Origin of the sequence: Pseudoalteromonas sp. L21, assembly GCF_021728035.1 — a bacterium.
GTDB classification, from domain to species: domain Bacteria; phylum Pseudomonadota; class Gammaproteobacteria; order Enterobacterales; family Alteromonadaceae; genus Pseudoalteromonas; species Pseudoalteromonas arabiensis.
In genome coordinates this window covers 173,015-229,455 of the sequence record NZ_JAKKCV010000006.1, presented here as the reverse complement: position 1 = coordinate 229,455, position 56,441 = coordinate 173,015, and the positions used below count along the sequence as shown (strand labels likewise).

Below are 56,441 nucleotides of genomic sequence, written 5' to 3'. Positions count from 1 at the left end.
AAGTAGGACATCCTACTGCGTAGCGCACCATGGCTCCTAATTAGAGAAACCCGATTCGAAAGAGTCGGGTTTTTTGTTGCCTGTAGAAAAATAAAACACCCAACCAAGACCCTACTACTTCTATCCTCGTAGGCGTAGTGTGGCATTCGCCATGTGAAAGTAGGACATCCTACTGCGTAGCGCACCATGGCTCCTAATTAGAGAAACCCGTTGCAGTAATGCAACGGGTTTTTTCGTGTGTGGTCGCGATTTTACATCGCGCTCTATCCGCGAATAGACACCTCATGACGCGGAATAAACCCGCTGCTACGCGATAAGCTCGCCCCAACACGTGTGTCGTCGCGCTTTTACATCGTGCGCTCTATGAGCGAATAGACAGCTAATGACGCGGAAAAATCCGCCCAAGACAATGAAGCCGTTGCAGACAAGCTGCGGGTTTTGTGTGTCGTCGCGACTTTTCATCGCAGTAGTTAACGTAGCAGTATTAAATTCGCTCACTACAGCCAATAGGAGTGGGGGTACTATTCACCTTGCTTCTGCTCTGCTTTGGCAAGCTGAATATATTTGGTTTCAACTAGTTGAGATAAGGGAACGAGTTCATAACCTTGTTTTTCTAGCTCAGGTAAGGCTTCTTGTAAGAAAGCAACGGTTTCTGGGTAAGGGTGGGCTATCGCTATTGCATAGTTAAAGTGTTCGGCTTTAACTTTTAGTTCTTCAAGCTGCTGTGTCAATTGCTGTGTTGTCACTACGTTATCAAGAAATACATGCCTTGAGACATTTGCTACACCGTAAAAGTTAGCGGCATTTTGTGCTTCGCTTTGACTTGTTGTTCGGCTATCTAAAAAGTACAAACCACGTTTTTTTAAAACTTCCATGGTCCATTTCATGGGCTCTGTTAACTGTGTTAGCTCTGATCCCATGTGATTATTTACACCTTTTACCTGTGGAAGCGATGCAAGTGCGTGCCCAAGTGTGGCTTGTAATTCTGACTTGCTCATCGATTCAGTGAGAGCGCCAGGTCCAAGTGCTTTGCTATTATCGAGAGCCTGCATAGGAATGTGTAGTAAAAGTTCTTTATTTATTTTACTGGCGCGTTCAGCAAACGTTTGGGCATAGGGTGTATGGGGCAAGACTGAGAAAGTGACCTGCCCCGGTAAGTTTAAAATATCAAGATCGCGTTGGTGGTAGCCTATATCATCAATGACGATAGCAATTTGTTTTGCAGAGCAAAACATTGGCAAACATACTGCGAGTAGTAACCCTTTTAATAACTTCACTTGTTGTAATTATTTTTTCCATGTAGGCACTCACTTACTGCACGATTAAGAGTTGCTGGGCAGTGAGTTGTTTTTTATCTTGTCTATCAAGTAGTGAGCTGAATAAAGCTAACTCTTGGATGTTTTTTATTATAGCGTCTTGGTTAATTTCTGAAAGCATTGTTTGATTTATACTCACATCAGGTGTGACTCCCTTTCCTTCTATTGACTGACCCGTTGGGGTGTAATAGCGAGCAGTCGTCAATTTAAGTGCTGTGTTGCCATTACCTAGAGGGATGAGTGATTGTACCGAGCCTTTACCGTAAGTTGTCTCTCCGATCAGTGTTGCTCGTTCATTATCTCTAAGGGCTGCTGCTAATATTTCCGCTGCAGACGCTGAGTTTTCATTTATCAATACCGCAATGGGGGCGCCATTTAGGATATCGCCATCATGCGCTTGATAATGTTGATTTGCTTCATTAAATCGACCTTTGGTTGAGACGATAACTCCGGTATCCAAGAATAAATCAGATACTTCAATGGCACCCTGCAATGTGCCTCCAGGGTTATCACGCAAGTCGATAATTAGTCCTGATAGTGGAAATCCGTTATTCATCTGCATTTTTGCTATTTCACGCGCAACATCGTGCAGGGTATGGTTGTTGAATGTATTGATACTTAACAGAGCAACACCGGTGTCTGCAAGGTAGCCCTGCACGCTTTCTAAGTTGATTTGTTGGCGTTTGATAGAAAAACTGAGCCGGGTATCTTGTTCACGTAAAACTGAAACATCTACCGCTGATTGACCACTTTGTTGAATAAGCTTTGTTATTTCACTCATACTTTTATTAGCGATAGGCTGTTGATTTATAGCAATCACTCTATCGTTTTCTTTTAATCCTGCTAGTGCAGCGGGGGAGTTGCTAATAGTATTAACAACAACGACATGTCCTTGCTCTATTTTTACTTCTATGCCAATGCCTGTGTAGCGGCCGCTCGTACTGCTGAAAATGGCGTCTAGTTCTGTTTCATCTAAGTATTTTGAGTAGGGGTCTAAGCGCTCAAATAAGGCTTCAATTTGTTGATTATCGGGTTGAGTAATAAAGGTATTCTGTAACTTGAGATCATCCACATAATAGGTATGTATATTAAATAGAATTTCATTTAACTGCTGTGTATGAAGCGCTTTAAGTGATGGTTTAGCATTGACCAAAGACGGTTGCAGCAATAAATATACGAAGGCTATAAGCAGTAGAAATGACAGCCAAGTGTATAGCTTGGCTGAAGGAGAGTATAATTTAAATGGGTAAGTCGTGTTTAGCATCAGCTGCTCCTCATAGGGTGCAGCTATTTAATCAATTAAATACGTCTGCACCATTTTACAGGATTTACTGCGCGTCCTTTATGGCGTATTTCAAAGTATAGACCAGGATCTGATTGTCCGCCGCTTTGGCCAACTAAGGCTATAATTTCGCCTTCTCTGACAAGATCGCCCACATCACGAAGTAAAGTTTGGGCGTGGCCGTATAAGCTCATAAAACCATCGCCATGATCAATAGCAATCACCCAGCCAAAACCATTTAACCAGTCTGCATAGACAACTTGCCCATTTTGCACGCTTTTGACATCACTACCTTCTCTAGCGCCAATGAGAACGCCTTTCCAGTCAATATTACCGTGTTTACGCTGTCCAAAGCTGTAACGAATTTTTCCTTTTGTTGGCCAGTCAAGTTTGCCTTTACTGTTTTGCAAGCCAAGTAGCTCAACCTTTTTTGAGCGCTCTCTTTCTAACTCTTCTATGGCGGTGATAAGCGTTTGTTCATTTTCTTTGAGGTAATCAATTGAGCTTTTTGTTTCTTTTAGGGCTGATTGTAATTTGTTGAGGTTGCTCTTACGGTCTTGTTGCGCGCTGACAAGTGCTTGTTGTCGCGCCTTTTGCTCGTTATGTAATTCAACAAGACGCAACTTGGTTTGCTCAAGTTCTGCTTGGTTATCCGCAATTTTGATTTGTAGCGCCTTAAGCTCTTCAAGCTGCGCTATTCGTGCTTTATTTAAGTAGTTATAGTAACTGAGTGTGCGCTCAATTTTTGCCGTGTCTTGTTGGCTTAAGAGCATTTTTGAATAATCATGGCCACCAGACATATAAGCACTTTTTAGTTGGGCTGCTAGCACAGCTTGACGTTCAGCTTGCTCTTGCTTTAATTGTTTGGCTTTATTTTGAAGTTTAGCTTGTTGTTGCTCGTTCTCTTTAATTGATTGTGCAGCGAGATTCAGCGCTTTTGCATTTTTAGCTATTTCTAACTCGTGGCTACGAAGTGCACTACGCATGTCAGAAATAGACTTCCTCTGTCCTTTAAGGTCAGCTTGCGATTTTTCTAAAGCTGATTGAATTTCGGATAGGTCTTTTTTGGTTTGATCTTCATTAGCAGCAACTCCTGTTCCTGCTAATGAAGCCAGTATTAAACCAGTTTTTAGGAAGTGGTTAATACGTTTTCTCATTGTTTATTTCAGCGTCATAATTGGTTTGCCAGTCATTTCGCTTGGCTGCTCAAGACCCATTAAGTGAAGCATTGTTGGAGCAACGTCACTCAGTGTTTTACCATCGTGAGCTGTCGCGTCACGGCCCACGTAAATAAAGGGAACTGGTTCACTGGTATGGGCTGTATGTGCTTGACCCGTTGCAGGGTTGGCCATTTGCTCGGCATTACCGTGGTCAGCTGTAATTAACGCTTCACCACCGTGCTCTTCAAGTGCAGAAATTACACGGCCTATACAGTGATCAACTGCTTCACATGCTTTGACAGCCGCTTCGAATACGCCTGAGTGTCCAACCATATCGCCGTTAGGGTAGTTACAGATAATGGCATCGTATTTACCGCTGGCAATTGCTTCAACAAGTTTATCGGTTAGCATTTCTGAGTTCATTTCAGGTTGCAGGTCGTAAGTTGCCACTTGTGGTGATGGGATTAGTTCACGAGTCTCGCCAACAAATTCATCTTCACGGCCGCCACTAAAGAAAAAGGTGACGTGTGCATATTTTTCTGTTTCAGAGATGCGCAGTTGCGTTTTACCTTGCTTCTCGAGCCATTCACCTAATACGTTCGTTAGAGGTTCTGGTGCGAATGCAACAGGGGCTTTAATATCGGCAGCGTACTCTGTCATCATTACAAAACCACTAAGAGCAGGAGCTTTCTTTTTTTCAAAACCATCAAAGTCAGCGTCAACAAACGCGCGGGTCATTTCACGAGCGCGATCAGCTCTGAAGTTGGCAAAAATAATTGTGTCACCATCGTTAATTTCTACTGCTGATTGGCCATCAGGCACAATTGTTGTTGCCGCGACAAATTCATCATTTTCATCACGTTCGTAGGCGGCTTCGAGTGCGCTCACTCCGTCGCTAAAACTGTGACCTGCAATACCACTCACCATAACATCATAAGCAGCTTCGACACGATTCCAGCGGTTGTCTCTATCCATTGCATAGTAACGACCCACTAAGGTTGCTAAGCGACCACAGTTCAGTTTTGCAAATAGTGCTTCAATTCGCTCAATAGAGGCTTTTGCACTGCGTGGTGGCGTATCACGACCATCCAAGAAAGCATGGAAGTATACTTCTTTGGCACCGCGCTTCGCTGCAAGCTCGATAGTAGCAACGATATGATCTTCATGGCTATGAACGCCACCAGGGCTTAAAAGTCCCATGATATGAACAGCTTTACCTGCGTTGACTGCTTTATCGATGTTTTCAACAAGAGCAGGGTTGTGAGCGAACTCACCATCTTCAATCGCTTTAGTGATACGCGTAAAATCTTGGTAGACAATGCGGCCAGCACCCAAGTTAACATGACCCACTTCTGAGTTACCCATTTGCCCTTGCGGTAAACCAACATCAAGGCCAGACCCTGAAATGAGTGTATGAGGACGCGTTGCCCAAAGTTCATCGAGTACAGGGGTATTAGCAGCAAGTATTGCATTACTTTCTGTGTCTTCACGGTATCCCCAACCGTCTAAGATCATTAATACCAATGGTTTTTTATGCTCTGTCATTATCGCTCCTGAAGATTGGCACTTATATACCATTAGCATACCGTGTTTTATGGTTTTGATCAGCTATCAATATGTCATATTAAAATATTTCACGCTCTAGTATTTTCGATTCAAGCACGTATACTTGCGTGGCATATTTTAATAACCCCATGGTAAGTCGCCGTGGTCGTAGATATCTTAGTGGAAAACGCATGGATCAATACATTGAATTTGTCGGAAATCATCCGATATTGAGCATTATCTGGCTTGCATTGGTGGCAATGCTTATCAGTAGCTGGTTTAAAAGTAAATTTTCAGCAATTCGTCAAATTAATCCACAACAAGTGACTTTGTTGATTAACCGTGAAGATGGCCAAGTTGTTGATATTAGAGCTCAAAAAGAATTTAACTCAGGTCATATCGCTGGAGCAACACACCTAAGCTCAGAAAAGGCAAAACAATCTGATTTTTCAAGCCTTGAAAAGTTCAAGAGTAAACCCATTATACTAGTATGTACCACGGGCATGACCGCCTCAGGTATCGCAACTGCAATGCATAAAGCAGGATTTGAACGTGTATATGTATTATCGGGTGGTATGGGTGCTTGGCAATCGGCCAGTTTACCAACGACAACCGGTCGCTAATAGCATCACGTAGCAGCCCAATAGAGGATTTATTATGAGTAATGTTGTTCTTTACACCAAGGCGTACTGCCCTTTTTGCCAACGCGCATTAGCTTTACTAGACAGTAAAGGTGTAAGTTATACGAACATTGACATTGGTGAGCATCCTGAACGTCGTGACGAAATGATCGACAAAGCCAATGGTGGTTATACAGTGCCGCAAATTTTTATTAATGATGAACATATTGGCGGTTGCGACGACATGATGGCGATAGAAGCACAAGGTCTATTAGACGCTAAGCTGAACGCTTAAAATTTATTATAAAAACGAATACAAGTTAGGAATTACAATGAACGAAGAAAACCAGAACGCAGCAGCAGAACAACAAGCAGGTGCTCAATTCACAATTCAACGTATCTATACAAAAGATGTTTCTTTTGAGACACCAAACTCACCAGCTATCTTTCAAAAAGAATGGACGCCTGAAGTTAAGTTAGACCTTGATACTCGTTCAAATAAGTTAGAAGAAGGTGTTTTTGAGGTTGTTCTTGCTCTGACTGTTACTGCATCAATCGGTGAAGAAACAGCTTTCTTATGTGAGATCCAACAAGCGGGTATTTTCACTATTGGTGAAGTTGAAGAAGTTCAATTAGCACATATGCTAGGCGCATTTTGCCCGAACGTATTGTTCCCGTATGCACGTGAAGCAGTTTCAAACTTAGTTAACCGTGGTACTTTCCCACAACTTAACTTAGCGCCTGTTAATTTTGATGCATTGTTTGCTCAGTACATGCAACAACGTGCAGCTCAAGAGCAACAGGCTCAAGCAGACGCATAAGCAATGACTACAGCACAATCAGCTGTTACAGTTTTAGGGGCGGGGTCGTATGGCACCGCCCTTGCTATTTGCTTTGCCAGAAATGGCCACCCAGTGACTTTGTGGGGGCGAAATAGCGATGACGTTGCCACGCTTGCAGCTGAGCGAAAGAATCAACGTTATCTTCCTGATGTGGATTTTCCACAAACCCTTTCACTTGAATCTGATCTCGAAACGGCGGTTAAGGCCAGCAAGATTATTCTTGTGGTTGTGCCAAGCCATGCATTTGCTACAACACTACAGCAGATAAAGCCATGGTTGCAAGAGGGTGCCCAAGTAGCTTGGGCTACCAAAGGACTGGAACCAAATACAGGACGCTTATTGCAAGAAGTTGCGATGCAGGAATTAGGCGATGATATGCCGCTTGCAGTGTTGTCTGGGCCTACTTTTGCTAAAGAAATGGCGATGGGGCTACCTACTGCAATTTCTGTGTCATCAACATCCAGTGACTTTGCAAAGCAACTTGCCGAGTTATTGCATTGTGGACGCTCTTTTAGGGTGTATAACAATGACGATTTTATTGGTATTCAGCTCGGTGGTGCGGTTAAAAATGTTATTGCGATTGGTGCCGGTATGTCGGATGGCTTTGGTTTTGGTGCCAATGCGAGAACTGCGCTGATCACTCGTGGTCTTGCAGAGTTATGTCGATTAGGCTGTGCTTTGGGTGCTCGCTCAGATACCTTTATGGGGATGGCAGGGTTAGGTGACTTAATTCTAACCTGCACAGATAACCAGTCGCGTAATCGACGCTTTGGCTTAGCACTTGGCAAAGGTGAAGGGGTTGAAGCTGCCATAGAATCAATTGGTCAAGTGGTTGAAGGTTATCGAAACACGAAAGAAGTGTATTTGTTAGCTGAGCGTACAGGTATTGAAATGCCAATCACTGAGCAAATTTACAAAGTGTTGTACGAAAACAAAAATGTAAAAGAAGCAGCAATGGCGCTACTCGGACGTGAACAAAAATCTGAGTAGGTTATAAAGAGCAACTATAGACATTAAAAAGCGCGATTTTATATCGCGCTTTTGTTTTTAAGTTAATTGCTTAGTCAATTTATTTTTGATGAATTCATTGACCTGCTCGACATTGAGCGGCTTACTGTAGTAGTAACCTTGCTGACAGTGACACCCCATTATGTGCAGCATGTACGCCTGCTCTTGTGTTTCAATTCCTTCCGCAACAACGTTAATATTCAAATACTTTGCTAGGCGGACAATCGTCGCTGTGATATTTCTATCTTGTTCATTTTTAGCAATATCTCTGACAAATGACTTATCAATTTTCAACGTATCGATAGGAAAACGTTTTAAATAGCTTAACGATGAATGTCCCGTGCCAAAATCATCTAGCGCTATTTGCACACCCAGCGATTTAATACGCCTCATTTGCTGCTCTGCAAATTGTGGGTTTTCCATCATGGCACTTTCGGTTATTTCAAGTTCTAAGCATGATGCTGGTACATCAAACTTAGCTAAGTTATCAACTAATGTATCGATTAGATTACTTTGCTGAAAGTGTAGGGCAGAAATATTAATCGCGACCTTTCCAAAGGCAAGATTTTGATGTCGCCAAGCTGCGAGTTGTTTTAGTAACTGCGCGAGTAGTAGTTGGGTAAGGGGGATAATCGCGCCATTTTGTTCCGCTAAAGGAATAAATTCATCAGGGTTAATTAAACTTCCATCTTCTTGGGGCCAACGAACTAAGGCCTCAAAACCATACAAACGGTTGTGTTGAGCATCATATTTAGGCTGGAAATAAAGTTCGAACTCATTGTTAGTAATAGCCTTGAATAACGCACTTTCTTTTGTGAGCTCTGTTGGGTCGAGGGTATGACGCTCTTTATCAAAAAACTGATATGTATTTCGGCCTATTTTTTTTGCATGATTTAAGGCGCTGTTAGCGCTACGCATTAGGTTTTCGCAGTTATACGCATTCTCAGGGTAGATTGCGATTCCACAGCAAGCGGAAAGAGATGTTTCGAAACCATCAAGCATAAAAGGTGTTTTAAATTGTCGAAGTACTAAATCAGCGGTTTTTTTGGCAAAGAAAATGGTTTTATCGGAGTAAAGGTAGGGAGGGACTAAAATTGCAAACTCATCAGCACCTAATCTAGCAATAGTAAAACCTGAGTTAAGTGCATTCGTTAGTCTACAAGCGACTTCCTTTAAAAGCATGTCGCCTACTGTATGACCAAGTGAATCGTTAATTTTTTTAAAGTTGTCCAGATCTATAAATAAAATGAGAAGGCTCGGGTATTTGTCATTGCAGGCGTTGATTGCTTTATCTAACGATTCTATAAAAATAGTGCGGTTTGATAACCCTGTAACCGTGTCTTTTGTGGTGAGTCTAAGCATTGTCCGCTCATGGTTTTTACGTGCAGTGACATCAGCAAATAAACCTACATAGCGAACAAATTGCCTTGGAAATTTAGGTGTTGCCACTTTGGTAATACACAAATCAAGTGCATATGGCTGACCATCTTTGCGTAAGTTCCAAATTTCACCTGACCAATAACCATCTTGTACTAACTCTTGTTGGATCATTTGTTCGAGTTGCCGATCTCTGCCATCTTTAGTGAGGGCTTTAAACTCCTTGCCCATGACATCTTCTTTACGATAACCCGAAATTTCACAAAACGTGTTATTCACTTCAATGATTTTGAAGTGTTCATCACTGACCCAAATCGCATCTTTCGACTGTGATAGGAGCGCATCAATTAACATCATTTTTTGACTTTTTTGATTATGAATAACGGCAATAAAAAGCCCAATGATGGCCAGTAGGATAAGGAAGAGTAGAAGAGGGATACTGTTAGATAAGTTTGATGCGATTGATGATGCAACGCTAACAGAATGTTGCATCATTAAAGTTATGCTGAATAAAACAGTAAAAAAGCGCATCTAGACTCGTCTTTAGGAACAGGCTTAACTTATTTAGGTTAGTTCATAAAAAAGAGTCGCGCTAAAAAATTAATGAATTTTTATTAGATACGTTTATCAATAACTTATTGGCCATTCACAAAACCCAGCTGACGCCAAGACTCATAGACAAATACGGCCACTGAATTAGATAAATTCATACTTCGACTGTCTTTTTGCATTGGAATCCGTACTCGTTGCTCTTTAGGCAAAGATTGAATTAGTTCATCAGGTAAGCCCCGGGTTTCAGGACCGAATACTAAACAATCACCAGGTTGATATTGGGCTTGGTGATGAAACTGACTGCCTTTCGTCGTGCAAGCATAAACTTTTTTAGGCTGACACTTCTCAAGATAGGCTTCGAAAGAGGCATGACGTTGCACATGACTAAATTCATGATAATCAAGCCCTGCGCGTTTTACACGTTTATCATCCCATTCAAACCCAAGTGGTTCAATAAGGTGTAAAGCGTAACCTGTATTTGCACATAAGCGAATGATATTACCTGTATTAGGTGGGATCTCAGGTTGGTACAACACAATATCAAGCATTTGAATCTCATTTTTAAACAATATGATCTGCAGCTGAGTATACACGAACTAGAATAAAAAGATGATATACTCAAGATTGATAATATCTAAAGGTAAGTTGTTGTGAAACATCGTAGTTATGAGTTTTGGGTCAGAACCGCCAGTCTTGTTACGATTATGATGGTGAGTTTGATGATTGCTGCAAAGAGCTGGGCATGGCTAGCCTCTGGCTCTGCGTCTATGTTGGGCTCGTTAACCGATTCATTAATGGATATCACAGCATCCCTAATGAGCTTTTTGGTACTTGGCTATGCGTTGCGTCCTGCTGATGATGATCATCGTTTTGGTCATGGCAAAGCAGAGGCTCTTGCGGGGCTGGCACAAGCTGCTTTTATTGCCGGCTCAGGCTGCTTTTTAGCATTTCATGGGATAGAAAGGCTGATCAACCCTGTTACGCTAAAGCACTCAAGTTTAGGTATTTGGGTGAGTCTATTTGCGATAGTATGTACCTTAGTTGTGGTATTTGTGCAAACCAAGGTGATTAATCACACTGAGTCAATCGCTATTAAGGCAGATTCAATTCACTACAAAGGCGATTTAATTCTTAATCTCGCGGTATTAATCGCGATACTGTTAGCTAAGTATGGCATGACCTATGCCGATCCCCTTTTTGCCATTGGTGTGGCTGTTTACTTACTTTATAACAGTTGGGATATTGCCCGTGACAGTGCCGACCACTTAATGGATAAAGAGCTACCTGATGAAGAAAAAGCGGAAATTCTGAGTATTGTAAATAGCCATAAAGAGGTGTTTGGCGCTCATGATATTCGTACACGCCAAGGTGGTAAAATTAAATTTATTCAGATGCACTTAGAGCTTGAAGACAACTTACCCCTTATTCGCGCACACCAAGTCGCAGATGAAGTGGAGGCGATGATAAAGGCTTATTTCGACTGTGAAATGGACATATTAATGCACTTAGATCCGCTTTCTGTCGTTAAAAAACCACCTTACAGTGAATCACAAAACTGATAAAAGTCAGTGAGCACAGTGTGTCTTATCTCATCTCGCTCGAATAACAACTCATGGCGTGCATGTGGGTAGCTTTTTAAGCGTGCTTTTTTTTGCCTATGTGTGAGCGCAAATTGTGCGGCGTTATCAACAACGGTATCTTGCTCTGCACTGGCAATGAAAAGAGGGATCGACACTTTTCTGTCTACGAGTGTGGCAATGAAATCAAAAGAGGCGTTTAGCCAGCCATAGGTCACGCCACCTAATTGTAAATCAGGCTCTGCTAAGTAAAGCTCTCTGAACTGTTTATACCTCACTTCACTGCTTGTAAGCTCATTTACGGTAAAGTCGACGGGTAAATAATTGTTTTGTCCAAACGCATAACTGCGGCCAAGGCCAATTAAAGAGGCTATTTTCGCGGCAAGTTTAGCAAGGGGTTTTGGGGTGCCTTTGGTATAAATATCAAACATAGGCGCTGATAAAAATGCCCCTGAAAATGTATGTTGATAACGTGACAAAAAGTCATAAGCAATCGCACAGCCCATAGAATGGCCAAGTAAAACCTGTTTGCCTTGCCAGTGTGTTTGTACCACTTTTTCGTTGAATGTAGCAAAGTCGTCAGCGTAATCGCTAAAACGGTTTACATAGCCTTTATGTGTGTTTTTTAAAAGGCGGTAAGAGCGTCCTTGGCCTTGATGGTCAACAATAAAGACGGCATAGCCATTTTGGTATAACTCCCACAAAAGCTCTTTATATTTAAATAATGACTCGATACGACCACTGCTAATTATAATTGCTGTCGTTGCTTGCTGTGGAATTGCAAATCCATAATATAAAGTGCCATAACGGGTCGTTAAAAAGTCTTGTTGTAACTGCTCTGAAAAAAACGTGTTTATTTTGGTTGTGTTATTAGTAAGGTTGGCTTCATCACTATAAAACATACTTAGCTCTTTATTGGCAGGCGAATTTTAACACAAAGCCCGCCTTGTTCTTGGTTTTCGAGTATTAGCGTACCATCATGGGCTGAAATTGCATTTTTGGCAATCGCAAGCCCTAAACCTGTACCTCCTGTATTTCTATCCCTAGCATGCTCTTGACGAAAGAAAGGTTCGCATAATCTTTCAAGGTTGGCTTCATCAACCCCTTTACCGTCGTCACAAATGGTAATGTAAATCGCATCAGATTCAGACAGTATTAGATGAATGTGTTGAGTAGCATATTTAATTGCATTACGTAGCACATTCTCAAGTGCACTGGCGATGAGTGTTTCATCACAAGGCACTTCTTTTTCAATTTTTCCCTCAACGCTGAGGTGCTTATTGCACTGGTTTGCCTCAAAGCGAACATCATTTAAAACATGATCAATAATAACCTGTATCGACTGTGTACTTAGCGATAAAGTCTGACTTTTTGCTTCAAGGCGAGATACCTGTAAAACATCTGCAATCATTTTATCAAGCTGATTCGCCTCTTTTTCAATACGCTCTAAATAGGCTTGTTGTGCATCTTCTGCTTGCATCTGTGCAAGGCCTGTTGCCATTTTAAGACGCGTTAACGGAGAACGTAACTCATGAGAAATATCTGCAAGTAAACGTTTTTGCGCACTAATTAATTGCTCAAGCTGTGTTGCCATTGTATTAAAGTCGCGCCCTAATACGCCCAACTCATCTTGTCGTGAATTAGAGATATCAGCACGTGCCGTTAAGTCGCCATGCGCAAGCTTATTGGCTGTTTCTTTAAGGCTGTTGATAGGGGCTATCAGATTGCGGCTAAAGAAAAAGCTCAACATAAGTGAGGCGATTACCGCAATAATGATTTTTAACCACGTTGGCATAAGCCAAAGACCAACAAAGAAGGGCTTTTTACGCTTTTCATCTATTTCATAAAGGAAAAATATTCCCTCTGGCACATCGATTTTTACAGGCCCATAAGCTTGGTATTCATCGGTAAAGATAATTTGTGGTGACATACGCTTGGTAAAGTTTAATAAACTTAAGTCAATGTCCTTAGAAATAGGCTCACTGAGCATTTCTACACCATGCACTTCACCATTTAAATACAATAACTTGTGTTTCGATAGGCGGGGATGTGAAATGACTTCTTGTGTTGATTTGCCATGTTTAGCCACAATACGCTCAATACTTTTTGCCGTATATTGCAAGTTTTTAAGCATGGGGCCGCGAAGCTCATCATTACCTACGTTGCTGGTTAATTTGCTTAAAAATACTAAGGTGGTAATTGTGGCGATAACCGTTACCCAAAACCAAGCAAAAATCTTTAAAAATAAATAATGACGTGGTTTTTTAAACCAATCAGGTGTCTTCATATTACTCGCCTTGAATCAACACATAGCCGCTACCACGCATTGTTTTAATACGTTCATTATTTACATGCTCAGCAATTTTTTTACGAATATTACTGACGTGCATGTCGATTGAGCGATCAAAGGGAGCAAGGCGTCTGCCGAGAACTTGTTCGCTTATTTGCTCTTTACTTATGACTTCTCCTGCATGCTGAACTAGCATGGCCAAAATCTCGTACTCAGTGCCTGTCAGACTCAATGTGTTTTCATTCACAGAGGCTTCGCGAGTGGCAAGGTTAATATGAATGCTATTTACACTTAGGGAGCTTGTTTGCTGCTGCGATAAGCTATTAATGTGTTCGATACGACGAGTTATCGCTTTTACGCGAGCTAGTAACTCTCTGTGGTTAAAGGGTTTAGGGATGTAGTCATCAGCACCGAGCTCTAAGCCAAAAATACGGTCGAAGTCTTCGCCTTTAGCGGTCAGCATAATAACAGGCGTGAGCTTTTTCTGACGAAGTTGTTTTAACACTTCAAAGCCGTCCATAGATGGTAGCATGACATCAAGTAAAATAAGTTCGTAATTGTGATTAAGAGCGTGCGCTAAGCCTTCAGCACCATCATGAAAACAATCTACTGCAAACCCTTGTGCGGTTAAGTACTCGCTGAGTAGTTCGCACAACCCTGTATCGTCGTCGATCATTAATAGTTTCATTCTGACACCTGCTTATTCGTTTCTATAAGGTTATTCTACTTAGTAAATTGTGTAAAAGTGAATCTTTACATAACCTTTACACTGGTTTGCGTTCCTTTGCATTGAACTTTGTATAGTTAACTCATCAGCTCAAAACAAGCATTGAGCACAACCCAACAAAAGGTAATGATTATGACTATTTCAAATAAGCTTTCTAAATTCGTATTTGTTTGTGGTTTAGCAGCAGCCAGTGTTGCTGCAACTCCTGTTATGGCAAAAGGGGATATGCACCGTGGCATGAACCCACACGCGCGTTTTTTATTATCTGAGCGTGGCATTGATAAATTACAACTGACTGAAGATCAGCAAACGCAGCTAAAAGCTATTTTTGCTGAGCAAAAAACGCAATTTAAAGCACTTCATGGTGATAAAGAAACCATGAAAGCTAATCGAGCGGCTTATAAAGAAAAGATGGATGTGCTTCTTGCAACTCAAGCGTTTGATGAAAATGCAGCAATGGAATTGATTAAAGCGCGTGAAGAAAAAACACAACAAGCTGCTTTGATTAAACTAAAATCAGAGCATGCTATTTGGCAAGTTCTTAATGCTGAGCAGCGTGAAAGTTACAAAGAAATTAAAAAGCATATGCGTAAAAAAGCCCACAAGAAAGGTCAACATCGTCCACATGGCGAGCGCAAAGATAAACGTTCAGACAGTAAATAATTAAAAAATGCGGCTTAAATGCCGCATTTTTACATTTTGAGCTTGAAAACTATTCTTTAAAAAACGAGTCATCATTTTTAGCAAGCATGGCTTCGATATCCTCAATCATATCTTGGTTTAGCTCATTGGCACTGCTAATATGGCTCGATATTTTATTATTCTCAAACGACCATTCACCTAGGTCAATGAGCTGGCAGCGTTTTGAACAAAAAGGGCGGTGCGGACTGTGTTCTGACCATTCGACTTTTGCTTTACATGTTGGGCAGTTTACAACTGTTGGCATGGTTTTCTTCTCAATTAAGCTTATGCATTTTAGGTGATCTTACTAAAGCTCAGCGTGAGAATCGAGTCACGAGTTAAAAACTCGTCACACGATTTACTTCAGCCAAAGAGGTAACACCATCTGCTGCTTTTTTTAACCCCGACAGTCTTAAGTTATTAAAGCCAGATTTAAGCGCCACCTCTGCAATTTCAAGCGAATTACCACCACGCATAATAATTTGCGCTATTTCAGGTGTGATCTGCATAACTTCATAAATACCAACACGGCCTTTATAGCCTTCGGTACAACTGTCGCACCCTTTAGGTGCAAATAATTGAATTTCACTTAATGTGTCTTTATCAAAACCTTGGCGAATAAGCTCTTCATCGGGGAGCTTTTCTGGGGTCTTGCATTTAGGGCATAAACGACGCGCTAGACGCTGTGCAATGATAAGACTAATTGAGCTTGCTACGTTATACGCAGGCACACCCATATTTAATAAACGGGTTAAGGTTTCTGGTGCCGAGTTAGTATGCAGAGTAGATAAAACTAAGTGGCCTGTTTGCGCTGCTTTGATTGAGATTTCAGCAGTTTCAAGGTCACGGATCTCACCCACCATAACCACATCGGGATCTTGTCGTAAGAAGGCTTTCAAGGCATTGGCAAAGGTCATATCTGCTTTTGGATTGATTTGCACTTGGTTAATGCCTTCAAGATTGATCTCAACGGGATCTTCGGCGGTACTGATATTGCGCTCAGGCTGGTTGAGAATATTTAAACCAGTATAAAGCGATACGGTTTTACCAGAACCCGTTGGGCCGGTTACCAATATCATACCTTGTGGTTGCTCAAGGGCATCCATGTAGAGTTTTTTCTGCTCTGGTTCATAACCGAGTACATCAATACCGAGCATGGCACTTGATGAGTCGAGAATACGCATAACGATTTTCTCGCCCCAAAGAGTTGGTAAGGTACTGACACGAAAATCGATACTTTTTCGCTCTGTTATTTTTAGTTTAATACGACCATCTTGAGGTTTACGTTTTTCTGCAATATCTAAGCGAGACATCACTTTGATACGTGCTGATAAACGACTTGCTAAGCTATTCGGCGGACTGGCCATTTCATGTAAGATGCCATCAATACGAAAGCGCACTCGATAGCGGTGTTCATAAGGTTCAAAGTGTAAATCGGATGCGCCTTTTTTAATGGCGTCCATCAATATTTTATTGATGTAGACGATGATAGGGGCATCGTCTTTGTCTTCATCACTGCCTGAAATATCTTTAGGTTTTTCAGTTTCAAGATCGCCTAGTTCTTTAAATTCATCTTCGCTTAAGTGCAGACCACCTGTTGCATCCAGCAGTTGTTCTATTTTATTTTCTAACTGGTTGTAATCAACCACCACCACTTCACATGATAACCCTGTACTAAATTCAAAGTTTTCAAATGCGCCGTAGTCAGTAGGGTCAGAGGCTGCAATATAAAGTTTACGGCCCTTTTTAATGAGCGGTAGAATGTGATGTTCGCGAATTAGTTTTTCTTTTATCAGCTCTTCACTGATAAGCGAGACATCAAAATCTTTAATATCAAAATAAGGAACGCGAAAAAGATCGGTGCACTGCTCCGCAAGCTCATGGCCATCAATCTGGCAGCTTTTAGAAATAAGCTCAGCCGTAGAGTTATATTCACGCTGCTTGAGTTTTACTGTTTCTGCGTCAATACGGCCAAGAGTAATAAATTTTCTAAGTAACGGTGAGTTAATATTCATTGCGCACCTTGGTTGATCCTTTTTTTGTCACAATTTATCAGAAAAAAGAAGGGTGTAACATGAGTCTTGTCTATTTCGGCAAAATAGCCAAATAAATTCACTATAAAGTCAGTTATTTATAAGTTGTGCTAGTTATTTATTCTTAACTTTAATTGAGGTTAAAACCACGCCATATTAACTCATGGCACTTAACTGCAAATAGCCTTGGTGAAGTGCTTTAACATCATTGGCAACCTCGGTTAATGGGCGATTATTATCTAAAATATCGTTTGCTTTTTGTTGCTTATTTTCGCGCGACATTTGCGATGCGATAATTTGCTTAGCTTGTTCGATTGATACTTTATCGCGGGCCGTTGTTCTGGCTATTTGCACATCAACAGGCACATCTATTAATAAAGTATGTGAGCAATACTGTTCAAGACCATTTTCAAATAACAAAGGAGCAACGAGTATCACATAATCGCTGGTGGCCTGCGCTAATTGCGCAAGCATTGACTCCCTAATTAGTGGGTGCATTAAAGCATTTAACCACTGTTTCTCGGCTTCATTTTCGAAAATAATTGCACGAAGTTTTGCTCTATCTAGTGTACCTTCTGAGGTTAAAATGTCTTCACCAAAATGGGCTGTTATCTGTTTTAACCCTAGTGAACCCGGTAGCACGACTTCTCTGGCAACAATATCTGCATCAACCACCGTGATTGATAGCTTTTCGAACATCGCACTGATTGCACTTTTACCTGAGCCGATACCGCCAGTTAACCCCAATACCCAATTTGCCATAGTTAGTGACCTAAATAGCTAAAGTAGTAAGCTTGTATTTGTTCACCCCACAGTAAAGTAACCCAGCCAGCAATCGCAAGGTAAGGGCCAAATGGAATCGCGGTCGTTTTATCTTTACCTTGCAGAATAATTTGAGCAATACCAATGATTGCGCCCACCACACTTGAAAGCAATACAATGGTTAAGATTGATTGCCAACCTAGTAAGCCACCAAATACAGCTAAAAGCTTAAAGTCACCATACCCCATACCTTCTTTGCCGGTTGCTAGCTTAAATAACCAATAAACACTCCACAAACTCAAGTAACCAACGGCTGCGCCAATAATGGCATCAGAAGGGGCAATGGTGATATCCATTACTGCTGCAATGAGGGTGAGCCACACCAGTGGAAGAGTGAGTTGGTCGGGGAGTAACATATGATCGATATCAATAAATGTTAAAGCAATAAGTACCCAAGTAATGAAAATATAAAGTAAGGCAAGCTCTGTCGCACCAAAGAGTGATGCCACCACAAGGCTTAACCCTGCAGTGAGCATTTCTATGATTGGGTAGCGTACAGAAATCGCTGTTTTACAACTGCCACAGCGACCTTTAAGTAATAACCAACTAATAACAGGAATATTTTGCCACACCTTAATAGGTGATTTGCATTTTGGACAGGTCGAATTTGGTGTAACTAAATTAAACGGTGCCTGCTCTGTGGTATTTTGAGATGGTAATTCATCAGCTAATAAAACACGGCATTCCGATTGCCATTCTCGTTTCATCATCAGTGGTAACCTATAAATTACCACATTTAAAAAACTGCCAATACACAGGCTAACCAGCCCAACAGTTAAAAAATAAAACCACGGTTGGCTTTGCATTACAGTGGCAATATCAAGAAAGAAATTTTGCATTAAACTACCTAAAACTTTTTGTGCATCACAAGCGCAATAAACTATCGCGGGGTAAACCCGCTGCTACATGGGCGTAGTCGCGATTTTATATCGCGTTTAAATTGTCATTACCAATACGCTTTATAAATTGTTGCGGGGTAAACCCGCTGCTACAAGGGCGTAGTCGCGATTTTATATCGCGTTTAATTACCAGTACCAATGTGCTTTATACATAGTCGCGGGGTAAACCCGCTGCTACATGGGCGTAGTCGCGATTTTACATCGCGTTTAATTAACCACACCCGAATGGTAACTAGATAACAGAACCTAATTGGAAAATTGGTAAATACATAGCCACAATTAAACCGCCAACAAGCACACCTAATACAGCCATTATTAAAGGCTCAAGTAAACTTGAAAGGCCATCGACCGCATCATCAACTTCTTGCTCGTAAATAGTCGCGACTTTGGCAAGCATCCCATCTAATGAGCCTGACTCTTCGCCAATAGCGACCATTTGTACAACCATGTCGGGGAATATTTTTGAGTTACGCATGGCCCAGTTCATTTGATTACCTGAGCTCACCTCGGCTTTAATTTCTAAAATAGCGTAGCGATACACAGCATTACCCGAGGCACCGGCCGCTGAATCTAAGGCATCAACCAATGGCACACCAGCTGCAAAGGTGGTTGAGAGTGTTCGTGCATAGCGCGCAACCGCTGCCTTATTTAAAATCATACCTACAACAGGGAGCTTTAATATCGCTCTGTCGTTGGCATCTCTGAGTTTTTTACTTTTTAAAAGGGCTTCTTTATAGGCATATCCAAAAGCAACTAGCGCGATAAGTATCATCCACCAGTATTCTTGCATAAACTCTGAAATACCGATCACCATCAAGGTAAATGCGGGAAGCTCTGCGCCAAAGCCGTTAAAAATATCTTGGAATTGCGGTACCACAAAAATAAGTAGGATAGAGGTGACAATTAAAGCCACCACTAACACCGCAATAGGGTAAAACATGGCTTTTTTAATTTTTGATTTTAGCGCTTCGGCTTTTTCTTTATAAAGCGCAACACGGTCAAATATTTTATCAAGAGCACCCGATTGCTCACCTGAGGCTACTAAATCACAATATAAATCATCAAAATAGCGGGGATGTTTGCGAAGAGCTTGGGATAATGGAGCACCAGCCTTGACTTCGTCGCCTATGCCTTCCATCAGCTTGGCAACACTTTTGTTTTTAGCGCCAGAACCAATCATTTCGATTGATTGTATTAAAGGCACACCGGCCATCAGCATGGTCGCTATTTGCCGTGTGATTAATGCGATATCTTTTGCAGTGATCTTTTGTATACGAGCCGCGAAAAGAGGCTTTTGTTTGCGTTTTACTTTAGAGGGGGTAATGCCTTGTTTTCTAAGTTGTGCTTTAACTAAGGCAATGCTCTGTCCTGATAGCTCGCCTTCAAGCTTCTTACCTCTTGAGTTAACTCCATACCAAGAAAAAGTATCTTGCTTTTCATTATTTTTCATAAGATTAAAAAAGGGCTTTTTCAGCCCTTTCCATTAATAATAATTAACAAAGATTAGGTATTCTTGTTTGGGTTGAACATGTACCCGAAACTGTGAATACATATGTTGAAGGAGGTGGATCGCCGGCTGCAATAGTTGGAGGAGTTAAAATATAAGTGTAACCACCTGCACTTGCTGTAGCTGTAGCTGTGATTGCGCCTGTATCACCAATAGTTACAGAAGCAAGGTTATCATTTGCTGCTGGAGCTGAAATACCTAATAGAGCATAAGTATTGCAAGAAGCAACATTATTATTGTTTTCTTGAAGGCACTGAGCCATTGTCAATTTAACTGAAGCAGCTGATGTTTTCACCTCAGCAAAGCGAGCCTTGAGGGTATAATCCTGATAAGCAGGCAGTGCTACTGCAGCCAAAATACCGATGATTGCTACTACAATCATTAATTCAATTAGGGTGAAACCCTGTTGCTTTTGTTGTGTCATTTGTTCCTCTCCTAAAGGATATGATGTGTTGTAAGTTTAGCTGTTGCTTCAGCATTGTAAAATTAATGCTTAATCTACAGAATAAATCTTACAGTTTTACTTAAAATTTCAATCAAACAGCCTGTTTTTGAACAGACTATCCTAAATTTTTGCTTATTCAGCGTATGTAAATTTACTTTAGCATTTATAAATGTTTTTGGAAGCTGTTTTCCCGCTAGCTAGCTGGTTTTTCAGAACTTTCCTACTTTAGTTTGAGACGGATCACGTTTTAAGCGGATCCCTGTAATAACGTGTAAATAAAATTGTTTTGTTATAACTTGTTGAGTTAATTGCAATCTTTACTTTATTGCAGAGTGAGTTAGCTTATAAAGTCTCAAAGTTCTAATTAAATATATATTTTTTGTTACCAGCTCAGGCTTTTTGCGTATTTAATGCTTTTTTTATTACGGTGTCAACGAATTAGGTAAAGATTAAATACGCAAATAAAGAGGAATTAAGCGTTAAAACGCATTGATAAGTCGATTGATTGTAAATTTTTTGTAAGTGCGCCGCTTGATATAAAATCAACCCCCGCTTGAGAGTAGGTTTTTATTGTTTCAAGGGTCATATTGCCAGACACTTCTAACTTGGCACGCTTGTTAGTTATTACCACTGCTTGTTGAATTTGCTCAACGCTAAAGTTATCAAGCATGATGATATCAGCGCCGGCATCAATAGCTTGTTCAAGCTCATTTAAAGATTCAACCTCAACCTCAACAGGTTTGCTTGGGTGATTCAATTTAGCTTGAGCAACCGCTTTACCAATGCCACCGCAAGCCGCAATGTGGTTTTCTTTAATAAGGAATGCGTCGAACAATCCAATTCGATGATTAGCGCCGCCACCGCATTTTACTGCATATTTTTGTAGTGCGCGTAAGCCTGGAATGGTTTTGCGAGTATCCAGTAGTTGAGTTGTGGTGCCAGCAAGTTCTTTTACATAATGTGCTGTGGTTGTGGCTGTGCCTGAGAGTGTTTGCACAAAATTAAGTGCTGTGCGCTCGGCTGTTAAAATCGCACGGGCAGAACCACTGGCTGTAAATAAAGTACTATTGGCTGCGACGGTGTCGCCATCGTTGACTAACACATCCACCTTTACAGACTCATCGACTTGTTTAAACACTTCTAAAATGATGTCTTTACCACAAAACACGCAGTCTTCGCGGGTAATAACTTTGGCATTGGCTTGTTCATTTTCTGGAATAAGCTGTGCGGTGATATCACCGTCATTTGCTGATTGGTAATTAAGGTCTTCATCTAGCGCAAGTTTAACTAACTGGCTAATTAAAGAGTGGGGAACAGACATGTCAAAGCTCATTGTGTAGTAAGAAGTTAGCAAAATTTTACTATGTTTAACTCTTGATTAGAAGATATAGGCTTGCTTGTTTTTGGCAACTAGACCCAAGGTTGTTAAGCCATTACACTGTTTAACTTTCTTGTCATGGTTAGTTTTTAATATGTATATAGATGACCTAGGTCGATTAAACACGGTATTACAGCGCCCATCTAGCCATTGCGATGAACGCCCACACGGTGAAGTCTCATTGCTTGTTATACATAATATTTCATTGCCAGCAGGGCAGTTTTTAACCCCTTATGTTGATGATTTATTTATGGGCTGTATTGATTGTAATGCCCATGAAACGTTTAGTGATTTACAGGGGCTTAGGGTCTCGGCTCATTGTTTTATTCGTCGTACAGGTGAGGTTATTCAATATGTGCCTTTTGAAAAGCGAGCTTGGCATGCCGGTGTGTCAATGTTTGAAGGGCGAGAGCAGTGTAACGATTTTAGCGTGGGGATTGAGCTTGAAGGAACAGATAAAACCCCCTATACCCAAGCACAATATAATGCATTACAATCACTAACAAGGGCGTTAATTTATAAGTATCCAGCTATTACACGCTCACGCATTGTTGGGCATTGCGATATTGCTCCTAGTCGCAAGACGGATCCTGGCGAGAGCTTCGATTGGCAATATTATTTTGATTTAGTGTTTTAAAGGAAATAGGTAACAAGATGATCTTAATTTCAATCATTATTGCGCTAGTCATAGAGCGTTTGGGCGCGCGTGCTGATTATTGGCAAATTAGTCATTATGCAAATAGTTACCTAACGCTTTCAAATAAGCAGCTGTCGAAGAAGGGGTTATTTTACTCTCCAATTGGCTTTTTAATTTGGCTGATGTTACCAGTACTTGCAATTGCCATTGTTTTTCAGTTGTCTGATTCAATTGTTTGGCAATTAGCGATTAATGTTGTGGTGTTGTTGGTGTGTTTTGGCTGTGCTAAACAGCGGGCACTTTATAAGTCGTACTTAAATGCATTAACGCGCAATGACCTTGAAGCGGCAAGTTTATATGCACTACAAATCGGGCAAAAGAAGCTTGAAGATGAGCCGCAAGGCGAAACCTTCGGCCAGACATTAGCATGGCTTAACTTTCGGTTTTATTGCGCAGTGATATTTTGGTTTGTCATTTTAGGTGTGCCAGGTGCTGTGTTGTACGCTTTAGTACGTACTTATGCTGATAAAGTACGAGATGACCACCGTGTAATTTATGCAAAGCGTTTCAAACTTATTCACACATTACTATTTTGGCTTGATTGGTTACCTGCACGTGTTGCGAGCTTTGGTTACTTAGTGATTGGTAACTTTAATAAAGGAACCAGCTGTTGGCTTAAGTATGTTTTAGATTTTTCAGTAAGTAACCGCAAAGTAGTGACGCAAACAGCCCTTGCAGCCGAACAAATTGAACAACAACATTTTGGTTGTACTTACGAAGCAACCTGTATGATGAAATTAATAAAACGAAACGTCCTGTTCTTTTTAGTGATCATCGCCGCATTGACCTTGTTTGGTGGCCTAGCGTAGTCGCGATTTTATATCGCGTTTGGGTTTGAAGTTTGTTTTGGGCTGTCGCGGGATAAACCCGCTGCTACGAGATGGCGTAGTCGCGATTTTACATCGCGCATAAGTTTTGTCATTTGTTTGATCTGTCGCGGGGTAAACCCGCTGCTACGAGATGGCGTAGTCGCGATTTTATATCGCGTTTGGGTTTTGAAATTTGTTTTGAGCTGTCGCGGGGGAAACCCGCTGCTACGAGACGGCGTAGTCGCGATTTTATATCGCGGTTGGGTTTTGAAATTTGTTTTGAGCTGTCGCGGGGTAAACCCGCTGCTACGAGATAGTGTAGTCGCGATTTTATATAGCGGTTGGGTTTTGAAATTTGTTTTGAGCTGTCGCGGGGTAAACCCGCTGCTACGAGACGGCGTAGTCGCGATTTCATATCGCGTATGGTTTTATAATTTGTTTCGGGGTGTCGCGGGGTAAACCTGCTATTAGATCTTTAAATATACACTATCCCAATAAGCATAATCAGTTATGTTTTTTACGAGTCCAGCTCTTAATGGATTAGCGACTATATACCTCGCATTTGCTACTAAATCTTCATCGTCTCTTATTAAATGATCATAAAACCCTTTTTGCCAAAGTTTTTCTCGATAGTGCTTTCTAAATAGCGTTGCTGTTCGTCCTTTGAATTTTCTTACGACTTCACTTATTGAAAGTGAGTTTGATAATTGAATTAGCCAGTGGAGGTGATTTGGCATGAGGACAAAAGTATTTGAGGTAATTAGTTTTTCTATTTCTAACTTTCGCATTTCATGAATGATTCGCCGATTAATAAATAAATTGTTCAAGTGGTTTCTACGAAGGTGACAAACAAGAGTTAAGGCATAATAATGATTTGTTTTTGATACCCTGCCTTTTCTTAATAAATGTGAGCTGTGCATGTGCGTCCTTAGCCTTATTTAAGTGTTGGTTTTTTTATTCTACATTAAAGAGTTTTTAGTCGTTTGTCCCTATTTGTTTTACGCATCGGTTTTGTCATTTGTTTTGAGCTGTCGCGGGGGAAACCCGCTGCTACAAGACGGCGTAGTCGCGATTTTATATCGCGTTTGGGTTTTGTCATTTGCTTCAGGCTGTCGCGGGGTAAACCCGCTGCTACGAGATGCCGTAGTCGCGATTTTATATCGTGCATGGTTTTGTCATTTGTTTGAACTGTCGCGGGGTAAACTCGCTGCTACGAGATGCCGTAGTCGCGATTTTATATTGCGTATGGTTTTGTCATTTGTTTCGAGGTGTCGCGGGGTAAGCCCGCTGCTACGAGACGGCGTAGTCGCGATTTTATATTGCGCGTGGTTTTGTCATTTGTTTCGAGCTGTCGCGGGGTAAACCCGCTGCTACAAGACGGCGTAGTCGCGATTTTATATCGCGTTTGGGTTTTGTCATTTGTTTCAGGCTGTCGCGGGGTAAACCCGCTGCTACGAGATGCCGTAGTCGCGATTTTATATCGCGTTTGGGTTTTGAAATTTGTTTCGAGGTGTCGCGGGGTAAACCCGCTGCTGCAAGCAGGTTTATTTCGTATTTTTGCAATTCATCATCTGGTCTGACCATTTCTTTTTTATTTATTTTTCCTTCCGAAATAGTCACTTTATTCCATACTGTTTAATCTTTAGGCTAATTAAGTTAGGGTATAACTAGTCGCTAAGGGTGTGAAATTGACAGAAATACGGCTTTTTGATAACGTATGCATCAAATTTGGTATGACCAATTTACCTTTTGGTCAAGATGCAAGGCTAAACACCCTGTATTTAGTGGGCTTAGCATTAAACAATGCGGACGTTGATAAATGTCTTTAAAAATTAAAGCTGCAAAATTATCTGATGTAATTTTACAACAACTTGAGAATATGATTCTTGAGGGGTCGTTAGCACCGGGCGAAAAGTTGCCTCCTGAGCGAGAGTTAGCGAAACAGTTTGAAGTGTCGCGTCCCTCTTTGCGCGAAGCGATTCAAAAGCTAGAAGCGAAGGGGTTGGTAACGCGCCGTCAGGGTGGCGGAACATTTGTAAAAAATCAGCTTGAAGAAGGGCTTACTGATCCACTCTTTGATTTGATTAGTAAACATCCCGAGTCACAATTTGATTTACTTGAATTTCGTCATGCACTAGAGGGGATTGCTGCTTACTATGCGGCTATGCGCGGTACGACGAATGATTTCAAAAAAGTAAAACAGAGTTTTGACAATATTGCGCTTGTGAATGATGACATTGTACAAAAAGCGAAAGCAATTAATGCTTTTCATTTTAGTGTCGCTGAAGCATCACACAATGTTGTATTACTGCATTTAGTACGTGGTATGCAGGCATTGCTTGAACAAAATGTATTACAGAATTTAACTGTATTGTTAAAAAAACCACATATTAGTCAAAAGCTTGCTGAGCACAGACAGTTTTTGATGGATGCGGTTATAGAAGGAAACCCAGAGCAAGCACGTCTTGCTAGTAATGCTCACTTAGCCTTTATCGAAGAAGCCTTACTTGAGGCTGGCAAAGAGCATTCGCGGATTGAACGTAGTTTAAGACGCACCAAACAACATTAAGCAAGTGATTAGCTAAGTTTAGTTAACTACTTAATTTAAGATTTATTAAAATAATTAGTATTTTAAACATAAGGAAACCTCCATATGTCTGAAGTCAATAAAATTGACGTAGACGCGCTAGAAACACAAGAGTGGTTACAAGCCCTTGAATCTGTTGTGCGTGAAGAAGGTGTAGAACGTGCTCAATTTTTACTTGAGCAAGTGTTAGAGCAAGCCCGTTTAGACGGTGTTGATATGCCTACTGGCACAACTACTAACTACGTTAATACCATTCCGGTAGATCAAGAACCTGCTTACCCAGGTGACGTAAACATTGAACGTCGTATTCGTTCAATCATCCGTTGGAATGCGATCATGATCGTATTACGTGCGTCGAAAAAAGATCTAGACTTAGGCGGCCATATGGCGTCTTACCAGTCTTCTGCTGCATTCTATGAAGTATGTTTTAACCACTTCTTTAAAGCACCAAACGATGTTGATGGCGGTGACTTAGTTTATTATCAAGGCCACATTTCTCCTGGTATTTATGCCCGTGCATTTGTTGAAGGTCGTTTAACGGCTGAGCAGCTTGATAACTTCCGTCAAGAAGTGGATGGTAAAGGTCTTCCTTCATACCCACACCCTAAATTAATGCCTGAATTCTGGCAGTTCCCTACGGTATCAATGGGTCTTGGTCCAATTGCATCTATCTACCAAGCGCGTTTCTTAAAATACCTCGATGGTCGTGGCTTAAAAGACACTAAAAACCAACGTGTGTACGCTTTCTTAGGCGACGGTGAGATGGATGAGCCAGAATCACGTGGTGCAATCTCATTCGCTGCCCGTGAGAAGTTAGATAACCTATGTTACCTAATCAACTGTAACTTACAGCGTTTAGACGGCCCAGTAATGGGTAATGGTAAGATCATTCAAGAGCTTGAAGGCCTATTCAAAGGCGCAGGTTGGAACGTAATTAAAGTTGTATGGGGTAGTGGTTGGGATATCCTACTTGCTAAAGATACAACAGGTAAATTACTACAATTAATGAACGAAACCATTGACGGTGATTACCAAACATATAAAGCGAAAGACGGTGCATACGTTCGTGAACACTTCTTCGGTCGTTACCCAGAAACAGCAGCACTTGTTGCTGATATGACTGATGAAGAGATTTTCGCACTTAAGCGTGGTGGTCATGAGCCATCAAAACTTTACGCTGCATTCAAAAAAGCGGAAGAAACCAAAGACCGTCCAACGGTTATCCTTGCTAAAACTGTAAAAGGTTACGGCATGGGTGAAGCGGCTGAAGGTAAAAACATCGCGCACCAAGTTAAGAAAATGGATATGACCCATGTTGAGCACCTACGTGCACGTTTAGGTCTACAAGACTTAGTGTCTGATGAAGAAATTAAAGACTTACCATATCTAACACTTGAAGAAGGCTCTGAAGAGTACAAGTACCTACATGCGCGTCGTGAAGCGCTACAAGGTTACACACCTAAGCGTATTGCTAAGTTTTCTGAAACGTTAACATTGCCAGAAGTTGACGCGTTCAAGCCATTACTTGAAGAGCAAAAACGTGACATCTCTACAACCATGGGCTTTGTACGTGCACTTAACGTGTTACTAAAAGACAAAGGCATTGGTAAAAACATCGTGCCTATCATCGCTGATGAAGCACGTACATTTGGTATGGAAGGTTTATTCCGTCAAATCGGTATTTATAACCCGCATGGCCAAAATTACACGCCGCAAGACCGTGACATCGTTTCTTACTATAAAGAAGCAACATCAGGTCAGGTACTACAAGAAGGTATCAACGAGTTAGGTGCAATGTCATCATGGGTTGCTGCTGCAACATCATACAGCACTAACGATTTACCAATGATCCCATTCTACATCTACTACTCAATGTTTGGTTTCCAACGTGTAGGCGATATGGCGTGGATGGCTGGTGACCAACAAGCGCGTGGTTTCTTACTTGGTGCTACGGCAGGTCGTACAACGCTAAACGGTGAAGGTTTACAGCACGAAGATGGTCACAGCCACATTCTTGCTAACACGGTTCCTAACTGTATTTCTTATGACCCGACATTCGCATACGAAGTTGCGGTCATCATGCAAGACGGTATTCGTCGCATGTACGGCGAAGATCAAGAAAACGTGTTCTACTACCTAACGCTAATGAACGAAAACTACCATCAACCAGCAATGCCTGAAGGCGCTGAAGAAGGTATTCGTAAAGGTATCTACAAACTTGAAACGGTAGCTGGTGATAAAGCAAAAGTGCAGTTACTGGGTTCAGGTACTATCATGATTGAAGTGCGTAAAGCAGCACAGATCCTGAGCGAAGAGTATGGCATTGGTTCTGATGTATTCTCTGTAACCTCATTCAATGAGCTAACACGTGACGGTCAAGACGCTGAGCGTTTCAACATGCTTAACCCAGAAGCAGAGCAAAAAACTGCTTACATCACCAATGTATTAGGTGACTCTGTGACTGTTGCAGCAACAGACTACATGAAGAACTATGCTGAGCAAGTTCGTTCATTTGTACCAAGCAGCAACTATAAAGTATTGGGTACAGATGGCTACGGTCGTTCTGATAGCCGTGAAAACCTACGTCGTCACTTTGAAGTTAATGCGGGCTATGTTGTGGTTGCAACATTATCTGAGCTTGCTAAACGTGGTGAAGTTGAAAAGTCAGTGGTTGTTGAAGCAATCAAGAAATTCGACATCGACACAAACAAAGTAAACCCGCTATACGCATAAGAGGTTCCAATGAGTATTGAAATTAATGTACCAGATATCGGTGGCGATGAAGTTGAAGTAACCGAAATCCTTGTTAGCGTTGGCGATAAGGTTGAGGTTGATCAATCGTTATTAACGGTTGAAGGCGACAAAGCATCAATGGAAGTACCTGCTGCACAAGCAGGTACGGTTAAAGAAATTAAAGTTGCTGAAGGTGACACGGTGACAACCGGTTCACTTATCATGATCTTCGAAGGTGAAGAGCAAGCTTCTGCATCTTCTGACACAAAAGAAGAGGCTAAAGCAGAGCCTGCTAAGCAATCTTCAGGTTCAGCGTCACAAGAAGTGACCGTGCCAGATATCGGCGATGATGAAGTTGAAGTAACTGAAATCATGGTTGCGGTAGGTGACACGGTTGAAGAAGAGCAATCTTTACTGAGCGTTGAAGGCGATAAAGCATCAATGGAAGTACCAGCACCATTTGCAGGTACTGTTAAAGAGATCAAAATCGCCACTGGCGATAAAGTGAAAACTGGCTCTTTAATCTTCGTTTTTGAAACTGCATCAAGTGGCTCTGACGCCCCTGCTGCTGAGTCTGCACCAGCAGAAGAAGCGCCAGCTGAAACCGCATCAAGCAATAAAGAAGTGAATGTGCCTGATATCGGCGGTGATGAAGTTGAAGTTACCGAAGTGATGGTTGCTGTTGGCGATAAGGTTGAAGAAGATCAATCAATCTTAAACGTTGAAGGCGATAAAGCATCAATGGAAGTACCTGCGCCATTTGCTGGCACAGTTAAAGAAATCAAAGTAGCAGCGGGCGATAAAGTATCAACTGGCTCACTTATCTTTGTATTTGAAGTCGCTGGCAGTGCTAAAGCAGCGCCAGAAGCTAAAAAAGAGTCAGCACCTGCACCAGCGGCAAAAGCTGAATCTACACCTGCTGCAAAACCAGCTGCGGCTAAAGCAAGCAAAGAAGAGTTTGCTGATAACAAAGCGTATGCACATGCATCGCCTGTTGTACGTCGTTTAGCGCGTGAGTTTGGTATTAACCTAGCAAACGTAAAAGGCACAGGTCGGAAAAACCGTGTTGTCAAAGAAGACGTGCAAAACTATGTGAAAGAGCTAGTTAAGCAAGTTGAATCAGGTAATGCTGGCAAAGGCAATGCTGGTGGCGGTGAGTTAGGTCTTATCCCTTGGCCGAAAGTTGATTTTGCTAAATTTGGTGAAATCGAAGAGAAGAAACTTTCTCGTATTCAAAAACTTTCAGGTGCTAACTTACACCGTAACTGGGTACAAATCCCGCACGTTACACAGTTTGATGAAGCGGATATCACAAGCTTGGAGGCATTCCGTAAAGAGCAAAACGCCCTTGCTGAGAAGAAAAAGCTAGGTGTTAAAATCACGCCACTGGTATTTGTGATGAAAGCGGCGGCTAAAGCACTTGCTGAATTCCCAACGTTTAACTCTTCACTGTCTGAAGATGGCGAAAGCTTAATCTTGAAGAAGTACATCAATATCGGTGTTGCCGTTGATACACCAAACGGTTTAGTTGTTCCGGTATTCAAAGATGTTGATAAGAAAGGCATCATTGAACTTTCTCGTGAGTTAATGGAAGTGTCGGCTAAAGCACGTGATGGCAAGCTAACGTCATCTGATATGCAAGGTGGTTGTTTCACAATCTCAAGCCTTGGTGGTATCGGTGGTACAGCATTTACACCTATCGTGAATGCACCTGAAGTCGCAATTTTAGGTGTCTCTAAATCAGAGATGAAGCCTAAGTGGAATGGCAAAGAATTTGAGCCTAAGTTAATGGTTCCATTATCAATGTCATACGACCATAGGGTAATTGACGGTGCCTTAGCAGCACGCTTTACTGTGACGCTAGCAAGCTACATGAGCGATATCCGTCAATTAGTGATGTAATCGTCTCGTAAATTATAAGAATCAAATCCCAGCAAGTTGTTTTTTGCTGGGATTTTTACCATTGGCAATGATACAATCTTTGCTATAGAACAATCTTGGTATAGATATCTGCTCTCCCTTTCTGCCTTGCAGAAACATGGCAGTTAAACTTAGGGCAGTGTCCCGTTCAAACATTTAAGGTAATAGCATGAGCAACGAATTAAAAACTCAAGTTGTTGTACTAGGCGGTGGTCCTGGTGGTTATTCTGCGGCTTTCCGCGCTGCTGACTTGGGCTTAGAAGTTACATTGGTAGAATCTCGCAACACATTAGGTGGTGTTTGTCTTAATGTGGGTTGTATTCCTTCAAAAGCACTTTTACACGTAGCTAAAGTGATTGATGACGCGGCAGAAATGTCATCTCACGGCGTTACTTTTGGTAAGCCTGAAATCGACCTAGATAAAATCCGTGATTGGAAAGAGTCTGTAATTGGTCAGTTAACTGGCGGCCTAGACGGCATGGCTAAAATGCGTAAAGTGAAAGTAGTAAGTGGCTACGGTAAGTTCACTGGTAGCAACACACTTGCTGTTGAAGGTGAAGACGGTACAACAACTATCACATTCGATAATGCTATTATTGCAGCGGGTTCTCAGCCTGTTAACTTACCTTTCATCCCTGAAGATGACCGTGTAATCGATTCAACTGGCGCGCTTGAGCTTAAAGATGTACCTGAGAAACTACTTGTTTTAGGTGGTGGTATCATCGGTCTTGAGATGGGTACTGTATACCGTGCACTAGGTTCTGAAATCGACGTTGTTGAGTTTGCTGATCAATTAGTTCCAGCAGCTGATAAAGACGTTATCAAGATTTACCAGAAATACGTTAAGAACAAGTTTAACGTAATGCTATCTACTAAAGTAACTGGCGTTGAAGCAAAAGACGACGGTTTATATGTAACATTTGAAGGTAAAAATGCTCCGGCTGAACCTGTACGTTACGATAAAGTACTTGTTGCTGTTGGCCGTACGCCGAACGGTAAACTACTTGATGCTGACAAAGCAGGTGTTAATGTTGATGAGCGTGGCTTCATCAATGTTGATAAGCAGCTTAAAACAAACGTTGATCACATCTTCGCTATCGGTGACATCGTTGGTCAACCAATGCTTGCGCACAAAGCGGTTCACGAAGCTCACGTTGCTGCTGAAGTTATTTCTGGTCAGAAACACTTCTTCGATCCTAAGTGCATTCCTTCAATCGCATACACAGATCCAGAAATCGCATGGGTTGGTGTAACTGAGAAAGAAGCGAAAGAGCAAGGCTTAAGCATCGAAACAGCTGTATTCCCTTGGGCAGCATCTGGTCGTGCTATCGCTTCAGCACGTACCGAAGGTCAAACTAAGCTAATCTTCGATAAAGACTCAGGTCGTGTTATCGGTGGTGCTATGGTTGGTATCAACGCAGGTGAAATGCTAGGTGAAATCGGCTTAGCAGTTGAAATGGGCGCAGACGGTGAAGACCTAGCGTTAACTATTCACGCTCACCCAACGTTAAATGAATCAATCGGTCTAGCTGCTGAAATCTTCGAAGGTTCAATCACTGACCTTCCAAACAAAAAAGCCGTTAAAAAGAAGTAAGTTCTTTTGACTAATAGCTTTAAAAACCCAGCTTTGGCTGGGTTTTTGTTTTTTAATCGCTGATTTCTATTCCCCTTATTTTTAGCTACAATACGCGCCGTTCAACTTTCTGGTAAATGCAGTGGCTACAATCTCAAATAACTCCGTTTTAGAACTTCGCGCAACACAAATGGCTGAGTCGCGTCGTGAATTTAAAGCTCGTGGCGCAAAGCTAACACGGTGTGAGCGCTGTCTGCTTGCTGAGCATTATTGTATTTGTGAAGGTGTTGAACAGGCCGAGTGTAATGCGGCAGTCTGCTTACTTATGTATCACAATGAGAGTTTTAAGCCGTCAAATACTGGCCGTTTAATTGCTGAAATCGTGCCAGATAATCATGCCTTTAAATGGGATAGAACCACCCCCGATGAAGCCTTACTGAGCTTGTTGGCAGACTCACAATATCAGCCTATGGTTATTTTTCCTGCCAGTGATGTAGATGATGAAGAGCGCGTGATCACCGAAGTAACCCCTGTGGATGGCAAGCGCCCATTGTTTATCTTCTTAGATGGTACTTGGCGCGAAGCGAAGAAGATGATCCGTAAAAGTCCTTATTTAGATAATTTGCCCGTGCTTTCAATTACGCCTGAAAAGCTCTCGGATTACCGATTGCGTGTTGCCCCACATGAACATCAGCTTGGTACTGCAGAGGTTGCTATTATGGTGCTTGCGCTTGCAGGTGAAGTGGCTGCTACGCAAAAGCTAGAAGAACATTTTATTAAGTTCAGAGATGCGTATTTACTTGGTAAGCGAAATAAGGGACGCCCAGAGCAATAACTCTTTACTAAATTTTAGGCAAAAGAAAAGCGCGTACTATCGCTAGTCGCGCTTGCGGAATCTTCTTAATTTTTTGCATCCTGCAATTGAACCTAATCAACTCCATAAACTTTGCCAATCCATGCTATTGCACTTTACTTATTGGTTCTGTGCAATTTAAGGCAATCCAGCCTTGCTTCCTTTTTAGTCCTTTACATCCTTGCTGGTAAATTCTTTACCTGTCCTTTACGCGTCATCCTAACGCTATCCTTTTATTAGCAACTCCGTTGCGATGCCCTTACAGCCTGTCCTTTGTTCCACTTTTTAACGTCCTGTATAACAACATCCTGTTGTTATGCCTTTCCACATCATCCTGATGCTGTCCGTAGGTTGTCATTCCATTGCGTTACTCTTCCTGAGCCTGTCCTTGTTTCCTTTATTTCCTTATGAACCTAAATCCTCGGTTTTATGAGTAATGTATCTTTTCCGTTTACTCATTAAGCGTCTTGCTTAGTTGATGTAAGTAATTATAGAGAGTTAGCCAAGCCTTGGTAGGTTAAAATCATGCATAAATAGAGCGTTATTTTATTGCAATAAATATAAACTCCTTTATTTTCAACTGGTTGCTTTTTTATTTTCAGTGTTAACCTGTGCTTTTTACTCAATAACTGTCATGCAGGTGAGATATGTCTTACAGGCAAATTCCTAAATAGCGATAGGCATAACTTGATTGTGAGTAAAACAGGTGTAATTTCGCTTCACTCTAGGTAAAATACTTGAGAATCGTTATTATTTAGGTGTTATAAAATGAGAAAGAAAGCCTTAGTATTATTAACAGCTTTGCTAAGCACACCCGTGTTTGCAGATGATGTTGTAAATATATATTCGTTTCGTCAGCCTTTTTTGATTAAACCTATTTTAGATGATTTTACTAAGCAAACAGGGATCAAAACGAATGTCGTGTTTGCGAAAAAGGGACTCATCGAGCGTGTGAAACGCGAGGGAAAGCATAGCAAGGCTGATCTTGTGCTCACTTCAAATTTTAGTGCGCTTATTCAGTTAGAAGATCTTAACTTAACCCAAAAGATTCAAAGCGATGTTGTCAGTGCTAATGTGCCAAGTACATTTCGCGATAGTGATGGACAATGGGTTGCGCTTACAAAGCGTGTTCGTAATGTTTATTCATCTAAAGAACGTGTTGGGGCATTACCTGAGCTAACTTATGAAGACCTTGCTGATCCTAAATACAAAGGTAAGCTATGCACACGTTCGGGTAAACATCCCTATAATTTAGGTTTAGTGGCCTCTATGATTGCTCATCATGGAGAGGCAGGAGCAAAGCAGTGGCTGGAAGGTGTAAAGGCGAATCTTGCTCGTAAGCCTCAGGGTAATGACCGTGCTCAAGTAAAAGCTGTAAAAGAAGGTTTATGTGACATCGCTTTAGGTAACAGTTACTACTTTGGCAAAATGATGCAAGATGAACAGCAAAAATCATGGGCAGAAGCCGTTCATATTAACTTTCCTAACCAAACTAATCGTGGCTCACATATTAATGTATCGGGTGTGGTAATGACGAAATACGCCAAAAACCCTGAAAATGCCTTGAAACTGATTGAGTATATGACTGACAATAAGGCACAAAATATGTATGCCTCAGTCAATATGGAATACCCAGTAAAAAATGGGGTTGAATTATCTGAGATGGTTGCATCATGGGGTGAGTTTAAAGAAGATAGCCTTCCACTCGATGAAATTAGTAAATATCGTCCAGCGGCACTGAAGCTAATTGATGAAGTGAAGTTTGATTTATAACGAGGATATTCCTCGTATTTTATAAAAGCTGTTTTTTAACAGCTTTTATTTTATCTGGTATTAATCCACTTATGCATGTGAAGTTTTCGCTGTCGCGTTGGCAGCTTTTAGCTTGGCTAATTGGCCTGCTGCTTGTTACACCTTTAGGTTTTTTGTTATTTGAATCTCTACAAGGGGATTCGGATGTATTTCAGCACCTTTTCGATACGGTGCTGTGGGATTATACCCGTAATACGTTATTGCTCATTTTAGGAGTGGGGCTTTTAAGTTGTGTTATTGCGTTGCCGCTAGCTTGGTTAACGGCTTATTGTGACTTTCCTGGGCGAAAACAGTTTGAGTGGGCGTTAATGCTGCCCTTAGCAATGCCCACCTATTTAATTGCTTATGTTTACACTGACCTACTTGATTATGCGGGACCTGTGCAAATAGCCTTAAGAGAGTGGTTTGGTTGGCAATCACCGGATGACTACTGGTTTTTTGATATTCGCACTTTAACTGGGGCGATCGTGATGATTGCGTTGGTGCTTTATCCTTATTTATTTCTGATTTTCAAAACGGCACTTCGAGAGCAGTCGTTTAAATTAGTACAAGCAAGTCAGCTTATGGGACTTTCGCCAATACAAAGCTTTTTAAGGGTGAGCTTACCGCTTGGACGCGGTGCGATTGTCGCGGGTATTACCTTGATCAGTATGGAAGCGATGGCCGACTTTGCTACAGTTAACTACTTTGCCGTGAGCACACTCACGACCGCTGTTTACGATACGTGGCTTGGTTATTACTCTTTAACCGCTGCAGCGAAAATTTCGGGTATTATGCTGCTCATTTTATTTTTAACTATCATGGTTGAGCGCTTTAGCCGTCGCAATCAAGCCGTGTATGAGCGCCAATCTAGTGTTAATAGCGCAACACTTTATCGCTTAAAAGGCGGTGCTGCATGGGCTGCAAGCTTAGCTTGCACAGTCGTACTGGTACTGGCTTTTATCTTGCCGGTTGGAGTGTTAGTTAAATACGCCGTTGTGTATGCCGATGAAGCATGGAATGGAGCATTTTTTAGTTACGCTTGGCAAAGTTTTAAAGTAGCGATTGTGGTGAGCCTAGTAACCATTTTACTGAGCTTACTGGTCTTGTTTTATCAGCGGATTGCTAAACACGCTTACCCTTTGATCCCAGGCCGTTTAGCAAGTACTGGCTATGCTCTGCCTGGAACCGTGCTAGCCATCGCGGTATTGTTGCCTCTAACTCAATTAGATGATGCATTAAATAACTGGCTTGAGCCTTTTGGCTTATCGCCTGGGTTACTTTTGAGTGGCACTTTATTTGCGATGATATTTGCTTATGTTGTGCGGTTTTATGCGATTGCGCATGGGGCACTTGAAAGCAGCTTCTTACGTATAAGCCCGTCGTTAGATATGGCAAGCCAATCAATGGGGAAGGGGCCATTGCAAACTTTGCGTAAAGTTCATTTACCCTTGTTAAAACGCGGCATTCTTACCGCAGGTTTGTTAGTCTTTATTGAATGCATGAAAGAGCTGCCCGCCGCATTATTATTAAGGCCATTTAACTTTGAAACACTGGCAACCCATGTGTTTCAGTATGTTAGTGATGAGCAGTTGGAGCTTGCCTCAATTTCAGCGTTATTGATTGTTTTAGTGGGGCTTATTCCTTTGTATTTCGTTAATCGTTCGATGGAGCAACATCACTCATGAGCCATTTAGTAATTAAAGACTTAGCTTATCAGTACAATGGCACTAAGGTTTTGAGTGGGTTAAGCCTCAATGTGAAGCAAGACGAAATAGTGTGTTTATTAGGGGCCAGTGGCTGTGGCAAAACCACAACCCTAAAAGCAATCGCGGGAATTTTGCAGCCTGAGCAAGGCTACATGAGTATCGATTCTAATATTGTGAACGATAATGGGGTTTTTGTTGCACCCCAAAAGCGCAATATCGGCATGATGTTTCAAGATTATGCGTTATTTCCTCATCTTACAGTGAGTGACAATATTGCGTTTGGTCTCAACACGATGAGTAAAGAGCAAAAACGTGAGCGAGTGAACGAGATGCTCACTTTAGTTAAGCTTGATGGTTGTGCCAAGCGATATCCTCACCAGCTCTCAGGTGGCCAACAGCAACGAGTCGCGATTGCCCGTGCACTTGCTTATAAACCAAGTTTGTTACTTCTTGATGAGCCATTTTCAAATATTGATACCCAAGTAAGGTTTGAGCTAATTGCCGATATTCGTCGGATTATCAAAGCGCAAAAAGTTTCTGCGGTATTTGTTACCCATTCAAAAGAAGAGGCGTTTGCCTTTGCTGATACACTTGCTGTTATGCATGGTGGAAAAATAGCCCAACAAGGCTCTGCTGAGCAGTTATTTAGCCAACCTAACTCAAAGGTGGTTGCAGAGTTTCTTGGTACGGGCATATACTTAACGGCAAAAGCATTAACCGCAACTGAATATGAGACGGTGTTCGGGGTTGTATCGTCAACCAATGCAGGTAACCATGATTGCGTACAAGGTCAAATTTATGTGCGCCCTCATCATATCCAGTTGTGTAAAGCAGAAAATGGCGATGCTCAAGGCTTAACTATTTTGCAAAGACGTTTTATCGGCACGCGTTATGTGTACCGTATTAATATTGCAGGGCAGGAGCTCGAAGTGGCCGCAGAGCAAGACCACGTTTTCTCGGTCGAACAGCCAGTAAAAATAAAAATAATGCCGCACACGGTCAATTTTTTTCGAGATTAAACATGATGTGAAATCCTAAATTGTTGATTGTGTGCCTGATAATGAATAGCTAAGGATTCACTATGGCGCAAGCGCAATCTGGGATTTGTGCTGAAGCAAACTTACATGGTTTGCACCTGTTTTTTAACGTCTATGATGGCCACGATGAGTCATTACGAAAAAAGCTAAAGCGTGTAAATGTAATACAAGACGAATTTTCTGATCAGTTCTCTGAGGCTATGCTGTCTTGTGTTGTTGCTGTTGGGGCGCAATATTGGCCGCATATATTGCCTGAGTTTATTCCAAGTCAATTACAAAGCTTTCCAAATGTCACACACAGTGAACATGTTGTAAGCGCACAACCGTTCGATTTATTTGTGCAAATTCGCTCTGACCGTGAAGACGTCAATCATTTATTTGCCCTGCAAATTTTAAAATTGTTTACACCGGATGTTGAGCTAGTGGAGCAAGTTCGTAACTTTCGCTTTTTAGATGGGCGAGATTTTAATGGTTTTATCTACGCCGGCGACACACCTCACGGTAGACAAAAACGCAGTACGGCACTAGTCAATAAACCAGGGCATTTTGAAGATCAAGGTAGTTATATTCATGTGCAGCGGTTTGTCCACGATCTAACGGTGTGGCAGTACTTGTCTTTATCAGAGCAAGAGCAAATAATGGGGCGTACTCGCCTTGATAATACCTTAGTTGTGCCGGCAATTGAAACGAGCCATGCAGTGAGATCAGAGCTCAAAGATGAGCATGGTCTGCCGCTATTACTCAATCAGAGTATGCCATTTGGCGACGTTCACAAACAGGGCATACTCATGGTGTCGTGTGCCGCACAAGGTGACTCATTTGAACACGTACTGAAAAGTCGTTTAGGGCAGGGCGAGCATTATGATCATTGGCTTGATTTTACACAAGCTGATATGGGTTCGGCATTTTTCGCCCCGTCAGTGAATTTTCTAAAGCAACTTTAAACAGTATCGAATAAGGTGCGAACACGCTCAAGCGTAACATCAATTTCAGACACTTTTGCAGGGGCGATAAAAATAGTATCGTCACCTGCAATGGTTCCTAGCACACCGTCTGCTTTACCTAATGAATCAAGTAAACGTGCAATAAGCTGCGCAGCCCCTGGACTGGTGCGAATAATGATCATCATTTCGTTATGCATAATGTCGATAACAAGCTGACGCAACGGGCTTTTCGCCGTTGGTACGCCCATTTCGGCCGGTAAGCAATACACCATTTCTTGTTTCGCGTTACGAGTACGTACCGCACCAAATTTACTCAACATGCGCGAGACTTTACTCTGGCTGATGTTATCAAAGCCTTGCTCTTTTAATGCATCTACAATTTCACCTTGTGAGCCGAAGTTTTCTTCTTTTAATAACGATTTAAACGCTTTGATTAGTGCTTCTTGTTTATCTTGAGGTTGCATGCTGTCGTATCTTTATTCATAAAATGTGAAGTAATTCTACACAATTATGCATACTTATGCAGTATTTGTTTGAATTTGTCGGCTAAATGAAGGCACTTTACAACATAGTTTACAACTATGGTCGAAATTATATGCGAAATAAGCAGGATAAATTTGTTTTTAGTCGCTAATTTCATTATCTTTAGGGCCACAAGTATTTCCTACCTCAAATTACGGAGAATTCCAATGAAAGTTGCTGTTTTAGGCGCAGCTGGCGGTATCGGCCAAGCATTGTCTTTATTATTAAAAACAAGTTTACCTGCAGGTTCTGAATTATCGTTATACGATGTTGCCCCTGTTGTTCCTGGTGTAGCGGTTGATCTTTCTCACATCCCAACAGACGTTAAAGTTGAAGGCTTTGGTGCTGACGACCTAGATGCAGCATTAGCTGGTTGTGATATCGTTCTTATCCCAGCGGGTATGCCACGTAAGCCGGGTATGGACCGTGCGGACCTTTTCAACGTAAACGCAGGTATCATCAAAACATTAGCTGAAGGCATCGTAAGAAACTGCCCTAAAGCGTTAGTAGGTATCATCACTAACCCAGTTAACGGCACTGTGCCAATCGTTGCTGAAGTATTCAAAAAAGCGGGCACTTACGATGCGAATCGTGTATTCGGTATCACAACACTTGACGTGATCCGTTCAGAAGCATTTGTTGCTGAACTTAAAGGTTTAAGCGCTACAGACGTTAAAGTTCCAGTGATCGGTGGTCACTCAGGTACGACTATTCTTCCTCTTCTTTCTCAAGTTGAAGGTGTTACTTTCACTGACGAAGAAGTTGCAGCATTAACACCACGTATCCAAAATGCAGGTACTGAAGTTGTTAACGCTAAAGCGGGTGGCGGTTCAGCGACGCTTTCAATGGGTGCAGCCGCAGCGCGTTTTTGTATGTCTTTAGTTAAAGGCTTACAAGGTGAAGACGTTGTTGATTACGCATACGTTGCAGTTGAGAACGGTGACGCAGCCTACTTCGCACACCCAGTACGTTTAGGTAAAAACGGTGTTGAAGAAATCCTTTCTTACGGTGAATTAAGTGCTTTTGAAGAGCAAGCTAAGAACGATATGTTAGCGACACTTAACAAAGACATCCAAGAAGGTGTTGATTTCATCAACGGCTAATACCCAGATGAAAATGGGGGTATTCTCTAGAGGATGACCCTAATAATAAAAAAGCCTGCAATTGCAGGCTTTTTTGTGGCTCGAATAAATTGGGTTTAATGATCCCGCGCAACGGCGATGCGGGCTAAACTCTCAAGTGCTTGCTTGTACGGTGTATCTGGTAAAAAAGCAATACAAGCAATCGCTTTGTCGGCTTCTTGTTCTGCTTTTTGCATCGCAAACTCAAGAGCTTTAGTATCAGCTAATGCCGTTAGAATGCTCTCTAAGTGATCCATACCATTACCCAGCTCAATGGCTTCGCGTACTAGCTTAACTTGCTCTGGTGTGCCTTTTTGCATTGCGTAGATTAGCGGTAGGGTAGGTTTACCTTCAGCTAAATCATCACCAATATTCTTACCAAGTTGCGTGGCATCAGCATTGTAATCAAGCACATCATCAACAAGCTGGAAGGCGGTGCCTAAATGCATGCCGTATAAGTTTAAGGCATCAAGGGTTTGTTGATCTTGCTCAGTGATAATGGCTGCTAAACCGGTCGCTGCCTCAAATAATTTGGCAGTTTTACTATAAATAACCTGCATATAGCTTTGTTCTGTGGTGTCAGGGTCATTACAGTTCATTAATTGTAGTACTTCGCCTTCTGCGATGACATTCGTTGCATCTGCAAGTGTTTGCATAATAGGCATTTTACCTAGCCCAACCATTAACTGGAATGAACGAGTATAGATAAAGTCGCCTACTAATACGCTCGCTGCATTACCAAACTCGGCATTAGCCGTGGGTGTTCCTCGGCGTAGGTTAGACTCATCTACTACATCATCATGTAGTAAGGTTGCGGTATGAATAAACTCTATGATGGTGGCAAGCGTAATGTGATCTTTACCTTCATAGCCTAATGCTTTTGCCGCTAAAATAGCTAACATAGGGCGTACACGTTTGCCGCCGCTGTTTACTATATATAAGCCAAGTTGGTTTACCAATGCGACATCTGAGCGCATTTGGGCGTGTATAAGTTGATTGACGTCATTCATTTCACTTTCGATTAACGTCTGGATAGCTTTTATATCCATTGATCTCCGAGCCGATTTTTATGGGTATACGGGGCTGATTGTACATCAAAAATCGCACTTGCTCGATATTTTGTGACGATTCACCAAAAAAACACCTTAAAGTTTTTTATTTAGAGCTAAATTTGTCGAGTTAAGTTTATCACCTTGTTTAATAAGTAATCGGTATTACTACCTCGGTGACTCGGTTTTGTGACTGAAATTTAATTGTCACAAGATCGTAAAAAGCGCTTGGCAAGAGGCGTTTTTAGGATAAAATAAGGGAAAATATTGAATTGCTCTCAATGCAGCTATTTTTTATTCATTTTATCGAAAAAGAGGCTTGCTAGTTTTTGCGCATTAGCGTAAACTTCGCGCCCTATTGAAGAATATTTTAGTTGCGTCGATTTGAGGGCGCACAGACGGAGTTAATTATGTACGCGGTTTTCCAAAGTGGTGGTAAACAGCACCGTGTGACTGAAGGTCAAACAATTCGTCTTGAGAAATTAGACGTTGAAACTGGTGCAGCAGTTGAATTTGATTCAGTACTTTTAGTTGCTGATGGTGAGAAAATCGAGATCGGTGTACCGTTCGTAAACGGTGGTAAAGTGACAGCTGAGGTTGTTTCACACGGTCGCGGTGAGAAAGTGAAGATTGTTAAATTTAGACGTCGTAAGCATTCTCGTAAGCAAATGGGCCATCGTCAATGGTTCACTGAAGTTAAAATCACTGGCATTAGCGCTTAATTTAGAGGTACTGAGAAATGGCACATAAAAAAGCAGCTGGTAGTACTCGTAACGGTCGCGATTCAGAAAGCAAACGTCTAGGTGTTAAGCGTTTTGGTGGCGAATCAGTTCTAGCGGGCAGCATCATTGTTCGTCAACGTGGTACTCGTTTCCACGCTGGCGCTAACGTAGGTATCGGTAAAGACCACACTATCTTCGCAAAAGCAGATGGTAAAGTTCAATTCGAACAGAAAGGTCCTTTAAACCGTAAATACGTAAATATCGTAGCTGAGTAATCATCTCGATATTTGAAAAACCCCGCCTTTGCGGGGTTTTTTGTTTTAAGGCACTCGATTATATAGCTAAGCATCTTCGGCACTGTACGAAGATGCTTAGCTATATAATTAGGTGTATAATAGAGTTATTAATAAGCCAATCTTAAAGTGAGTAATCATGAAGTTTGTAGATGAAGTAGAAATTCGTTGTGACGCGGGTGATGGCGGCAGCGGTGTCGTATCTTTCCGACGTGAAAAATATGTGCCGGATGGCGGTCCTGACGGCGGTGATGGCGGCGATGGTGGCAGTGTCTATTTACAAGCTGATGAAAACTTAAACACACTTATTGATTATCAATTTGAGCGTTTTCATAAAGCAGAGCGTGGCACAAATGGTCAAAGCCGTAATATGACGGGTAAAAAAGGTGCAGACCTTGTGTTAAAGGTGCCGGTTGGCACACGTATTACGGATGTTGATACTGAAGAGTCACTAGGTGACCTTACTCAACACGGTCAAAGAACGGTTGTTGCTAAAGGTGGTTTCCATGGCTTAGGGAATGCACGCTTTAAATCGAGCACAAACCGTGCTCCTCGTCAGAAAACATTGGGCACACCTGGTGAGGTTCGTAGTTTACGTTTAGAGCTAATGTTACTTGCAGATGTCGGTTTACTGGGTTTACCAAATGCAGGCAAGTCAACGTTCATTCGCAGCGTATCTGCAGCTAAACCGAAAGTGGCTGATTATCCGTTTACTACATTGGTACCAAACTTAGGCGTGGTTCGTCCTGATGCTAATAAGTCATTCGTTATTGCTGATATCCCAGGCTTAATTGAAGGCGCATCAGACGGTGCAGGTTTAGGCATTCGTTTCTTAAAGCATCTAGAGCGTTGTCGCGTACTTTTACATATTATTGATGTGATGCCTATTGATGGTTCGAACCCTGTCGATAATGCCTTTGCTATCATTAATGAGCTACACCAATACAGCCCTAAGCTTGCTGAGAAACCTCGCTGGTTAGTATTTAATAAGATTGATCTACTACCAGAAGATGAGGCTGAGGCTTTATGTAAGCAAATTGCTGAGGAGATAGGCGAAGAGACAAACGTGTATCAAATTTCAGCAGCAAATAAGCAAAATACGCAAGCCTTGTGCCATGACATTATGGCGCTATTGGATAGCATGCCAAAAGAGAAGTTTGCTGAAGAAGAAAAAGAAGAAGTTGAATTTAAGTGGGATACTTATCATCAAAAAGCAACATCGAAAGATGATGACGATTGGGATGATTGGGACGAAGATGACTACGACGTTGAAGTCATTTACGAACGTTAAAATTTTAAATAAAAAAGGAGCTTTTGCTCCTTTTTTGTTATTAAGAAAAAAGTATTAGGATTTAATGTGAAAATTTCAATGATTGCTGCAATGGCAAATAACCGTATTATTGGCCAAGATAATCAAATGCCATGGCATTTACCTGCTGACTTACAACACTTTAAGCAAGTAACAATGGCTAAACCTGTTATTATGGGCCGTAAAACATTTGAATCTATTGGCCGACCTTTACCAGGGCGTCAAAATATTATTATTAGCCGTAATGCGCAATATAAAGCTGAAGGCATTGAGGTTGTGACTTCGCCAGAAGCGGCGCTAGCCCTTGTAAAAGGAGAAGATGAAGTGATGATCATTGGTGGTGGAAATATCTATCAGCAATTTCTTGCTCAAGCTGAACGCCTATATTTAACCTTCATCGATTTGGATGTAGAAGGTGATACACAGTTCCCAGATTACGAAAATGTTGCTGATTGGACAATTGTAGAGCAAGAGCAGAAGCAACCAGATAACAAAAATCCTTATTCATATACCTTTGTTACCTTGTATAAAAATTCGTAACATTATTGCGATGAATCAGATTGATTGGTACAATAATAGTCAATCTTGGTAAGTAAAAAGTATTACATAAGGGCAAAATATGATAAAGCTACCAAATATGTTACTAGCTGCGGCGGTTGTTTCGGCTTCAGTTGCGTACACTGCACCCGTTAAAGCTAATGATCAACTAGCTGTTTCTATTTGTGAGTATATTGCTGCGGACGACAAAAGCCGTTTACGTGGTAAATTAAAAAGTTCACGTATTAAAATTCGTAACATCATTGATTCTGTAAAGTGTAATGGTAACAATATGCTTCGCCACGCGATTGAAAGCGGTGCAAATGATACCGGCGAATACATTGTTAAAAACCTTTCTAAAAGCTCTTTAGAAGACGGTGCAGACCTTGCTTGGGCTGAATCTAATCATAGTGGCTCGCCTCTTATTGCAGTTATTAAAGAGCGCGCAGGACTTTAATTCCAAAAGTCTTAAAAGCAAGCGTTTGAAAAACCGCACATGTTGCGGTTTTTTTGTGCCTGAGTGATATCAATCCGCAATAATACTCAATCATTTTGAGGGATTAAACCTGCGCTACCTGCGTTAAAAAGTTCTTATTTACGACACGGCATGGATGCAGAAGGTAGAGCAATGCAGGAGCAATTGCCGAAAACAACTTAATAACGAAATTTTGCCTTGTTATCAATGAGGTTTTATTGCCTCAAAACAGACCACTTAATTAAGCGAATTGGTATCATTGCTGTTCGCGAGACATTTATCAAATATTCCTGATTTTACTTATAAAAAAACCGTATTTGCTATGGCAAACACGGTTTTTAGTAATCTAAATTGTCAGTCGCAATCTACACTTTAAACGCGTCAACAGATAAGCGAAGCTCCTCGGCAAGCTTAGCGACTTCAGAGCTTGAGATGTTGGTCTGGTTAGCCCCTTCTGCTGTTTGCTCTGCGATTGCAACGATTGACTCTAAGCGTTCGCTAATTTCTTGTGATACTTGCTGTTGCTCGTGTGCCGCTGTCGATATTTCCTCACTGACATTATGTGCTTGTGCAACGGCTGCAGTGATTGAATCAAGAGCTGTATTGGCCTGATCTGATTGCTCAACACATGATTCAGCTTGTTGCTTACCTTTCGACATAGCCGATACAGCAGCTTCAGCGCCAACCTGAAGCGATTCAATCATAGCTTGAATCTCTTGCGTAGACTCTTGTGTTTTACTTGCTAGAGAGCGTACTTCGTCTGCTACAACCGCAAAGCCTCGACCTTGTTCACCAGCACGTGCAGCTTCAATAGCGGCATTCAGTGCAAGCAGGTTAGTTTGTTCTGCAATACCACGAATTACATCTAAGATACCGCCAATCGACGCGCTGTCTTTATGAAGCTTATTGATAACTTGCGATGCATCATCCACCTCACGAGCAAGCTGTTCAATAGTTGCTTTGTTTTGCGATGAGATACCTTTAACACGATCCGCTTCTTTATCTGCGTTTTTAATTTCACTCAACGCCTGCTGTGCACTGCTGCTTACAGCTTGTGAGGTGCTGCTCATTTCAGTGGTTGCGGTGGCTGCCTGTTCAACCTGAGCTTGTTGGTTACGGATGGCTTGGCTAGATTCTTCAGTGATTGCTGAAGTCTCTTCAGATGCCGCAGCAAGCTGAGTTGAACGAGAGATAATGCCTTGAATAAGCGTACGCAAGCTTTCGATTAGTGTATTACAGCTTCGCGATAACTCACCAAACTCATCTTTGGCAGTGTCATCTAAACGTTGGGTCATATCGCCACTTGCAACAATATCGAGTACTCGGTTTACTTCAGCAAGTGGCTTAGTGATACGACTAACGGTAATCGCTGCAACAGCAATGGCAAGTAAAGTTGCGATAACCATGGCAATCCAAGTCCAAATAGTTGCTGTAGATACATTACCACTTACATCTTGCTGCAAGTCGAAAGCAAGCACTGTCGATTGATCTACAAGCTCTTTAAGTTGCTTTAGGGCTTCTGCCGTCGATTTTTCTGCATTTGCCAGCTCAGCCTGAGTTTGTGCAATAGCATCAATCAAACGCTTTTTATTTGCAGATAAGCTGTTATTTCCTTTTACATTTTTAGCTAGTGCTTCGTAGTAGCCGTTCAGATCATTAAATAAACCCGCATTGCTATCAATAATAGCAGGGCGAATTAAACCTAAACTACGCTCAACTTCTTCAAGGTAGTATGTTTGCTCATTTTTTATGATATCGAGGGTGTTGTGGGTTTTAACCGTTAGCATGTCGGTACTATTTGTTACCACAGACTGAAAATTATTTTCCATGCTATTGGCTGCTTGATAAGCGCGTGAGTTGTTTTCTTCAAGTCCATCGATGTCAATAATATCAAGCACGACTGAGTTGGCGTCTTCAGCACTGATCTCAATCTCTTCTAATTGAGTGCGAAGGGTTTTGTTAAGTTCTAATTGGGTTTTCTTATCGGCAAATAAGTTATCGACAGATTTAACAAAGCGTTTGTAGGTTTGCTCAACTTGCTGGCTGCTTTGCTTAAGTTCAGGATCGTTACTAACAACATCTTGTAAATCTTTATATGAGCTATCGTAGCGCTTTTTCTGCTCATTAAAGTTTTTGCGTAAGCTTGCAAGCTCATCTTGAGAAGCTGAATAAAAGCTCGCTTGAGCAGATTTACTCATTAAAATGAACTCGACCTGTAATTCATAACTTTTGTCTAAAGCAGGCAACGATAGTTGGTTCACTCGCTGTGTTGATTGATCAATACTGGTAATTCTGATCAATGAGTTACCACCAATAAATAGCAGGAGTAACGTAATGACAATGAAGCCACCCCAAATACGCTGTCTAACGGTCAAGTTCATAAATAATTCCACAAAAGAGTACTAATCCAAATTTATCGGCAGAGTTACCAATAAGTTAAGTATTTAAATTTAATTAGCTTTAATTTAAATTTACTTTAATTGTTATAAATCTAACAGATGTTCAGCTAATTTTCAGTTTATTTTAGATGAAAGAGTGGGAACTTTCGATAAAATGCTTCTTTTGTGCGAGTTCCATGAGTGTCATGCTCCCACCCCAAACGCAACCTGTATCAAGTCCATGCACATTTTCTTTATTGGTTTTTCCTTCAAGAGCAGCCCAGTGGCCAAAAACAACGTGTTGTTTTAATTGTGAAATGTTAGGGTGTTCAAACCAAGGTATTATTGAGCTATTGTCACTAACATTGGTTTTATTATTTAACTCAAGCTTGCCATCAATATCGACAAAGCGCATACGTGTAAAGTAGTTAACAATATAGCGAAACTTGGCTTCGTTGCTTAAAGTTGATTGCCACTCATTAGGGTGGGGGTCGTACATATGAGTGAAGTAATGATTGGCATCACTACCTTGATAGCAACTTTCTGCAAAGCGAGCGCGCTTTAATGCTTTTTTAATGGACCAGTTTGGATTTAAGCCAGCATGGCTGATAAAAGTGTCGTACTGTGCAAGCCAAATTGCAAGAGGTTGATGCTGAAGAAACTGGATATAGTCAGCACGTTTAGGGCTGTCAAAAACCGAGTCGAGTTTATCTTTTGGGTTTGCCGGTTTATTTAGATAGTGACAGGCAATGAGGTGCAGGTCATGATTGCCTAAACTGATACTCACACTGCCTTGCATATTATAGAGCCGTTCAAGGCAAGCAAGAGAATTAGGGCCTCTGGCGACAATATCACCGACTAAGTAGAGGTGATCTTGGCTAGGATTAAAGTTAACACGCTCGAGGAGCCTGTTAAATTCAAAATAGCAGCCTTGTAGATCACCAATTGCGTAGTCGGCCATTGTTACTTAATGCAGTATATTAGGGCGAGCTAGACGAAACACGTCAATGGGGGCTTCAAATTCAGTGCCGAATTCATTGCGCATTGTATAATAGCCTTGCATTGTGCCAACAGGTGTATCGAGCACAGCACCACTGGTGTATTTGTAACTTTCGCCAGGGGCAATGGTTGGTGTTTCACCAACAACTCCTTCGCCCTGTACTTCAACTTCTTTACCATTAGCATCCGTTATTAACCAATAACGGCTCAATAGCTTAGCGCTGCACAAACTGTGATTTTTAATAGTGATTGAGTAGGCAAAAACGTATTTATCCTGTTCAGGTTCTGATTGCCCTTCAACATAAAAGGTCTCCACAGAGACTTTTATAGGTGAACCCAGATTACTGCTTGTTGTCATAAATCCAATTAGCTATATCAATAAATTGTTGTAAAGACAGGCTTTCTGCACGAAGCGTGATATCAATGCCAATACTTGTGAGCTCTTCAGCTGTAAGTAGGTTTGATAAACTGTTACGTAATGTTTTACGGCGTTGATTAAATGCTTCTAAACAGACCGTGTTCAATAGTTTGGTACTTTTTGCACTACGTTGCTCAGGCTTTTTAGGGATTAAACGGATGACCGCTGAGTCAACTTTAGGCGCAGGCTTAAAGCACTCTGGCGGAACATCAATCACTGGCATCGCGTGGCAATAGTACTGGGTCATCACACTTAAACGACCAAATGCTTTGCTACCAGGGCCTGCTACCATGCGCTTCACGACTTCTTTTTGTAGCATGAAGTGCATATGTTCAACATTGTCTGCAAATTCAAATAGATGAAAGAGTAGCGGTGTTGAGACGTTGTATGGCAAGTTACCAAATATTTTTAGCTTTTCATCTGCTTTTATCAAAGCACTGAAGTCGAACTTCATAGCATCACCTTGATGCACAGTTAACTTAGGTCCTAAAAAAGGATGACTGGTTAAACGCTCGGCTAGATCTTTATCTAGTTCAACAACAGTTAAATGGCCACTTAGCTCAGCCACAGGCTCAGTAATAGCCCCAAGGCCTGGGCCGATTTCTACTAAATTGTCTTCAGGTTTAGGATCAATAGCCGTGACTATTTTGTCGATGATCATGTCATCATTTAAAAAGTTTTGACCAAAACGCTTACGGGCGCGATGTCCTAAATGTACTTTATCTGTCATTGATTTTGTGCTTTTTCATGGGCGAGCTTAATCGCTTCGCGGATTGCTAATTCAAAACTACCCACATCAGCTGTACCAGTTCCAGCGAGATCGAGAGCTGTACCATGATCGACTGATGTGCGAATAAATGGCAATCCAAGGGTGATGTTAACTGAATTGCCGAAACCTTTGTATTTTAGCACAGGTAATCCTTGATCGTGATACATTGCGAGTACCGCGTCTGCCTGAGATAAATATTTATCTTGGAAAAGGGTATCGGCGGGTAATGGCCCTATTAAGTTCATACCTTGATTATTTAAAAGCTCAAGTGTTGGTGTTATCGTTTCGATTTCTTCACGGCCTAGGTGGCCATCTTCACCTGCATGCGGGTTTAAACCGCATACTAAGATACGTGGCTTTTCGATTCCAAACTTGGTTTGTAAATCATGGTTTAAAATTGTGGCAACCTTGCTCAGACGTTCTACCGTAATTGCTCGTGAAACATAAGCCAGTGGTATATGAGTGGTAACAAGCGCAACACGTAAGCCCTCAGTGGCTAATAGCATAACAACATCGGCGGTGTTTGATTGCTGAGCAAAATACTCAGTGTGACCACTAAATGAGATACCCGCTTTATTGATAATACCTTTATGCACGGGGCCAGTGACTACAGCAGCAAAGGTGCCATCCATGTTTTTTTCGCTGGCAATACGTAATGTGTCTAAGACATACTGTCCGTTGGCATCATTTAACACGCCAACTTCAACCTCTTCACCAAGATCAACTTGATGTAAATAAACACTCCCTGCAGGAGCCGTTGTAGGTGCTTGATTCTCATCAAACTTAATCAGGTCGATTGATAATCCTAGTTGCTTAGCGCGCTCTTTTAATAGCGCGCCATCAGCGATCACAACCAGTTGAGCATCCCATTGATGTTGAGCTAGTTTTATTAGTAAATCTGGGCCTATGCCGGCAGGCTCACCTGGGGTTATTGCTACTCTAATTGTCATGACGCTTATTCTGCCGGAAAGATATCAACATGGGCTTGTTCACGCATTTCTTGCTGCCAGTTGAAGCTTTCTTCTTTAAATTTACGGTTAAACAGTAATTGATGAGCACGGTTGCGTTTTGCCAGTTCTGTTTTGTCTGCTACGCGTTTGCCCAGAAGTTGTACAATGTGCCAGCCGAACTGAGTTCTAAATGGTTCACTGATTTCATCTTTTTCTAATGAAAGAAGAGTGTTTTTAAACTCAGGTACATAGGTACTAGGGTCAGTCCAATCGTACTCGCCACCTTTTAATGCTGAACCTGGGTCTTCAGAGTATTCTTTTGCAAGCTCTGCAAAGTCAGCTTTGCCTTCACGTAGCTCTTTTGCGAAGCCTTTTAGCATATCACGGGCTTTCTCTTCACTTAAGATGATTGAAGGCTTAATAAGAATATGGCGAGAGCGTACTTCTGTTGTTTCAACAACTTGGCGTCCACGTACGTCTTGAACTTTAATAATATGAAAGCCTGCGCCTGAGCGAAGTGGGCCAACAATATCATCTTTTTTATGGCCTTTTACTGCCTCAGCAAAAAGAGAGGGCATTTCATTGATGCTCATCCAGCCTAGTTGACCACCTTCAAGTGCTTTTGAGCCACTTGATGATGAAATTGCAATACGTTTGAACTCTTTACCATCTTCTAAGAACTCGATGACTTTATCTGCGCGAGTTTTTGCGCTCGCAATTTCATCAGGTGTTGCATCACTTGGGATATCAATCAAGATATGACCGATGTCATACTCTTCGGCATTTTTACCCTGAGTTTCCATGATTTTTAAAAGGTTATCGATTTCTTGTGGGCTAATATAAATTCGGCGATCGACATTGGCACGCATCACTTGCTGGGTTGTTATTTCTTTACGGATTTCTTCGCGATACGCAGGGAAACTTTCACCTGACGCTTCTATCGTGCGACGTAAATCAGCGATGCTACCGCCTTGCTCACGCGCCATGTTTTCGAGGGTCTGATCAAGTTGTGAATCAGAAATCTCAAGACCCATACGCTCGGCAAGTTGCATCATAAGCGCTTGGTTTACTAAACGCTCAATTGCTTGAATACGCAGGGTGTCATCAGAAGGAAGCTCTTGACCTTGTTCTGCTGCTTGCGCTTTAACACGATTAATAATCGTGTCGACTTCACTTTGTAAGATTACGCCTTGGTTAACTACACCAACCACTTTGTCAATTTCGACAGGCTTGGCGAAAACGCTTTGGCATAGGCCAACTGTTAATAATGCAGATGCAAATAATTTTTTAAAATTCATATTTTTTCTAATACTCTTGCTAATAGTACTGCGGTACTAGTTATTAAGAAAATACGGTCTACGATAGCCAAAAATACCTTGTTGTAATAATTTTTGCGCATCATAACGGCTTTTACTTCCAAGTCCTTTTAATACAATATTAAAACCAATACTGGTATCAAAAGTAGCTTGTTCTTGGCCTATCGCTTGATTCAAATCAGTTTCAATTTGGCGACGGCCTGTAATTTGAAACGCCCAACAGCACGATTCATACTGAAGACCGGTGAAAACTTCAATACTACGACCACTTTCTAAATCGCGGTGGTAGCTACCAACAAATTGCCAATCTCTTGTTAGTGGAATACTCGTAAATAAACCAACTTGTTCGATTGTATTGCCTGAGACATCATTTGCATAGCGATGGTTCAATTGTACAAGCTGTTTATCATCACCTTTATAATCTAAGGTGACATTAGATTGGATGATTTCTTTACCGTCGGTGTCATATTGAATACCACCAGACAAATACCAGCGACGGTGCCAATGTAACATGGTTTGCGCTGCAAACAAGGCATTGTAATTGGTATCTGTGCCTAATCCTTGAGATGTTGGTTTTGCTTCGTCGCTTAAATAGAATATTTGACCGGCACTAAAATTAAAGACTTCTTCATTATCGTTACTAAATAAACGCGTTGTTGCACCGAGTGTAAACTGGTTCGCTGTTGCAATACGATCGATACCTGAAAAGCGACGATCTCGAAACAACCCAAAAAAGTCATCTTGTAATTTAGTGGTGTCGTACAGGCCAATATTTGATTGATCTTTATTTGGTGTATACAAATACTGAATCTGTGGCTCTAGAGTTTGTATACCGTCTTTAAAGAAAAAAGCGGTTTCACGTTCAAAGTTTAGTTGGCTGTATAAACGGACTTTTGGCAGGGTACGCGTGACTTTTTCATCAAAATTAGTTCCGCTCAAATCACCATGCTGGTTATATTCTGTATGCAGTAAACTGACCTCAGATAAGAATGACCATGCATATTCTTGATAGCCTAAGCTTGCTTTGGGCTCAATGTGAAGACGGCTTGCTTCATCAATCACAGCATTATCATTGGTGAAATAGCTTAATTCACCATCAATGGTCAAATCGACACCATAAAAATCATAGGCATCAGTTTGCGAAAAGCTGATTTGCGGTAAGGCGGCATATGAATCTTTATGATCTCCCAGTACCTCAAAGCTTTGTAATTTGATATTGGTGCGCCACGTTTCTCCTAAATGCGTCAAAGAACCTGTGCGGTAAAGCTGAGTATCTGTGCGCGTTGCGTAGCTTGAATTTAAATCTGTTAGGTAATTATCATCACTGACGTTAGTTACATCGATTGCACCACGCCAATTTTCGCCAAAGTAGCTTTGTTGTTGCCAGTGGAATAAATAACGTGAGTCAACATTCGGCTCTTCGTCATCTTTATCTAAGTACTCGACGGCAACTAAACCATTGTTATGTTCAGTCAGATAACGGAACTCACCAATCATCTGTAAACCACGTTTAGACATATAACGCGGGGTAATAGTCGCATCATAATTTGGTGCGATATTCCAGTAATAAGGGGTGATGGTTTCAATCCCGTAACGGCCTGAGCTTGAGAAGTTAGGTGTGAGTAAACCTGACTTACGGCGATCATCTAACGGGAACGTAAAATAAGGTAAGTATAAAACAGGCGTATCAAACACACGCAGAACAGTATTATGGGTTTCGCCCCAGCCATCATCACTTGATAGATCAATTTTATCAGCTTCGATTGTCCACACGGGTGTTTCACCAGGGCAGGTAGTAAAGCTTGCGTTCATCAGGTTTAGGCCAGACTGATTAACCGTTAGTTTTTCTGCACCACCATGACCAAGTTGGTCGGTGAGCTTATAGTCTGCACCCAGTAAGCTTAACTCTGAGTTATTTAAATCAGCATTGAGTCCCGAGCTGTTAATTTGGCTTACTTTATCGCGATAGACGATAGGCCCAGTTGCATTAAGTAGACCACGTTGTTTGTCAATCAGTGCACTTTGTGCGGACAAATTCATCGTTAGGGTGTTAATATCTACGTTGCCGGTAAATTCTGCGCTTTGGGTGCCCAATAGTTCAATATCATCAGATTTGATATCGATCATATTAAGTTCAAGGCCTGGGAGCGGTTGCCAAGCTCTGGTTTGCATTGAAGTGCCACAAAGATTGTGTGTCAGTTCAGTTTCGGCGAACGATGGTGCGCTAAGTACGCTTAGCATCATTATGCCCCAGGTTTTGCTCATTTAATGACCTTAATGCTCTTTGGTTGGATATAAGCTAGACATAATAAAGGAAAACAATGGCAAATACAGTAATTGACTTAGTGAAAAATAGATATCTTACTAAATGAATCGTTATAAAAGTTTACAGCAGTTTTTAAATCCTCACTTTAAAGAGGATGAATATCAGTTAGCCGCCATTACTGGTGATGCAAGTTTTCGCCGCTATTTTCGTGTAAATACAGGCGATCATAGCTATATCGTCATGGATTCAGACCCAAATAAATTAGATAACACACCTTATATTGAACTTAATAAAGTGTTTTCTAAGCATGGCTTTAAATTACCAAAAATTCTTCAAGCAGACGAGAAGCAAGGGTTTTTCTTATTAAGTGACTTAGGTAATACACACTTAGCTGATTTACTTGGTGATAATGATCGCACCTCACACTATAAACACTTAATAAAATTAAGTGCGCAATGGGCTCAAATCCCGCCAGCCCAGCATATGAAAGTATTTGATAGTGAATTTTTACAGTTTGAACTAAGCATATTCAAAGAATGGTTAGTTGATGCGTTTATTGGTTACACGATGCTGGATGAGCAGCAAAGCATGTGGCAGCGAGTATGTGAGTTACTGATAAATAATGCCCTTGAACAACCTAAAGTAACAGTGCACCGTGACTTTCACAGCCGTAATATTATGCGTACCGGCCAGCAGTGGGCGATTATTGATTATCAAGACGCAGTGCAAGGACCTGTTTGCTACGATCTCGTATCTTTATTAAGAGATTGCTATTTTCAGTTACCAGAAAAAGAGCTCGACTATTTATTACACTATGCGTATGACGAGTTTATCGCGCAGCAACTTATCAATGACGTATCATTTTCAGCGTTTAAGCGCTGGTTTGATTTAACCGGTGTGCAACGTCACTTAAAAGCCGCAGGCATATTTTGCCGCTTAAAATTACGCGATGGTAAGTCAGGTTATTTGAATAATGTACTGCCCACCCTTAAATACATTAGTAGCGTAAGTAAAGAATACCCTGAGCTTGAAACATTAAGTGAATGGATGGAAACAATCATTATTCCTTTAACTGAAAAGCGATTAGCGGTAGAGATAAAATGAAAGCAATGATTTTAGCTGCAGGGCGTGGCAAGCGGATGATGCCACTGACCGAGCAGCTACCAAAGCCAATGCTTAAGGTTGCTAATAAGCCATTACTTGAGCACCATATTAATAATTTACGCCAAGCAGGTATTGTAGATATTGTCATTAATCTTGCGTGGCAAGGCGATAAAATAAAAAGTCACTTTGGTGATGGAACTGCTTTTGGTGTGAATATTCAGTACAGCCAAGAGCCCGAAGGCGGACTTGAAACCGCTGGGGGAATTATCCACGCTCTTCCTTTGCTAGGGGAGCAATTTGTGGTGATAAATGGTGATGTATTTTCTGATTATGATGTCAGCTCATTAACTCAGCTACATTTGCACTCTGGTGAGGCGCATATCGTACTGGTTGAAAACCCAAGCCATAACCCTACAGGAGACTTTGCGTTGAGCCACATGAGCCCTGAGAGTCAGAAGTATACATTTTCTGGAATTAGCCGATACCATAGTGACTTTTTTAAAGACCTTGAAGCTGGAGTGCTTGCGTTAGGTCCTATTTTACGTGAAAGATTAGCTGAACACCGCGTGTCAACTGAGCTGTATATTGGTCAATGGAATGATATTGGCACACCAGCTAGGCTCGATGAGTTAAATCAGCGCTTAGCTTCTCAAGATTTTTAAGAGGATGTATTGACGATGTGGGGAAAAGTACTGGGTTTTTGTTTTGGCTTTATGTTTGGAAAATTCATAGGTGCTTTACTCGGTTTATACCTTGGTCATATGTTTGATCGCAGCTTAAAGCAAGACTTTGATAAAGCGGGGGGCTTTTCAGGTTTGTTTAAAGGCGATGATATTAACGAACGCCAAGCACTGTTCTTCTCGAGTTGTTTTGCTGTGATGGGGCACATTGCTAAATCAAACGGTCGAGTAAGTGAAACTCACATTCGTGCCGCAAGTTTGTTTATGGATGAGATGAACTTGTCAGGTGATGAGCGTCGCGAAGCACAAGATGCGTTTCGAAGTGGTAAAGAAAGTGACTTTTCACTAAAAGAAACGGTTCATGATTTTAAAGAACGTTTCGCACGCCGCCATGACTTATTACAACTATTTTTAGAAATACAAATTCAAATGGCGTTTTCCGATGGTCATTTAGCTGAACAAGAAAAGCAATTATTGCAAGAGGTCAGCAAACAATTAGGAATATCTCGTACTCAGTTTTCATTTTTACTTAAACGTTATCAAGCAGAGTTTGCATTTCGTCAGCAGCAACAACGCTTTTATGAGCAGCAAAATCAACAGCGCAGCTCGCATAATGAGCATCAAGGTCATCGGGTGCCACCGAATAATGGTATGAACCGTGCCCAAGCCTTAGCATTACTTGGATTAAGCAATGATGCAACTTCGCGTGATATCAAAGTTGCGTATCGAAAGCTCATGGCGCAGCATCACCCAGATAAGCTGGTGTCACAGGGTCTACCAAAACATATGATGGAAGTCGCAATAAAGAAAAGTCAGGAT

The 56,441-nt window shown here is 41.5% G+C and carries 53 protein-coding genes (1 of these 53 cut by a window edge); 26 read left to right on the top strand and 27 right to left on the bottom strand.

What is annotated here, in order from left to right; translation table 11 throughout:
* Nucleotides 1-521: 521 nt before the first annotated feature.
* The 4 genes from L3V41_RS17445 to gpmM form a co-directional block, all read right to left on the bottom strand.
* The gene (locus L3V41_RS17445; RefSeq protein ID WP_062570050.1) at nt 522-1,235 is read right to left on the bottom strand and encodes a divergent polysaccharide deacetylase family protein; all 714 of its coding nucleotides are present in this window, start codon (nt 1,233-1,235) and stop codon (nt 522-524) included.
* Nucleotides 1,236-1,311: 76 nt separating this feature from the next.
* A complete protein-coding gene (locus tag L3V41_RS17440; protein ID WP_237128185.1) occupies nt 1,312-2,580 on the bottom strand; it encodes a S41 family peptidase in 1,269 nt (422 codons plus the stop codon).
* Between the two features lie 35 nt (nt 2,581-2,615).
* Nucleotides 2,616-3,755 carry a peptidoglycan DD-metalloendopeptidase family protein gene (locus tag L3V41_RS17435; RefSeq protein ID WP_237128184.1) on the bottom strand — a complete coding sequence of 380 codons (1,140 nt, stop codon included), beginning with the start codon at nt 3,753-3,755 and terminating at the stop codon, nt 2,616-2,618.
* Between the two features lie 3 nt (nt 3,756-3,758).
* Entirely contained in the window at nt 3,759-5,303 is a 1,545-nt protein-coding gene (gpmM, locus tag L3V41_RS17430) for a 2,3-bisphosphoglycerate-independent phosphoglycerate mutase (RefSeq protein ID WP_062570053.1), read from the bottom strand.
* 191 nt (nt 5,304-5,494) lie between these two features.
* Here gpmM and L3V41_RS17425 point away from each other — a divergent pair, with 191 nt between their 5' ends.
* From L3V41_RS17425 to gpsA, 4 genes are read left to right on the top strand one after another with little or no spacing between them, the layout of a single operon-like run.
* Nucleotides 5,495-5,926, top strand: a complete 432-nt coding sequence (locus tag L3V41_RS17425) for a rhodanese-like domain-containing protein (RefSeq protein ID WP_062570054.1) — start codon at nt 5,495-5,497, stop codon at nt 5,924-5,926.
* Nucleotides 5,927-5,960: 34 nt separating this feature from the next.
* Nucleotides 5,961-6,218 (top strand): glutaredoxin 3, encoded by a 258-nt coding sequence (gene grxC, locus L3V41_RS17420; RefSeq protein WP_062570055.1) that lies wholly within the window; start codon nt 5,961-5,963, stop codon nt 6,216-6,218.
* Nucleotides 6,219-6,255: 37 nt separating this feature from the next.
* The gene (secB, locus tag L3V41_RS17415; RefSeq protein ID WP_062570056.1) at nt 6,256-6,744 is read left to right on the top strand and encodes a protein-export chaperone SecB; all 489 of its coding nucleotides are present in this window, start codon (nt 6,256-6,258) and stop codon (nt 6,742-6,744) included.
* 3 nt (nt 6,745-6,747) lie between these two features.
* A complete protein-coding gene (gpsA, locus tag L3V41_RS17410) occupies nt 6,748-7,755 on the top strand; it encodes an NAD(P)H-dependent glycerol-3-phosphate dehydrogenase (RefSeq protein WP_062570057.1) in 1,008 nt (335 codons plus the stop codon).
* A 57-nt stretch (nt 7,756-7,812) separates the two neighbouring features.
* Here gpsA and L3V41_RS17405 read toward each other — a convergent pair whose 3' ends face one another.
* Both L3V41_RS17405 and trmL read right to left on the bottom strand, forming a co-directional pair.
* Complete coding sequence (locus L3V41_RS17405; RefSeq protein WP_167346350.1) at nt 7,813-9,645, bottom strand: GGDEF domain-containing phosphodiesterase; 1,833 nt, start codon at nt 9,643-9,645, stop codon at nt 7,813-7,815.
* Between the two features lie 140 nt (nt 9,646-9,785).
* Nucleotides 9,786-10,250 carry a tRNA (uridine(34)/cytosine(34)/5-carboxymethylaminomethyluridine(34)-2'-O)-methyltransferase TrmL gene (gene trmL, locus L3V41_RS17400; protein WP_054550977.1) on the bottom strand — a complete coding sequence of 155 codons (465 nt, stop codon included), beginning with the start codon at nt 10,248-10,250 and terminating at the stop codon, nt 9,786-9,788.
* A 102-nt stretch (nt 10,251-10,352) separates the two neighbouring features.
* Here trmL and L3V41_RS17395 point away from each other — a divergent pair, with 102 nt between their 5' ends.
* Nucleotides 10,353-11,261, top strand: a complete 909-nt coding sequence (locus tag L3V41_RS17395; RefSeq protein ID WP_193988317.1) for a cation diffusion facilitator family transporter — start codon at nt 10,353-10,355, stop codon at nt 11,259-11,261.
* On the opposite strand, the gene L3V41_RS17390 is transcribed toward L3V41_RS17395, so the two are convergent.
* The 3 genes from L3V41_RS17390 to L3V41_RS17380 are packed head-to-tail and all read right to left on the bottom strand — an operon-like array spanning nt 11,240 to nt 14,257.
* Entirely contained in the window at nt 11,240-12,181 is a 942-nt protein-coding gene (locus L3V41_RS17390) for an alpha/beta fold hydrolase (protein ID WP_237128183.1), read from the bottom strand. The two genes, L3V41_RS17395 and L3V41_RS17390, sit on opposite strands and share 22 nt — an antisense overlap.
* Before the next feature lie 2 nt (nt 12,182-12,183).
* Nucleotides 12,184-13,566 (bottom strand): ATP-binding protein, encoded by a 1,383-nt coding sequence (locus tag L3V41_RS17385; protein ID WP_237128182.1) that lies wholly within the window; start codon nt 13,564-13,566, stop codon nt 12,184-12,186.
* Between the two features lies 1 nt (nt 13,567).
* Nucleotides 13,568-14,257 (bottom strand): response regulator transcription factor, encoded by a 690-nt coding sequence (locus L3V41_RS17380; RefSeq protein ID WP_062570060.1) that lies wholly within the window; start codon nt 14,255-14,257, stop codon nt 13,568-13,570.
* A gap of 171 nt (nt 14,258-14,428) precedes the next feature.
* Between L3V41_RS17380 and L3V41_RS17375 the strand changes: the two genes are divergently transcribed.
* Nucleotides 14,429-14,959, top strand: coding sequence for a Spy/CpxP family protein refolding chaperone (locus L3V41_RS17375; RefSeq protein ID WP_062570061.1), 531 nt, complete (start codon nt 14,429-14,431; stop codon nt 14,957-14,959).
* Between the two features lie 49 nt (nt 14,960-15,008).
* Here the strand turns inward: L3V41_RS17375 and yacG are convergent, their stop codons facing one another.
* The 7 genes from yacG to nadC all read right to left on the bottom strand — a co-directional run bounded on the left by yacG (nt 15,009) and on the right by nadC (nt 22,004).
* Nucleotides 15,009-15,242 (bottom strand): DNA gyrase inhibitor YacG, encoded by a 234-nt coding sequence (gene yacG / locus L3V41_RS17370; protein ID WP_237128181.1) that lies wholly within the window; start codon nt 15,240-15,242, stop codon nt 15,009-15,011.
* Nucleotides 15,243-15,315: 73 nt separating this feature from the next.
* Nucleotides 15,316-16,992 carry a type IV-A pilus assembly ATPase PilB gene (gene pilB, locus L3V41_RS17365; RefSeq protein ID WP_062570063.1) on the bottom strand — a complete coding sequence of 559 codons (1,677 nt, stop codon included), beginning with the start codon at nt 16,990-16,992 and terminating at the stop codon, nt 15,316-15,318.
* 174 nt (nt 16,993-17,166) lie between these two features.
* On the bottom strand, nt 17,167-17,772 hold the full coding sequence (gene coaE, locus L3V41_RS17360; protein WP_237128180.1) for a dephospho-CoA kinase: 606 nt from the start codon (nt 17,770-17,772) through the stop codon (nt 17,167-17,169).
* A gap of 2 nt (nt 17,773-17,774) precedes the next feature.
* Nucleotides 17,775-18,671, bottom strand: coding sequence for an A24 family peptidase (locus L3V41_RS17355; protein WP_276574709.1), 897 nt, complete (start codon nt 18,669-18,671; stop codon nt 17,775-17,777).
* 292 nt (nt 18,672-18,963) lie between these two features.
* Nucleotides 18,964-20,181 (bottom strand): type II secretion system F family protein, encoded by a 1,218-nt coding sequence (locus L3V41_RS17350; RefSeq protein WP_237128179.1) that lies wholly within the window; start codon nt 20,179-20,181, stop codon nt 18,964-18,966.
* Between the two features lie 43 nt (nt 20,182-20,224).
* Entirely contained in the window at nt 20,225-20,662 is a 438-nt protein-coding gene (locus L3V41_RS17345; RefSeq protein WP_237128178.1) for a pilin, read from the bottom strand.
* A 493-nt stretch (nt 20,663-21,155) separates the two neighbouring features.
* A complete protein-coding gene (nadC, locus tag L3V41_RS17340; protein ID WP_237128177.1) occupies nt 21,156-22,004 on the bottom strand; it encodes a carboxylating nicotinate-nucleotide diphosphorylase in 849 nt (282 codons plus the stop codon).
* A 151-nt stretch (nt 22,005-22,155) separates the two neighbouring features.
* Here nadC and ampD point away from each other — a divergent pair, with 151 nt between their 5' ends.
* Together ampD and ampE are read left to right on the top strand one after the other, a co-directional pair.
* Entirely contained in the window at nt 22,156-22,698 is a 543-nt protein-coding gene (gene ampD / locus L3V41_RS17335) for a 1,6-anhydro-N-acetylmuramyl-L-alanine amidase AmpD (protein ID WP_237128176.1), read from the top strand.
* 17 nt (nt 22,699-22,715) lie between these two features.
* Complete coding sequence (ampE, locus tag L3V41_RS17330) at nt 22,716-23,567, top strand: beta-lactamase regulator AmpE (protein ID WP_062570069.1); 852 nt, start codon at nt 22,716-22,718, stop codon at nt 23,565-23,567.
* A 467-nt stretch (nt 23,568-24,034) separates the two neighbouring features.
* On the opposite strand, the gene L3V41_RS17325 is transcribed toward ampE, so the two are convergent.
* Together L3V41_RS17325 and L3V41_RS17320 are read right to left on the bottom strand one after the other, a co-directional pair.
* On the bottom strand, nt 24,035-24,487 hold the full coding sequence (locus L3V41_RS17325) for a transposase (RefSeq protein ID WP_237128175.1): 453 nt from the start codon (nt 24,485-24,487) through the stop codon (nt 24,035-24,037).
* A 394-nt stretch (nt 24,488-24,881) separates the two neighbouring features.
* Complete coding sequence (locus L3V41_RS17320; RefSeq protein ID WP_237128174.1) at nt 24,882-25,187, bottom strand: hypothetical protein; 306 nt, start codon at nt 25,185-25,187, stop codon at nt 24,882-24,884.
* Between the two features lie 199 nt (nt 25,188-25,386).
* Here L3V41_RS17320 and pdhR point away from each other — a divergent pair, with 199 nt between their 5' ends.
* From pdhR to L3V41_RS17275, 9 genes are all read left to right on the top strand, one after another.
* Nucleotides 25,387-26,136 (top strand): pyruvate dehydrogenase complex transcriptional repressor PdhR, encoded by a 750-nt coding sequence (gene pdhR, locus L3V41_RS17315; protein ID WP_062570071.1) that lies wholly within the window; start codon nt 25,387-25,389, stop codon nt 26,134-26,136.
* 84 nt (nt 26,137-26,220) lie between these two features.
* Nucleotides 26,221-28,887: a pyruvate dehydrogenase (acetyl-transferring), homodimeric type gene (gene aceE, locus L3V41_RS17310; protein WP_062570072.1), complete on the top strand. Its 2,667-nt coding sequence runs from the start codon at nt 26,221-26,223 to the stop codon at nt 28,885-28,887.
* Between the two features lie 9 nt (nt 28,888-28,896).
* Nucleotides 28,897-30,789, top strand: coding sequence for a pyruvate dehydrogenase complex dihydrolipoyllysine-residue acetyltransferase (aceF, locus tag L3V41_RS17305; RefSeq protein ID WP_237128173.1), 1,893 nt, complete (start codon nt 28,897-28,899; stop codon nt 30,787-30,789).
* Between the two features lie 187 nt (nt 30,790-30,976).
* Nucleotides 30,977-32,401, top strand: coding sequence for a dihydrolipoyl dehydrogenase (gene lpdA, locus L3V41_RS17300; RefSeq protein WP_062570074.1), 1,425 nt, complete (start codon nt 30,977-30,979; stop codon nt 32,399-32,401).
* A 169-nt stretch (nt 32,402-32,570) separates the two neighbouring features.
* Complete coding sequence (locus tag L3V41_RS17295) at nt 32,571-33,215, top strand: DTW domain-containing protein (protein WP_267135671.1); 645 nt, start codon at nt 32,571-32,573, stop codon at nt 33,213-33,215.
* Nucleotides 33,216-34,001: 786 nt separating this feature from the next.
* Nucleotides 34,002-35,006 (top strand): Fe(3+) ABC transporter substrate-binding protein, encoded by a 1,005-nt coding sequence (locus tag L3V41_RS17290; RefSeq protein ID WP_237128172.1) that lies wholly within the window; start codon nt 34,002-34,004, stop codon nt 35,004-35,006.
* Nucleotides 35,007-35,077: 71 nt separating this feature from the next.
* The gene (locus tag L3V41_RS17285) at nt 35,078-36,712 is read left to right on the top strand and encodes an iron ABC transporter permease (protein WP_237128171.1); all 1,635 of its coding nucleotides are present in this window, start codon (nt 35,078-35,080) and stop codon (nt 36,710-36,712) included.
* On the top strand, nt 36,709-37,752 hold the full coding sequence (locus L3V41_RS17280) for an ABC transporter ATP-binding protein (RefSeq protein WP_193988330.1): 1,044 nt from the start codon (nt 36,709-36,711) through the stop codon (nt 37,750-37,752). The genes L3V41_RS17285 and L3V41_RS17280 overlap by 4 nt, the downstream gene beginning before the upstream one ends.
* A gap of 62 nt (nt 37,753-37,814) precedes the next feature.
* Nucleotides 37,815-38,714 carry a Dyp-type peroxidase gene (locus tag L3V41_RS17275; protein ID WP_062570078.1) on the top strand — a complete coding sequence of 300 codons (900 nt, stop codon included), beginning with the start codon at nt 37,815-37,817 and terminating at the stop codon, nt 38,712-38,714.
* Here L3V41_RS17275 and argR read toward each other — a convergent pair.
* Nucleotides 38,711-39,178: a transcriptional regulator ArgR gene (gene argR, locus L3V41_RS17270; RefSeq protein WP_062570079.1), complete on the bottom strand. Its 468-nt coding sequence runs from the start codon at nt 39,176-39,178 to the stop codon at nt 38,711-38,713. The two genes, L3V41_RS17275 and argR, sit on opposite strands and share 4 nt — an antisense overlap.
* Nucleotides 39,179-39,403: 225 nt before the next feature.
* On the opposite strand from argR, the gene mdh reads away from it, so the two are divergent.
* On the top strand, nt 39,404-40,339 hold the full coding sequence (mdh, locus tag L3V41_RS17265) for a malate dehydrogenase (RefSeq protein ID WP_062570080.1): 936 nt from the start codon (nt 39,404-39,406) through the stop codon (nt 40,337-40,339).
* Between the two features lie 95 nt (nt 40,340-40,434).
* Here the strand turns inward: mdh and ispB are convergent, their stop codons facing one another.
* Nucleotides 40,435-41,406, bottom strand: a complete 972-nt coding sequence (gene ispB, locus L3V41_RS17260) for an octaprenyl diphosphate synthase (RefSeq protein WP_237114817.1) — start codon at nt 41,404-41,406, stop codon at nt 40,435-40,437.
* 410 nt (nt 41,407-41,816) lie between these two features.
* Here ispB and rplU point away from each other — a divergent pair, with 410 nt between their 5' ends.
* From rplU to L3V41_RS17235, 5 genes are all read left to right on the top strand, one after another.
* Nucleotides 41,817-42,128: a 50S ribosomal protein L21 gene (gene rplU, locus L3V41_RS17255; RefSeq protein ID WP_036965957.1), complete on the top strand. Its 312-nt coding sequence runs from the start codon at nt 41,817-41,819 to the stop codon at nt 42,126-42,128.
* 17 nt (nt 42,129-42,145) lie between these two features.
* Nucleotides 42,146-42,403 carry a 50S ribosomal protein L27 gene (gene rpmA, locus L3V41_RS17250; RefSeq protein ID WP_054551015.1) on the top strand — a complete coding sequence of 86 codons (258 nt, stop codon included), beginning with the start codon at nt 42,146-42,148 and terminating at the stop codon, nt 42,401-42,403.
* A gap of 157 nt (nt 42,404-42,560) precedes the next feature.
* Nucleotides 42,561-43,712 (top strand): Obg family GTPase CgtA, encoded by a 1,152-nt coding sequence (gene cgtA / locus L3V41_RS17245; protein WP_193988331.1) that lies wholly within the window; start codon nt 42,561-42,563, stop codon nt 43,710-43,712.
* Between the two features lie 66 nt (nt 43,713-43,778).
* Nucleotides 43,779-44,270 carry a type 3 dihydrofolate reductase gene (folA, locus tag L3V41_RS17240; RefSeq protein WP_237128170.1) on the top strand — a complete coding sequence of 164 codons (492 nt, stop codon included), beginning with the start codon at nt 43,779-43,781 and terminating at the stop codon, nt 44,268-44,270.
* Nucleotides 44,271-44,349: 79 nt separating this feature from the next.
* A complete protein-coding gene (locus L3V41_RS17235) occupies nt 44,350-44,724 on the top strand; it encodes a DUF3718 domain-containing protein (protein WP_062570084.1) in 375 nt (124 codons plus the stop codon).
* Between the two features lie 383 nt (nt 44,725-45,107).
* On the opposite strand, the gene L3V41_RS17230 is transcribed toward L3V41_RS17235, so the two are convergent.
* From L3V41_RS17230 to lptD, 7 genes are all read right to left on the bottom strand, one after another.
* A complete protein-coding gene (locus L3V41_RS17230) occupies nt 45,108-47,123 on the bottom strand; it encodes a methyl-accepting chemotaxis protein (RefSeq protein ID WP_062570085.1) in 2,016 nt (671 codons plus the stop codon).
* A 142-nt stretch (nt 47,124-47,265) separates the two neighbouring features.
* Nucleotides 47,266-48,081, bottom strand: a complete 816-nt coding sequence (locus tag L3V41_RS17225; protein WP_062570086.1) for a symmetrical bis(5'-nucleosyl)-tetraphosphatase — start codon at nt 48,079-48,081, stop codon at nt 47,266-47,268.
* A 6-nt stretch (nt 48,082-48,087) separates the two neighbouring features.
* Nucleotides 48,088-48,477 (bottom strand): Co2+/Mg2+ efflux protein ApaG, encoded by a 390-nt coding sequence (apaG, locus tag L3V41_RS17220; RefSeq protein ID WP_036965974.1) that lies wholly within the window; start codon nt 48,475-48,477, stop codon nt 48,088-48,090.
* Nucleotides 48,461-49,267 (bottom strand): 16S rRNA (adenine(1518)-N(6)/adenine(1519)-N(6))-dimethyltransferase RsmA, encoded by an 807-nt coding sequence (gene rsmA, locus L3V41_RS17215; protein WP_062570087.1) that lies wholly within the window; start codon nt 49,265-49,267, stop codon nt 48,461-48,463. The genes apaG and rsmA overlap by 17 nt, the downstream gene beginning before the upstream one ends.
* Entirely contained in the window at nt 49,264-50,256 is a 993-nt protein-coding gene (gene pdxA / locus L3V41_RS17210; protein ID WP_062570088.1) for a 4-hydroxythreonine-4-phosphate dehydrogenase PdxA, read from the bottom strand. Before pdxA ends, rsmA begins: the two co-directional genes overlap by 4 nt.
* 5 nt (nt 50,257-50,261) lie before the next feature.
* Nucleotides 50,262-51,554, bottom strand: a complete 1,293-nt coding sequence (gene surA / locus L3V41_RS17205) for a peptidylprolyl isomerase SurA (RefSeq protein WP_062570089.1) — start codon at nt 51,552-51,554, stop codon at nt 50,262-50,264.
* A gap of 36 nt (nt 51,555-51,590) precedes the next feature.
* Entirely contained in the window at nt 51,591-53,837 is a 2,247-nt protein-coding gene (lptD, locus tag L3V41_RS17200; protein WP_237128169.1) for an LPS assembly protein LptD, read from the bottom strand.
* A 103-nt stretch (nt 53,838-53,940) separates the two neighbouring features.
* Here lptD and L3V41_RS17195 point away from each other — a divergent pair, with 103 nt between their 5' ends.
* The 3 genes in view from L3V41_RS17195 to djlA are tightly spaced (at most 15 nt apart) and all read left to right on the top strand, a layout consistent with a single transcriptional unit that may run on beyond the window.
* On the top strand, nt 53,941-54,942 hold the full coding sequence (locus tag L3V41_RS17195; RefSeq protein WP_193988333.1) for a phosphotransferase: 1,002 nt from the start codon (nt 53,941-53,943) through the stop codon (nt 54,940-54,942).
* Complete coding sequence (murU, locus tag L3V41_RS17190; protein WP_237128168.1) at nt 54,939-55,604, top strand: N-acetylmuramate alpha-1-phosphate uridylyltransferase MurU; 666 nt, start codon at nt 54,939-54,941, stop codon at nt 55,602-55,604. Before L3V41_RS17195 ends, murU begins: the two co-directional genes overlap by 4 nt.
* A gap of 15 nt (nt 55,605-55,619) precedes the next feature.
* Nucleotides 55,620-56,441 carry the 5' portion of a co-chaperone DjlA gene (djlA, locus tag L3V41_RS17185; RefSeq protein ID WP_237128167.1) on the top strand. The gene runs 39 nt beyond the window's last position, so the window shows 822 of its 861 coding nt (coding positions 1-822); its start codon is at nt 55,620-55,622; the stop codon falls past the right edge of the window.

Bases quoted from the DNA above. Each gene is read 5' to 3' on its own strand.
- L3V41_RS17445 (WP_062570050.1), bottom strand. From the start codon at position 1,235: ATGTTTTGCTCTGCAAAACAAATTGCTATCGTCATTGATGATATAGGC.
- L3V41_RS17440 (WP_237128185.1), bottom strand. From the start codon at position 2,580: ATGCTAAACACGACTTACCCATTTAAATTATACTCTCCTTCAGCCAAG.
- L3V41_RS17435 (WP_237128184.1), bottom strand. From the start codon at position 3,755: ATGAGAAAACGTATTAACCACTTCCTAAAAACTGGTTTAATACTGGCT.
- gpmM (WP_062570053.1), bottom strand. From the start codon at position 5,303: ATGACAGAGCATAAAAAACCATTGGTATTAATGATCTTAGACGGTTGG.
- L3V41_RS17425 (WP_062570054.1), top strand. From the start codon at position 5,495: ATGGATCAATACATTGAATTTGTCGGAAATCATCCGATATTGAGCATT.
- grxC (WP_062570055.1), top strand. From the start codon at position 5,961: ATGAGTAATGTTGTTCTTTACACCAAGGCGTACTGCCCTTTTTGCCAA.
- secB (WP_062570056.1), top strand. From the start codon at position 6,256: ATGAACGAAGAAAACCAGAACGCAGCAGCAGAACAACAAGCAGGTGCT.
- gpsA (WP_062570057.1), top strand. From the start codon at position 6,748: ATGACTACAGCACAATCAGCTGTTACAGTTTTAGGGGCGGGGTCGTAT.
- L3V41_RS17405 (WP_167346350.1), bottom strand. From the start codon at position 9,645: ATGATGCAACATTCTGTTAGCGTTGCATCATCAATCGCATCAAACTTA.
- trmL (WP_054550977.1), bottom strand. From the start codon at position 10,250: ATGCTTGATATTGTGTTGTACCAACCTGAGATCCCACCTAATACAGGT.
- L3V41_RS17390 (WP_237128183.1), bottom strand. From the start codon at position 12,181: ATGTTTTATAGTGATGAAGCCAACCTTACTAATAACACAACCAAAATA.
- L3V41_RS17385 (WP_237128182.1), bottom strand. From the start codon at position 13,566: ATGAAGACACCTGATTGGTTTAAAAAACCACGTCATTATTTATTTTTA.
- L3V41_RS17380 (WP_062570060.1), bottom strand. From the start codon at position 14,257: ATGAAACTATTAATGATCGACGACGATACAGGGTTGTGCGAACTACTC.
- L3V41_RS17375 (WP_062570061.1), top strand. From the start codon at position 14,429: ATGACTATTTCAAATAAGCTTTCTAAATTCGTATTTGTTTGTGGTTTA.
- yacG (WP_237128181.1), bottom strand. From the start codon at position 15,242: ATGCCAACAGTTGTAAACTGCCCAACATGTAAAGCAAAAGTCGAATGG.
- pilB (WP_062570063.1), bottom strand. From the start codon at position 16,992: ATGAATATTAACTCACCGTTACTTAGAAAATTTATTACTCTTGGCCGT.
- coaE (WP_237128180.1), bottom strand. From the start codon at position 17,772: ATGGCAAATTGGGTATTGGGGTTAACTGGCGGTATCGGCTCAGGTAAA.
- L3V41_RS17355 (WP_276574709.1), bottom strand. From the start codon at position 18,671: ATGCAAAATTTCTTTCTTGATATTGCCACTGTAATGCAAAGCCAACCG.
- L3V41_RS17350 (WP_237128179.1), bottom strand. From the start codon at position 20,181: ATGAAAAATAATGAAAAGCAAGATACTTTTTCTTGGTATGGAGTTAAC.
- L3V41_RS17345 (WP_237128178.1), bottom strand. From the start codon at position 20,662: ATGACACAACAAAAGCAACAGGGTTTCACCCTAATTGAATTAATGATT.
- nadC (WP_237128177.1), bottom strand. From the start codon at position 22,004: ATGTCTGTTCCCCACTCTTTAATTAGCCAGTTAGTTAAACTTGCGCTA.
- ampD (WP_237128176.1), top strand. From the start codon at position 22,156: ATGTATATAGATGACCTAGGTCGATTAAACACGGTATTACAGCGCCCA.
- ampE (WP_062570069.1), top strand. From the start codon at position 22,716: ATGATCTTAATTTCAATCATTATTGCGCTAGTCATAGAGCGTTTGGGC.
- L3V41_RS17325 (WP_237128175.1), bottom strand. From the start codon at position 24,487: ATGCACAGCTCACATTTATTAAGAAAAGGCAGGGTATCAAAAACAAAT.
- pdhR (WP_062570071.1), top strand. From the start codon at position 25,387: ATGTCTTTAAAAATTAAAGCTGCAAAATTATCTGATGTAATTTTACAA.
- aceE (WP_062570072.1), top strand. From the start codon at position 26,221: ATGTCTGAAGTCAATAAAATTGACGTAGACGCGCTAGAAACACAAGAG.
- aceF (WP_237128173.1), top strand. From the start codon at position 28,897: ATGAGTATTGAAATTAATGTACCAGATATCGGTGGCGATGAAGTTGAA.
- lpdA (WP_062570074.1), top strand. From the start codon at position 30,977: ATGAGCAACGAATTAAAAACTCAAGTTGTTGTACTAGGCGGTGGTCCT.
- L3V41_RS17295 (WP_267135671.1), top strand. From the start codon at position 32,571: ATGGCTGAGTCGCGTCGTGAATTTAAAGCTCGTGGCGCAAAGCTAACA.
- L3V41_RS17290 (WP_237128172.1), top strand. From the start codon at position 34,002: ATGAGAAAGAAAGCCTTAGTATTATTAACAGCTTTGCTAAGCACACCC.
- L3V41_RS17285 (WP_237128171.1), top strand. From the start codon at position 35,078: ATGCATGTGAAGTTTTCGCTGTCGCGTTGGCAGCTTTTAGCTTGGCTA.
- L3V41_RS17280 (WP_193988330.1), top strand. From the start codon at position 36,709: ATGAGCCATTTAGTAATTAAAGACTTAGCTTATCAGTACAATGGCACT.
- L3V41_RS17275 (WP_062570078.1), top strand. From the start codon at position 37,815: ATGGCGCAAGCGCAATCTGGGATTTGTGCTGAAGCAAACTTACATGGT.
- argR (WP_062570079.1), bottom strand. From the start codon at position 39,178: ATGCAACCTCAAGATAAACAAGAAGCACTAATCAAAGCGTTTAAATCG.
- mdh (WP_062570080.1), top strand. From the start codon at position 39,404: ATGAAAGTTGCTGTTTTAGGCGCAGCTGGCGGTATCGGCCAAGCATTG.
- ispB (WP_237114817.1), bottom strand. From the start codon at position 41,406: ATGGATATAAAAGCTATCCAGACGTTAATCGAAAGTGAAATGAATGAC.
- rplU (WP_036965957.1), top strand. From the start codon at position 41,817: ATGTACGCGGTTTTCCAAAGTGGTGGTAAACAGCACCGTGTGACTGAA.
- rpmA (WP_054551015.1), top strand. From the start codon at position 42,146: ATGGCACATAAAAAAGCAGCTGGTAGTACTCGTAACGGTCGCGATTCA.
- cgtA (WP_193988331.1), top strand. From the start codon at position 42,561: ATGAAGTTTGTAGATGAAGTAGAAATTCGTTGTGACGCGGGTGATGGC.
- L3V41_RS17235 (WP_062570084.1), top strand. From the start codon at position 44,350: ATGATAAAGCTACCAAATATGTTACTAGCTGCGGCGGTTGTTTCGGCT.
- L3V41_RS17230 (WP_062570085.1), bottom strand. From the start codon at position 47,123: ATGAACTTGACCGTTAGACAGCGTATTTGGGGTGGCTTCATTGTCATT.
- L3V41_RS17225 (WP_062570086.1), bottom strand. From the start codon at position 48,081: ATGGCCGACTACGCAATTGGTGATCTACAAGGCTGCTATTTTGAATTT.
- apaG (WP_036965974.1), bottom strand. From the start codon at position 48,477: ATGACAACAAGCAGTAATCTGGGTTCACCTATAAAAGTCTCTGTGGAG.
- rsmA (WP_062570087.1), bottom strand. From the start codon at position 49,267: ATGACAGATAAAGTACATTTAGGACATCGCGCCCGTAAGCGTTTTGGT.
- pdxA (WP_062570088.1), bottom strand. From the start codon at position 50,256: ATGACAATTAGAGTAGCAATAACCCCAGGTGAGCCTGCCGGCATAGGC.
- surA (WP_062570089.1), bottom strand. From the start codon at position 51,554: ATGAATTTTAAAAAATTATTTGCATCTGCATTATTAACAGTTGGCCTA.
- lptD (WP_237128169.1), bottom strand. From the start codon at position 53,837: ATGAGCAAAACCTGGGGCATAATGATGCTAAGCGTACTTAGCGCACCA.
- L3V41_RS17195 (WP_193988333.1), top strand. From the start codon at position 53,941: ATGAATCGTTATAAAAGTTTACAGCAGTTTTTAAATCCTCACTTTAAA.
- murU (WP_237128168.1), top strand. From the start codon at position 54,939: ATGAAAGCAATGATTTTAGCTGCAGGGCGTGGCAAGCGGATGATGCCA.